50 protein-coding genes (1 of these 50 running past the window's edge) are annotated in these 56,707 nt (G+C 65.9%); 37 read left to right on the forward strand and 13 right to left on the reverse strand.

Translation table 11 applies throughout. The annotated features are described in order from the left end of the window. Window positions 1-356, reverse strand: the 5' end (the start) of a protein-coding gene (locus BMZ19_RS13325; protein WP_090311659.1) for an enoyl-CoA hydratase. The gene continues 430 nt to the left of window position 1, outside the view; 356 of the gene's 786 nt are visible here — the first part of the coding sequence; it begins with the start codon at window positions 354-356; its stop codon lies beyond the left edge, outside the window. 138 nt (window positions 357-494) lie between these two features. Here BMZ19_RS13325 and BMZ19_RS13330 point away from each other — a divergent pair, with 138 nt between their 5' ends. The 14 genes from BMZ19_RS13330 (at window position 495) to dsdC (ending at window position 17,444) form a co-directional block, all read left to right on the forward strand. Beyond that, complete coding sequence (locus tag BMZ19_RS13330; RefSeq protein ID WP_425287173.1) at window positions 495-1,277, forward strand: SDR family oxidoreductase; 783 nt, start codon at window positions 495-497, stop codon at window positions 1,275-1,277. Between the two features lie 71 nt (window positions 1,278-1,348). Beyond that, window positions 1,349-2,308: an OB-fold domain-containing protein gene (locus BMZ19_RS13335; protein WP_425287175.1), complete on the forward strand. Its 960-nt coding sequence runs from the start codon at window positions 1,349-1,351 to the stop codon at window positions 2,306-2,308. A gap of 10 nt (window positions 2,309-2,318) precedes the next feature. Further along, the gene (locus BMZ19_RS13340; RefSeq protein ID WP_090311662.1) at window positions 2,319-3,452 is read left to right on the forward strand and encodes an acyl-CoA dehydrogenase family protein; all 1,134 of its coding nucleotides are present in this window, start codon (window positions 2,319-2,321) and stop codon (window positions 3,450-3,452) included. Further along, complete coding sequence (locus BMZ19_RS13345; RefSeq protein ID WP_090311663.1) at window positions 3,424-3,843, forward strand: MaoC family dehydratase; 420 nt, start codon at window positions 3,424-3,426, stop codon at window positions 3,841-3,843. Before BMZ19_RS13340 ends, BMZ19_RS13345 begins: the two co-directional genes overlap by 29 nt. 19 nt (window positions 3,844-3,862) lie before the next feature. After that, window positions 3,863-5,038, forward strand: coding sequence for a lipid-transfer protein (locus BMZ19_RS13350; RefSeq protein ID WP_090311664.1), 1,176 nt, complete (start codon window positions 3,863-3,865; stop codon window positions 5,036-5,038). A 10-nt stretch (window positions 5,039-5,048) separates the two neighbouring features. Beyond that, window positions 5,049-6,215 carry an acyl-CoA dehydrogenase family protein gene (locus BMZ19_RS13355; RefSeq protein WP_090311665.1) on the forward strand — a complete coding sequence of 389 codons (1,167 nt, stop codon included), beginning with the start codon at window positions 5,049-5,051 and terminating at the stop codon, window positions 6,213-6,215. Between the two features lie 182 nt (window positions 6,216-6,397). Next, window positions 6,398-7,588, forward strand: coding sequence for an acyl-CoA dehydrogenase family protein (locus BMZ19_RS13360; RefSeq protein ID WP_090311666.1), 1,191 nt, complete (start codon window positions 6,398-6,400; stop codon window positions 7,586-7,588). A gap of 10 nt (window positions 7,589-7,598) precedes the next feature. Further along, window positions 7,599-8,753: an acyl-CoA dehydrogenase family protein gene (locus BMZ19_RS13365; RefSeq protein WP_090311667.1), complete on the forward strand. Its 1,155-nt coding sequence runs from the start codon at window positions 7,599-7,601 to the stop codon at window positions 8,751-8,753. A 16-nt stretch (window positions 8,754-8,769) separates the two neighbouring features. After that, the gene (locus BMZ19_RS13370; RefSeq protein ID WP_090311668.1) at window positions 8,770-10,458 is read left to right on the forward strand and encodes a class I adenylate-forming enzyme family protein; all 1,689 of its coding nucleotides are present in this window, start codon (window positions 8,770-8,772) and stop codon (window positions 10,456-10,458) included. 298 nt (window positions 10,459-10,756) lie between these two features. After that, on the forward strand, window positions 10,757-12,133 hold the full coding sequence (locus tag BMZ19_RS13375) for a DUF1329 domain-containing protein (protein WP_090311669.1): 1,377 nt from the start codon (window positions 10,757-10,759) through the stop codon (window positions 12,131-12,133). A 158-nt stretch (window positions 12,134-12,291) separates the two neighbouring features. Beyond that, entirely contained in the window at window positions 12,292-13,083 is a 792-nt protein-coding gene (locus tag BMZ19_RS13380) for an SDR family NAD(P)-dependent oxidoreductase (RefSeq protein WP_090311670.1), read from the forward strand. Window positions 13,084-13,212: 129 nt separating this feature from the next. Continuing rightward, window positions 13,213-14,799, forward strand: a complete 1,587-nt coding sequence (locus BMZ19_RS13385) for an amidase (protein WP_090311671.1) — start codon at window positions 13,213-13,215, stop codon at window positions 14,797-14,799. A gap of 311 nt (window positions 14,800-15,110) precedes the next feature. After that, entirely contained in the window at window positions 15,111-16,463 is a 1,353-nt protein-coding gene (dsdA, locus tag BMZ19_RS13390; protein WP_090311673.1) for a D-serine ammonia-lyase, read from the forward strand. A 42-nt stretch (window positions 16,464-16,505) separates the two neighbouring features. Beyond that, window positions 16,506-17,444 (forward strand): DNA-binding transcriptional regulator DsdC, encoded by a 939-nt coding sequence (gene dsdC, locus BMZ19_RS13395; protein WP_090311676.1) that lies wholly within the window; start codon window positions 16,506-16,508, stop codon window positions 17,442-17,444. Between the two features lie 8 nt (window positions 17,445-17,452). Here dsdC and BMZ19_RS13400 read toward each other — a convergent pair whose 3' ends face one another. The 4 genes from BMZ19_RS13400 to BMZ19_RS13415 form a co-directional block, all read right to left on the reverse strand. Next, window positions 17,453-17,893, reverse strand: coding sequence for a nuclear transport factor 2 family protein (locus BMZ19_RS13400; RefSeq protein WP_090311678.1), 441 nt, complete (start codon window positions 17,891-17,893; stop codon window positions 17,453-17,455). Between the two features lie 120 nt (window positions 17,894-18,013). Continuing rightward, window positions 18,014-20,143, reverse strand: coding sequence for an FAD-dependent oxidoreductase (locus BMZ19_RS13405; protein WP_090311680.1), 2,130 nt, complete (start codon window positions 20,141-20,143; stop codon window positions 18,014-18,016). A 52-nt stretch (window positions 20,144-20,195) separates the two neighbouring features. Then, window positions 20,196-21,026, reverse strand: coding sequence for an alpha/beta fold hydrolase (locus tag BMZ19_RS13410; RefSeq protein WP_090311682.1), 831 nt, complete (start codon window positions 21,024-21,026; stop codon window positions 20,196-20,198). A 13-nt stretch (window positions 21,027-21,039) separates the two neighbouring features. Further along, window positions 21,040-22,386, reverse strand: a complete 1,347-nt coding sequence (locus tag BMZ19_RS13415; protein ID WP_244517216.1) for a spinster family MFS transporter — start codon at window positions 22,384-22,386, stop codon at window positions 21,040-21,042. A gap of 178 nt (window positions 22,387-22,564) precedes the next feature. Between BMZ19_RS13415 and BMZ19_RS13420 the strand changes: the two genes are divergently transcribed. From BMZ19_RS13420 to BMZ19_RS13495, 16 genes are all read left to right on the forward strand, one after another. Then, window positions 22,565-23,302: an SDR family NAD(P)-dependent oxidoreductase gene (locus tag BMZ19_RS13420; protein WP_090311686.1), complete on the forward strand. Its 738-nt coding sequence runs from the start codon at window positions 22,565-22,567 to the stop codon at window positions 23,300-23,302. Between the two features lie 13 nt (window positions 23,303-23,315). Further along, a complete protein-coding gene (locus tag BMZ19_RS13425; protein WP_090311688.1) occupies window positions 23,316-24,089 on the forward strand; it encodes an SDR family NAD(P)-dependent oxidoreductase in 774 nt (257 codons plus the stop codon). A 75-nt stretch (window positions 24,090-24,164) separates the two neighbouring features. Then, window positions 24,165-24,797 carry a nuclear transport factor 2 family protein gene (locus BMZ19_RS13430; protein WP_090311690.1) on the forward strand — a complete coding sequence of 211 codons (633 nt, stop codon included), beginning with the start codon at window positions 24,165-24,167 and terminating at the stop codon, window positions 24,795-24,797. A gap of 10 nt (window positions 24,798-24,807) precedes the next feature. Then, window positions 24,808-25,881: an alkene reductase gene (locus BMZ19_RS13435; RefSeq protein ID WP_090311691.1), complete on the forward strand. Its 1,074-nt coding sequence runs from the start codon at window positions 24,808-24,810 to the stop codon at window positions 25,879-25,881. A gap of 40 nt (window positions 25,882-25,921) precedes the next feature. Beyond that, window positions 25,922-27,781 (forward strand): long-chain-acyl-CoA synthetase, encoded by a 1,860-nt coding sequence (locus BMZ19_RS13440; RefSeq protein ID WP_090311896.1) that lies wholly within the window; start codon window positions 25,922-25,924, stop codon window positions 27,779-27,781. Continuing rightward, entirely contained in the window at window positions 27,774-28,859 is a 1,086-nt protein-coding gene (locus tag BMZ19_RS13445; RefSeq protein WP_090311693.1) for an MBL fold metallo-hydrolase, read from the forward strand. Before BMZ19_RS13440 ends, BMZ19_RS13445 begins: the two co-directional genes overlap by 8 nt. A 70-nt stretch (window positions 28,860-28,929) precedes the next feature. Next, window positions 28,930-30,525 carry a DUF1302 domain-containing protein gene (locus BMZ19_RS13450; RefSeq protein WP_090311695.1) on the forward strand — a complete coding sequence of 532 codons (1,596 nt, stop codon included), beginning with the start codon at window positions 28,930-28,932 and terminating at the stop codon, window positions 30,523-30,525. Window positions 30,526-30,759: 234 nt separating this feature from the next. Next, entirely contained in the window at window positions 30,760-31,971 is a 1,212-nt protein-coding gene (locus tag BMZ19_RS13455) for a thiolase family protein (protein WP_090311697.1), read from the forward strand. A gap of 5 nt (window positions 31,972-31,976) precedes the next feature. Then, window positions 31,977-32,915, forward strand: a complete 939-nt coding sequence (locus BMZ19_RS13460; RefSeq protein ID WP_090311897.1) for a bifunctional OB-fold nucleic acid binding domain-containing protein/MaoC family dehydratase — start codon at window positions 31,977-31,979, stop codon at window positions 32,913-32,915. Between the two features lie 442 nt (window positions 32,916-33,357). Then, the gene (gene cysD / locus BMZ19_RS13465; protein WP_090311699.1) at window positions 33,358-34,257 is read left to right on the forward strand and encodes a sulfate adenylyltransferase subunit CysD; all 900 of its coding nucleotides are present in this window, start codon (window positions 33,358-33,360) and stop codon (window positions 34,255-34,257) included. Further along, a complete protein-coding gene (cysN, locus tag BMZ19_RS13470; RefSeq protein ID WP_090311701.1) occupies window positions 34,257-36,164 on the forward strand; it encodes a sulfate adenylyltransferase subunit CysN in 1,908 nt (635 codons plus the stop codon). Before cysD ends, cysN begins: the two co-directional genes overlap by 1 nt. Window positions 36,165-36,218: 54 nt before the next feature. After that, entirely contained in the window at window positions 36,219-37,007 is a 789-nt protein-coding gene (gene cysQ, locus BMZ19_RS13475) for a 3'(2'),5'-bisphosphate nucleotidase CysQ (protein ID WP_090311703.1), read from the forward strand. 169 nt (window positions 37,008-37,176) lie between these two features. Beyond that, window positions 37,177-37,845 (forward strand): TetR/AcrR family transcriptional regulator, encoded by a 669-nt coding sequence (locus tag BMZ19_RS13480; RefSeq protein ID WP_090311707.1) that lies wholly within the window; start codon window positions 37,177-37,179, stop codon window positions 37,843-37,845. A gap of 10 nt (window positions 37,846-37,855) precedes the next feature. After that, on the forward strand, window positions 37,856-39,028 hold the full coding sequence (locus BMZ19_RS13485; protein ID WP_090311709.1) for a sulfotransferase family protein: 1,173 nt from the start codon (window positions 37,856-37,858) through the stop codon (window positions 39,026-39,028). Then, the gene (locus tag BMZ19_RS13490) at window positions 39,021-40,427 is read left to right on the forward strand and encodes a hypothetical protein (protein ID WP_090311711.1); all 1,407 of its coding nucleotides are present in this window, start codon (window positions 39,021-39,023) and stop codon (window positions 40,425-40,427) included. The genes BMZ19_RS13485 and BMZ19_RS13490 overlap by 8 nt, the downstream gene beginning before the upstream one ends. A gap of 111 nt (window positions 40,428-40,538) precedes the next feature. Continuing rightward, window positions 40,539-41,582 (forward strand): TIGR03617 family F420-dependent LLM class oxidoreductase, encoded by a 1,044-nt coding sequence (locus BMZ19_RS13495; RefSeq protein ID WP_090311713.1) that lies wholly within the window; start codon window positions 40,539-40,541, stop codon window positions 41,580-41,582. 576 nt (window positions 41,583-42,158) lie between these two features. Here the strand turns inward: BMZ19_RS13495 and cofH are convergent. The 5 genes from cofH to BMZ19_RS13520 all read right to left on the reverse strand — a co-directional run bounded on the left by cofH (window position 42,159) and on the right by BMZ19_RS13520 (window position 48,975). Next, window positions 42,159-45,176, reverse strand: coding sequence for a 5-amino-6-(D-ribitylamino)uracil--L-tyrosine 4-hydroxyphenyl transferase CofH (gene cofH, locus BMZ19_RS13500; protein ID WP_090311714.1), 3,018 nt, complete (start codon window positions 45,174-45,176; stop codon window positions 42,159-42,161). After that, window positions 45,173-46,135, reverse strand: a complete 963-nt coding sequence (gene cofD / locus BMZ19_RS13505) for a 2-phospho-L-lactate transferase (RefSeq protein WP_090311716.1) — start codon at window positions 46,133-46,135, stop codon at window positions 45,173-45,175. The genes cofH and cofD overlap by 4 nt, the downstream gene beginning before the upstream one ends. Then, a complete protein-coding gene (cofE, locus tag BMZ19_RS13510) occupies window positions 46,132-46,899 on the reverse strand; it encodes a coenzyme F420-0:L-glutamate ligase (protein ID WP_090311718.1) in 768 nt (255 codons plus the stop codon). Before cofE ends, cofD begins: the two co-directional genes overlap by 4 nt. A 3-nt stretch (window positions 46,900-46,902) precedes the next feature. Beyond that, window positions 46,903-47,583 (reverse strand): NADPH-dependent F420 reductase, encoded by a 681-nt coding sequence (gene npdG / locus BMZ19_RS13515; protein ID WP_090311720.1) that lies wholly within the window; start codon window positions 47,581-47,583, stop codon window positions 46,903-46,905. Window positions 47,584-48,111: 528 nt separating this feature from the next. Beyond that, a complete protein-coding gene (locus tag BMZ19_RS13520) occupies window positions 48,112-48,975 on the reverse strand; it encodes a LysR family transcriptional regulator (RefSeq protein WP_090311722.1) in 864 nt (287 codons plus the stop codon). Between the two features lie 264 nt (window positions 48,976-49,239). Between BMZ19_RS13520 and BMZ19_RS13525 the strand changes: the two genes are divergently transcribed. The 3 genes from BMZ19_RS13525 (at window position 49,240) to BMZ19_RS13535 (ending at window position 50,887) form a co-directional block, all read left to right on the forward strand. Further along, window positions 49,240-49,635, forward strand: coding sequence for a DUF6306 domain-containing protein (locus tag BMZ19_RS13525; RefSeq protein WP_090311724.1), 396 nt, complete (start codon window positions 49,240-49,242; stop codon window positions 49,633-49,635). 43 nt (window positions 49,636-49,678) lie between these two features. Next, window positions 49,679-50,098 (forward strand): hypothetical protein, encoded by a 420-nt coding sequence (locus BMZ19_RS13530; RefSeq protein WP_090311725.1) that lies wholly within the window; start codon window positions 49,679-49,681, stop codon window positions 50,096-50,098. 81 nt (window positions 50,099-50,179) lie between these two features. Next, window positions 50,180-50,887, forward strand: a complete 708-nt coding sequence (locus BMZ19_RS13535) for a succinate dehydrogenase iron-sulfur subunit (protein WP_090311727.1) — start codon at window positions 50,180-50,182, stop codon at window positions 50,885-50,887. A gap of 3 nt (window positions 50,888-50,890) precedes the next feature. Here the strand turns inward: BMZ19_RS13535 and BMZ19_RS13540 are convergent, their stop codons facing one another. Next, entirely contained in the window at window positions 50,891-51,370 is a 480-nt protein-coding gene (locus tag BMZ19_RS13540) for a SixA phosphatase family protein (protein ID WP_090311728.1), read from the reverse strand. Window positions 51,371-51,629: 259 nt separating this feature from the next. On the opposite strand from BMZ19_RS13540, the gene BMZ19_RS13545 reads away from it, so the two are divergent. From BMZ19_RS13545 to puuE, 4 genes are all read left to right on the forward strand, one after another. Continuing rightward, window positions 51,630-52,313: a TetR/AcrR family transcriptional regulator gene (locus BMZ19_RS13545; protein WP_212633235.1), complete on the forward strand. Its 684-nt coding sequence runs from the start codon at window positions 51,630-51,632 to the stop codon at window positions 52,311-52,313. Window positions 52,314-52,316: 3 nt separating this feature from the next. Continuing rightward, window positions 52,317-53,372 carry a metal-dependent hydrolase gene (locus BMZ19_RS13550; protein WP_090311730.1) on the forward strand — a complete coding sequence of 352 codons (1,056 nt, stop codon included), beginning with the start codon at window positions 52,317-52,319 and terminating at the stop codon, window positions 53,370-53,372. Window positions 53,373-53,589: 217 nt separating this feature from the next. Further along, window positions 53,590-54,462, forward strand: coding sequence for a GNAT family N-acetyltransferase (locus BMZ19_RS13555; RefSeq protein ID WP_090311732.1), 873 nt, complete (start codon window positions 53,590-53,592; stop codon window positions 54,460-54,462). Next, window positions 54,462-55,376 (forward strand): allantoinase PuuE, encoded by a 915-nt coding sequence (gene puuE, locus BMZ19_RS13560; protein WP_090311734.1) that lies wholly within the window; start codon window positions 54,462-54,464, stop codon window positions 55,374-55,376. Before BMZ19_RS13555 ends, puuE begins: the two co-directional genes overlap by 1 nt. Window positions 55,377-55,468: 92 nt before the next feature. On the opposite strand, the gene BMZ19_RS13565 is transcribed toward puuE, so the two are convergent. Next, window positions 55,469-55,822, reverse strand: coding sequence for a DUF1428 domain-containing protein (locus BMZ19_RS13565; RefSeq protein WP_090311736.1), 354 nt, complete (start codon window positions 55,820-55,822; stop codon window positions 55,469-55,471). Between the two features lie 513 nt (window positions 55,823-56,335). Further along, a complete protein-coding gene (locus BMZ19_RS13575; protein ID WP_090311740.1) occupies window positions 56,336-56,704 on the reverse strand; it encodes a nuclear transport factor 2 family protein in 369 nt (122 codons plus the stop codon). Window positions 56,705-56,707 lie beyond the last annotated feature (3 nt).

A 56,707-nucleotide genomic window follows, 5' to 3' on the forward strand; every position in this document is an offset into this window, starting at 1 on the left:
AGCATCGCCAGCTCGCAGCCGCCGCCGTAGGCGTAGCCGCACACCGCAGCGATCACCGGCTTGGGGCAGTGCTGGATCGGCGCCCAGACCCGCTCGGTATGCCGCTGGTAGATGTCGATGGCACCGACGCCGGCCATGCTGGTGATGTCGCCGCCGGCGGCGAACACCTTGTCGCCCCCGGTCAGCACGATGCAGCGCACCGCCGGATCGTTGCCCAGCTCGCTGAAGTGCTGCGACAGCTGCGCCTGCAACTCCAGGCTGAGGGCGTTGGTGGCCTGCGGCCGGTTCAGGCGCAGGCGCGCCACGCCCTCGCTGGGAAAGTCGAGAAGCACGGGGGGAAGGTTGTCGGCGGCCATGCGCGACCTCTCTATAGGGCAGGAGGGATGGCCGCATTGTTCGCAGGCTTCGGACTGTCACTCATCGTCCGTTTGAACGACGAGTGTGGCGCGAGCCTGCCCCTAGAGTGAAGCCATGCAGCTATGAAGGAGCATGCAATGGCCACTCAGAACCTCGATTTCACCGGCAAGGTGGTGCTGGTCACCGGCGGCACCAAGGGCGTCGGCGCGGGCATCGCGCAGAGCTATCTCGCCGCCGGCGCCCGCGTGCTGGTCTGCGGGCGCAATGCCCCGGAGACACTGCCGGAAGCCGACGGCCGCCAGGCCGAGTTCCTCGCCGCCGACGTGCGCGACGCCGATTCGCTGGCCACCCTGTTCGCGGTGATCGAGGAGCGCTGCGGGCGTCTCGACGTGCTGGTCAACAACGCCGGTGGCAGCCCCCACGTGCTGGCTGCCGACGCCTCGCCACGTTTCCACGAGGGCATCATCCGTCTCAACCTGATCGCCCCGCTCAACGTCGCCCAGCACGCCAACCGGCTGATGCAGCGCCAGGAGCAGGGCGGCGTGATCGTGTTCATCGGCAGCATCAGCGCCCTGCGTCCCTCGCCGGGCACCGCCGCCTACGGCGCGGCCAAGGCTGGCGTGCTGGCGTTGGTGACCTCGCTGGCGGTGGAGTGGGCGCCCAAGGTACGCGTGGTCACCGTCAGCCCGGGGCTGGTGCAGACCGAGCAGGCGCACCTGCACTACGGCGACGAGGCGGGCATTGCCGCAGTCGGCGCCACCATCCCGGCCGGGCGCATGGCCAGTCCCGAGGACATCGGCAACGCCTGCCTGTACATCGCCTCGCCGCTGGCCGGTTACGCCAGTGGCTGCAACCTCCTGCTGCACGGGGGCGGGGAACGACCCGCCTTCCTCGCCGCAGCCAATTCCGCCCATCAATGACCGAAGTCGGCGCGCCCGCAGTGCGGGCCGCCCTCAATACCGAGGAGACGATCTTGGCAGAACAAGAATTCATGCCCGCCGTGCGGGCCATGGTGGGACGCGAGTACGGTCGCGTCTACGCCTGGGACGCGGTGAACGCGCCGATGATCCGCCAGTGGTGCGAGGTCATGGGCGTCGACAATCCGCTCTACACCGACGCCGACTACGCGGCCACCACCGAGCACGGCGGCATCGTCGCGCCGCCGGCGATGCTGCAGGCCTGGTGCCTCGAAGGCCTGCATATGAACAACTATGCGCCGGGCTCTACCGACGAGAACCCCTACGAGGTGCTCAAGCTGCTGGAAGCCAATGGCTTCGCCTCGGTGGTGGCGGTCAACTCCGACCTGAGCTTCGCGCGCTACGTGAAGCTCGGTGAGAAGCTCTACTACACCACCCGTCTGGACGCGGTGGGCGACGAGAAGACCACCGCGCTGGGCACCGGCTACTTCGTCACCCTGGTAATGAGCTTCTTCTCCGAGCAACCGGAGGGCGACGAGCAGGTCGGCCAGTTGCTGTTCCGCGTGTTCAAGTTCCGCCCGGCCAATCCGGTCAAGCCGGCCAGCGAAGGCGAGGGCGCCGCGGCGATTCCGAAGTTCAAGCGACCCAAGCCCGGCATCAGCGACGACACCCGCTTCTTCTGGGAAGGCTGCGCCGAAGGCAAGCTGCTGATCCAGCGCTGCACCGCCTGCAACACCCTGCGTCATCCGCCGGGTCCGGTGTGCAGCAGTTGCCATTCGTTCGAATGGGACAGCGTACAGGCTTCCGGCAAGGGCTCGATCTACTCCTTCGTGGTCATGCACTACCCCGAGGTACCACCGTTCGACTACCCGAACCCGATCGGCCTGATCGAGCTGGAGGAGGGCGTGCGCCTGACCGCCGGGCTGGTCGGCGTCAAGCGCGACGAGCTGGCCATCGGCCAGGCCGTGCAGGTCGAGTTCCACACCTTCGACGACGAGCTGATCCTGCCGTTGTTCCGGCCGGTAGCCCAGTGAGGAGCGCAGCATGGATTTCGAACTGAACGAGGAACAGCGCGCCATCGCCGAGATGGCCGGCAGCCTGTTCGCCGACTACTGCACGGACGAGCGTCTGCGCGCCTTTGACGGCTCCGGCGAGCCGTTCATGGCCACGCTGTGGCAGAGCTGCGTGGAAACCGGCCTGCACGCCCTGGCCATCCCCGAGGACTTCGGCGGCAGCGGCCTGGGCATGACCGAGCTGATGCTGGTGCTGGAGGCGCAGGGCCGCGCGCTGGGGCAGGTGCCGCTGTGGCGTCACCAGCTGGCGGCGGCGCTGCTGGGCCGCTTCGGCGGCGAGCGCGCCCTGCCGCTGGTGCGGGCGGCAGCCGAGAATTCGCTGCTGCTTGGCCTGTCGCTGGACGGCCAGGGCCGAGCGCTGGGCATCGAGCTGGAAGCCCGCCCGCGGGTCAGCGGCTGGAGCCTGGAGGGCCGGGTTGCGGCGCTGCCGCAGGGCGGCCAGGCCGGCGCTGCCGTGGTGGTCGCGCAGTTCCCGCAGGGTCCGCGACTGGTCCTGCTGGAGCTGGATACCGCGGGCGTGACGCGCACCTGCGGCGTGCTGACCCACGGCGAAGCGGTGGCTGACCTGCAGCTGGACGGCGTACTGATCGGCGCCGACCAAGTGTTGCCGGAGGCCGCGCTGGACTGGCTGGAAAGCCGCGCCATCGCCGCGCTGGCCGCCCTGCAGCTGGGCGTTTCCGCCGAACAGATCCGCCGCACGGTCGAGTACGTCAGCGAGCGCCGCCAGTTCGACCGCGCCATCGGCAGCTTTCAGGCGGTGCAGATGAGCATGGCCGACGCGCACATCGCCCTCGAAGCGCTGCGCTCGTCGCTGTGGCAGCTGGTCTACCGCCTCGACGCTGGCCTGCCGGCGACCGCCGAGGCGCTGGCGACCAAGTATCTCGCCTGCGAGGCCGGCCATCTGGTCGGCCACAAGGCGCAACACGTGCACGGCGGCATCGGCGTCGACCTGACCTACCCGATCCACCGCTACCTCTACTGGAGTCGCGCCCTGGGCATCACCCTGGGCGGCGCTGCCGCAAGCCTGGAGCGCCTCGGCGACTGGCTGGCCAACAACGACAAGCTGGGATGGAAATATGACCTCGATGAAAACCAAGGCATTTGACGACGTGCGCCCCGGCGAAGCGCTGCCGGAGCTGGCGATCCCGATCACCGTGCAGCTGATTGCCGCCGGCGCCATCGCCACCCGCGACTACTTCCCCGGCCACCACGACAAGGACGCCGCGCGCGAGCTCGGCTCGCCCCACGTGTTCATGAACATCCTCACCACCAGCGGCCTGGTGCAGCGCTACGTCGAGAGCTGGGCCGGCCCCGCCGCGCGCTTCGCCGACCTGAAGATCAAGCTCGGTGCGCCCAACTATCCGGGCGACACCATGACCTTCAGTGGCGAAGTGACCAGCCAGGATGCCGCCAGCCGCACCGTGCAGGTGACGCTGAAAGGCAAGAACTCCATGGGCAACCACGTGACCGGTACGGCCACGCTGGTCCTGCCCTGATACGCGGGAGCGCAGAACAATGACCGATACATCGATTTCCGGGCGCGCCGCCATCGTCGGGCTGGGTGCCACTGAATTCTCCAAGAACTCCGGGCGCACCGAGCTGCGCCTGGCCATGGAAGCGACCCTGGGCGCGCTGGCCGATGCTGGCATCGACCCGTCCGAGGTGGAGGGCTTCAGCTCCTACACCATGGACAACGTGCCCGAATACGAAGTGGCGCGCCTGCTCGGCTGCAAGAACGTCAAGTTCTTCTCGCAGATCCCCCACGGCGGCGGCGGCGCCTGCGCGCCGCTGATGCATGCGGCCATGGCCGTGGCCACCGGCGTGGCCAAGGTGGTGGTGGTGTACCGGGCGATGAACGAGCGCTCCTGGTACCGCTTCGGCAAGCCGCACGACTTCGGCGGCGCGCCGATCTACGACGCGGTCAACTACGGCTGGTACATGCCGCATGGCTTCCATACCCCGGCCGCCTGGGTCGGCATGTTCGCCCAGCGCTACATGCACACCTACGGCGCCACCAGCGAGGATTTCGGTCGCGTGGCCGTGGCGGTACGCGACTTCGCCGCCACCAACCCGGCGGCGTTCTTCTACGGCAAGCCGATCACCCTCGAGGAGCACCAGGCCTCGCGCTGGATCTGCGAGCCGCTGCACCTGCTCGACTGCTGCCAGGAGTCCGACGGCGCGGTGGCCATGGTCATCACCTCGGCCGAACGCGCCCGCGACCTGCGCCAGAAGCCGGTGATCATCAAGGGCGCCTCGCAGGGCATCGCCGAAGGCCAGCAGAGCATGACCTCCTTCTACCGCGCGGACATCACCGGCCTGCCGGAGATGGGCGTGGTGGCCAAGGAGCTGTACGCGCAGTCCGGCCTCGGCCCGCAGGACCTGCAGACCGCGGTGATCTACGACCACTTCACCCCGTTCGTGCTGCCGCAGCTGGAGGAGTTCGGCTTCTGCAAGCGCGGCGAGGCCAAGGACTTCATCCGCGACGGCCTGCACGCCCGCGGCGGCAGCCTGCCGATCAACACCCACGGCGGCCAGTTGGGCGAGGCCTACATCCACGGCATGAACGGCGTGGCCGAGGGCGTGCGCCAGGTGCGCGGCACCTCGGTCAACCAGGTCGCCGGCGCGGAGAACGTGCTGGTCACCGCCGGCACCGGCGTGCCCACCAGCGGCCTGATCCTCGGCGCAGCATAAGGAGCGCGACATGTTCGTCGATCTGACCCCCGAGCAACACGCCCTGCGCCTGAAGGTGCGGGACTACTTCCAGAACCTGATGACCCCGGAGCTGCGCAGCGAGCTGCGCGGCAAGGAAGGCGGCGACCTGTATCGCCAGACCATCCGCCAGATGGGGCGCGACGGCTGGCTGGCAGTGGGCTGGCCGAAGGCGCACGGTGGCCAGGGCTATGCCGCCACCGAGCAGCTGATCTTCTTCGAGGAAGCCAACATCGCCGGCGCGCCGCTGCCGTTCGTCACCATCAGCACGGTCGGTCCGGCGCTGATGGAGCACGGCAGCGCGCTACAGAAGGAGAAGTTCCTGCCCGGCATCGCCGCCGGCGAGATCATCTTCGCCATCGGCTATTCCGAACCGGACGCCGGCTCCGACCTGGCGGTGCTGAAGACCACCGCGCGTCCGGAAGGCGACCATTTCGTGGTCAACGGCAACAAGCTGTGGACCTCCGGCGCCGAGGCGGCCGACTACATCTGGCTGGCCGCGCGCACCGACCCGGAGCGTCCGCGCCACAAGGGTGTGTCGATCCTGATCCTCGACACCAGGCTGCCCGGCTTCTCGCACACGGTGATTCCGACCTGCAGCAACCCCACCGCGGCGACCTACTACGACAACGTCAAGGTGCCGGCCGACATGCTGGTCGGCGAGCTGCACGGTGGCTGGAGGCTGATCACCGCGCAGCTCAACCACGAGCGCCTCGGCCTTGGCTCCTGGTCGGACAAGGTGGCCGGGCTGTTCCGCCGCGTCTACCTGTGGGCGAAGAGTGCCGACGAGCAGGGCCGCCGCGCCATCGACAAGGCCTGGGTGCGCAGCGCACTGGCCGAATGCTACGCGCGCCTGGAAGCCATGCGCCTGATCAACTTCCGCATCGCCGCCGACCTCGAGCACGGGCGCATGGATGTGGCGCTGGCCTCGACCACCAAGGTCTACGGCGCCGAATCGGTGATCGAGATCCTGCGCAAGCTGTCCGAGATCGTCGGTGCCAACGGTCTGGTCCGCGAGGGCTCGGCGGCTTCCATGCTGCATGGCGAGCTGGACTACGAGGTGCGCGCCTCGGTCACCCTGACCTTCGGCGGCGGCACCAACGAGATCCAGCGCGAGCTGATCGCCCAGTTCGGCCTCGGCATGCCGCGCGGGCGCTGAGGGTATGCGCTTGTAGGGGCGAATTCATTCGCCTTGCCACGGTGTATTGGCGAATGAATTCGCCAATACAGGCATACCCGAGTGCCACACCGGGAGATACCTCCGGGGGCGAAATCCGCTACATTGCCGCCGGAGGCCAGTCGTTTGATGGCCTCCGGCGCACGACAGAAGGACAACAACAGATGAGCGCGATCGACGATTTCCGTCAGGAAACGCGGGCCTGGCTCGAAGCCAACTGCCCGCACTCGCTGCGCACCCCGACGCCCGAGGGCGAGCTGGTGTGGGGCGGCAGCAAGATCGAATTCAGCAGTGAAGACCAGCGCCTGTGGTTCGAGCGCATGCGCGACAAGGGCTGGTTCTGCCCGGACTGGCCGCGCGAATACGGCGGTGGCGGACTGTCGCCGGCCGAGCTGGCGGTGCTGGAAAGCGAGCTGCGCCGGCTCAAGTGCCGGCCGCCGCAGATCAACTTAGGGATATGGATGCTTGGCCCGGTGCTGCTCGAATACGGCAGCGAGGAGCAGAAGCGGGCGCTGCTGCCGCCGATGGCGCGCGGCGAGATCCGCTGGTGCCAGGGCTTTTCCGAGCCCAACGCCGGCTCCGACCTGGCCAGCCTGAAGACCAGCGCCCGCGACGAGGGCGACCACTTCGTGGTCAACGGCACCAAGATCTGGACCTCCTACGGTGACAAGTCCGACTGGATGTATGCCCTGGTGCGCACCGACGCCAAGGCGCCCAAGCACTTGGGCATCAGCCTGATCGTGCTGGACATGCGCTCGCCCGGCATCAGCGTCAGTCCGATCGACCTGATCAGCGGCAAGTCGGCGTTCTGCCAGGTGTTCTTCGACAACGTCAAGGTGCCGAAGAGCCAGCTGATCGGCCCGCTCAACGGTGGCTGGACCCTGGGCAAGAGCCTGCTGCAGCACGAGCGCAAGGCCATGTCCAAGTTCGGCGAGACCAGCCTGCCGAACCACTTCCACCTGATGCCACTGCTCGAGCGCTACCTGCCCGAGCCGCGCAGCGCGGCCGACCAGGCCCTGCGCGCACGCGCACTGGCCTGCGCGATGGACGAGCACGCCTACGCCCTCACCGTGCAGCGCATGGGCGAGGAGGCGCGCAGCCGTCAGGATGTCTCCGGCCTGATGGCGATCATGAAGCTGGTGCACAGCGAGCAGGATCGTGAAAAGTTCGAGATCCTCCTCGACGCCCTCGGCTACCACGCCCTCGGCTGGGAAGGCGAGGCCTTCACCGACGAGGAGCTGGCGATCACCAGAGCCTGGCTGAACGGCTTTGCCCTGACCATCGCCGGCGGTGCCTCGGAGGTTCAACTCAATGTCATCGCCAAGCGTGTGCTCGGCCTGCCGGATGCAAAGTGAGGAGCGCGCAATGAGCCTGGTATATAGCGAAGAACAACGCCTGCTGGCCGATACCGCCCGCGAGTTTCTCGCCGCGCGCAGCCCGGTGGCTGCGCAGCGGCGCCTGCGCGACGACAAGGCGCCGCTCGGCTTCGACGCCGCCCTGTGGCGCGAAATGGTCGAGCTGGGCTGGAGCGCCATTCCGTTCCCCGAGGAACAGGGCGGCCTGGATTTCGGCTGCCAGAGCCTGGGCGCGGTGTTCGAGCAGCTCGGCCGCAACCTCAGCGCCAGCCCGCTGCTGTCCAGTGTGGTGCTCGGCGGCTCGCTGCTGCAGCTGGCCGGCTCGTCCGCCCAGCAGGCGCACTGGTTGCCGGCGCTGATCGGCGGCGACAAGCGCCTGGCCTTGGCCATCGACGAGCGCGGCCGTCACGACCCGCTGGCCACCAGCCTGCGCGCCGAACGCAGCGCAGACGGTTTTCGCCTGAGCGGCGACAAGCTGTTCGTGGTCGACGGCCTGCAAGCCGATGCCTATCTGGTGGTGGCCCGTACCGCCGGCCAGAGCGGCGAAGAGAGCGGCCTCAGCCTGCTGCTGGTCGAAGCCAATACGCCGGGCCTGACGGCATCCCCGGCGACGCTGATCGATTCGCGCAACTGCGCGCGCCTGCACTTCGATGGCGTCGTCGTGCCGGCCGATGCCCTGGTCGGCGAACTCGACAACGGACTGGCCGTGCTGGAGCAGGCGCTGGACCGCGGCCGGGTGTGCCTGGCCGCCGAGCTGCTCGGCGCCGCCCAGCAGCTGTTCGAAACCACCCTCGACTACCTGAAGACCCGTGTGCAGTTCGATGCGCCGATCGGCTCCTTCCAGGCTCTGCAGCACCGTGCCGCCCGCCTGTACGTGGAACTGGCGCTGGCACGCAGCGCGGTGATGGGCGGCCTGGCCGCCCTCGACGACGCCAGCCTGAGCGCGACCGAGCGTGGCCGCCTGGCCAGTCTGGCGAAGTGGAAGGCCGGCGTCGCTGCCGACAAGGTGAGCAACGAGGCGGTGCAGCTGCACGGCGGCATCGGCGTCACCGACGAGCTGGATGTCGGCCTGTTCCTCAAGCGCATCCGCGTCGCCCAGGCCTGCCTCGGCGACAGCGACTACCACTGCCAGCGCTATGGCGCGCTGAGCGACGCCCAGGTCTGAGCCCAGGAGACACGACATGACGGTGGAACAATGGAAAGCCGCCTGGCAGCAACTGATCGGCTCCGGCTCGCCCTATGAGGTGGTGACGCCCGACGATGGCGGCCCGCGCTACTTCCGCAATGCCGCGCCGGACCTGCTGACCGCGCTGAACGCCGGGCGCGCGCATGGCGAGCGCGAGTTCGTGGTCTGGGAGGAGCAGCGGCTGACCTTCGCCGAGTTCTTCGCCCAGGTCGACCGCCTGTCCGCGCAGTTGCGCGGCCGCTTCGGCGTGCAGAAGGGCGACCGCGTGGCCATCGCCATGCGCAACCAGCCGGCCTGGTTGGTGTCCTTTGTCGCCGCGGTGGCCAGCGGCGCCATCGTGGTGCCGCTGAACAGCTGGGGCCAGCGCGAGGAACTGCTGCACGGCCTGGAGGATTCCGGGTCGCGGGTGCTGCTCTGCGACGCGCAGCGCCTGGCGCTGATCGAGGGCGACCTCGAGCCGCTCGACCTGCAGGCCATCGCGGTCGCTGCCACAGGGGTGAGCGCTCGGGTACATGACTACGAGGCGCTGATCGCCGAGGCGGTGGCGCCTCTGCCAGCGCTGGCGTTCCAGGCCGACGACCCGCTGCTGATCCTCTATACCTCTGGCACCACCAGCAAGCCCAAGGGCGTGCTGTCCACCCATCGTGCCGTATGCCAGGCGCTGGCCGCCCTGGAGTTCCAGGGCGCCTTCGCGGCGATGAGCTCGCCCGGACGCATCCGCGCGCTGCTGGACAGTGGTTTCGCGCCGACCTCCCTGATGGCCGTGCCGCTGTTCCACGTCAGCGGTCTGCACGCGCAGTTCCTGCTCGCCCTACGCGGCGGCCGGCGCCTGGTGCTGATGTACAAGTGGGACGCCGAGCGCGCCCTCGACCTGATCGAGCGCGAGCGTTGCACCCAGTTCAGCGGCTCGCCGGCGATGATGCAGCAGCTGCTGGCCTCGCCACGTTTCGCCAGCGACGCCACCGCCAGCCTGTTCGGCCTGGGGCTAGGCGGCGCGGCGGCCAACCCGGGGCTGCTGGCGCAACTGACCAGCGTCAAGCCGAACGCCATCGGCGGCACCGGTTACGGCATGACCGAGAGCAACAGTCTCGGCGCGGCCATCGGCGGCGACCAGTTTTCCTACAAGCCGGCCTGCGTCGGCTGGCCGCTGCCCATCGTCGAGGTGCACATCGGCGACTCCCCCGACTCGCCCCAGGCGCCCGGCGCGGAAGGGCAGATTTGGCTGCGTTCGCCAACCCTGATGCGCGGCTACTGGAATCAGCCAGAGGCCACCGCCGAGGCGCTGCAGGGGGGCTGGCTGGCCACAGGCGATGTCGGTTACCTGGACGAGGAGGGCTTCCTGCGCATCACCGACCGCATCAAGGATCTGATCAACCGTGGCGGCGAGAAGATCGCCGCTGCCGAGGTCGAGGCCTGCGCCAGCGGGCTGGACGGGGTGCTCGAGGCGGCCGCCTTCGCCGTGCCGGACGAGCGCATGGGCGAGTCGGTGGCGCTGGTGGCGCGGGTGCGCGAGGGCAGCGGGGTGGACGAGTTGACCCTGCACAGCCATATCGCCGCGCACCTGGCCGCCTTCAAGGTGCCCGAGCATATCCTGCTGAGCAGCGCCGAACTGCCGCGCAACGCCTCCGGCAAGCTGCTCAAGCGCGAGCTGCGCGAGGAGTTCCTGCGCCGTTTCCTGCGCTAGAAGTCGCTTTCAGTACACCTGCCAGACGGCGCCCGCCCCCGAGCTTCCTTGGAAGACTCGGGTGCGGGCGCTGGCGTTTTCCCGGTCTGTAGGGGCGAATTCATTCGCCAGCGTGGCCCCGGTCAGGCGAATGAATTCGCCCCTACAGCGGATGACCGGGCTATGAAGCCATTCATGCGACTGCCTCCCGGCGGCAAGCGGTTTCTGTAGTCCTGATGGACGATGATGCGGAGTCTCTGCATTGGGAAACATGGACTCCGGCTCGAAAGCCGGACCACCCCATCGGAGACCAACAACAATGAACAGAAAAGGTGTTGCGCTAGCCATAGCGCTGGCGGTCAATGCAGGCCTGATCGCCAGCGCCCACGCCAAGGTAAGCCCCGAGGAAGCCGCCAAGCTCGGCAAGGAACTCACCTGCACCGGCGCCGAGCGCGCCGGCAACGCGGACGGCAGCATTCCCGCATTCACCGGCAAGTACCTGGGAGAGGTGCCCGGCTGGAACCACGTGCTTTTCTCCGGCTCGAAGCCGGTCGATCCCTACGCCGACGAGAAGCCGGTCGTCGTGATCACCGCGCAGAACATGGCTCAGTACGCCGAGCGTCTGAGCGAAGGGCAGAAGGCACTGCTCAAGCGCTATCCTGAGACCTACAAGATCAACGTCTACCCGGGGCACCGCGACTTCCGCTATCCGGACTACGTTTGCGAGCGGGCGAAGAAGAACGCGCTGACCGCCGAGATCGAGAACGGTGGCATGGGCGTCAAGGGCCTTGGCCAGGTGCCGTTCCCGATCCCGAAGAGCGCCATGGAAGTGCTGTGGAACCACCAGTTGCCGGCGCGCGCCTTTACCGAGGACAACATCCGCGACATCGCCAGCGTGCTGCCCAACGGCAAAGTCGCCTGGGGACGCACCTGGCAGCGCAACATGTCGCAGGCCAACGATCCCAAGGTCGAGCCGGACACTGCCAGCGGGATGCAGGCGATGAGCTGGAATACCACCCTTTCTCCCCAGCGCGAGAAGGGCACCATGAACATCTCCCACGAGCCCTACAACTTCGAGACCAGCGACCGCCAGGCCTGGACCTACAACCCGGGCACCCGGCGCGTGCGCCAGCTGCCGGGCTATGGCTTCGACCAGCCGATGATTGGTACCAACGGCACCATGATCATCGACGAGGACCGCCTGTTCAACGGCTCGCCCGAACGCTACGAGTGGAAGCTGCTGGGCAAGCGCGAGATGTACATTCCCGCCAACGCCTTCAAGGCCAACAGCGGCGAGGTCAAGTATGAGGACATTCTGACGCCCAACCATCCCAACCCCGATGTGCTGCGTCACGAGCTGCGCCGGGTGTGGGTGCTGGAGGCAACCATCAAGGAAGGCTATCGCCACCTGTACAGCAAGCGCGTGATGTTCGTCGACGAGGACACCTGGAGCGCGGTGATGGCGGACAACTACGATGCCCGCGGTGAGCTGTGGAAGTACGCGTTCATCAACTACTACTACCACCCCGACATGAGCGCCTGGCAGGCAGGCTCGTCCTTCTATCACGACCTGAACTCCGGACAGTACGTCGGCTACTCCATGACCAACGAGTCCAAGCGCGGGCCGATCCTCAACGAGGGCAAGTTCGTCCCCACCATGTACACAGCTGACGCCATCCGCGGCCTCGGCCGCTGAGCCCAGTTGTACGCCGGCTGCGGCTGATGCCTCAGCCGGCACGGTCAAACCATGCCGCCCGCCCGACCGGCGGGCGGCATCGTCATTGTGGCGCAGCGGGCTCGCTCCTGCCGGATGGCCGGCGAGGCGCTCTGCGCAAGGCGCACCAGGAGTGGAGCATGGGCAAGTTGAAGGGGCGGGTGGCCATCGTCACTGGCGCCGGGATGGGCATCGGTCGCGGCATCGCCGGTGCGCTGGCCCGCGAGGGCGCCAGTGTGCTGGTGGCGGAAATCGACGCCGTCGCCGGCGAACAGGCCGCAGCCTGGCTGCGCGAGACTTGGAGCGTGGACGCCGCCTTCCAGCGCGTCGACGTCACCGACAAGGCCCAGGTGCAGGCCATGGTGGCTACAGCCATCGCCCGCTTCGGCCGTCTGGACATCCTGGTCAACAACGCCTGGCGCGGCTCCGGCTTCGCCCGCCTGGAGAACCTCAGCGACGAGCGCCTGCGCGCTGGATTCGATATGGCGGTGATGGCCGCCTTCTGGGCCATGCAGGCGGCTCTTCCAGAGTTCAGGAGGCACGGTGGCGGGCGCATCATCAACCTGTGCTCGCTCAACGGCGTCAACGCCCATCTGTACAGCGCCGATTACAATGCCGCCAAGGAAGCCCTGCGCACCCTGACCCGTAGCGCCGCCCGCGAATGGGCCGCCGATCAGGTCTGCTGCAACGTGATCTGCCCCGGCGCAATCAGCGAGGCCTACCGCAAGTTCGCCAGTGCCAATCCGGACAATGCCGCGGTCATCGCTGCCGCCAATCCGATGGGACGCGTCGGCGATCCGCTCGACGACATCGGCCCGGTCGCCGCCTTCCTCGCTAGCGACGATGCCCGCTACCTGACCGGCAACACCCTGTTCGTCGACGGCGGGGCGCATATCAACGGCGTGGCTTGGGCGCCGCAGGTGAAAGACTGACCGCACAGCTCTGTAGGGGCGAATTCATTCGCCAACGCGGCCCTGTCAGGCGTATGAATTCGCCCCTGCAGGCCGCATACGGCAAGGCGCCGAAAAACGAGCGAATCACAACGAACAGAGGCGAAAATAATGGAAAAGGCGGGTGTGCATCAGGGCCAACAACAGATCGAGGCTGACGACGGACCTCAGATTCAGCGGAGGCAACTGCTCAAGGCCGGCGCCATACTGGCCGGCGTGAGCCTGCTGCCGCGCTTCGGCTTCGCCGCCGATGCCGGGATCTCGCAACGCGAGTACGCTGCGCTCGACGCCACGGCGATGGCTGAGCAGGTGCGCCGCGGCGCGATCAGCGCCCAGGAGCTGCTGGCCGCGGCGCTGAGCCGCTGCGATGCGGTCAACCCCAAGGTGAATGCCGTGGTGATGCGCCACGACGACTATGCTCGCAGCCGGATCGCGGCCCTGCGCAGCCAGGGGCTGGCCCGCGAGGGCGCGCTGGCCGGCGTGCCCATGCTGGTCAAGGACCTCAACACCTTCCTGGCCGGCACCTCGACCAGCAACGGCTCGCGCTTCTTCAAGGACGCCCCGCCCGCCAAGTACACCAGCACCCTGATCGCCCGTTACGAGGCCGCCGGCGCGCTGGCCTTCGGCAAGACGGCGGTACCGGAGTTCGGCCTGACCACCACCACCGAGTCGCAGCTGTGGGGGCAGACTCGCAACCCCTGGAACCTGGCGCACAGCGCCGGCGGCTCCTCGGGCGGCGCGGCCGCGGCGGTGGCCGCCGGCATCGTCCCGGCCGCCCACGCCACCGACGGCGGCGGTTCGATCCGCATTCCGGCGTCTTACTGCGGTCTGTTCGGCCTCAAACCCAGCCGCTACCGCACGCCCAGCGGTCCTGGCCGTTTCGAGAGCTGGTTCGGCGCCAGTGCCGCCCACGTGGTGTCGCGCAGCGTGCGCGACTCGGCGCTGCTGCTGGACGTCGGCCAGGGCCACGAACCGGGCAGCCCATACTGGCTGCCGGCGCTGGAGCGCCCCTTCGCCGACGAGGTCGGCCGCGATCCGGGCAAGCTGCGCGTGGCGCTGCTCGACCAGTCGCTGACCGGCCTGGCCCTCGATGCCGATACCCGCCGGGTGCTCGACGACACGGTCAAGCTGCTGCTGTCCCTCGGCCACGAGATCGAGCAGATCCCGCTGCCGGTGCAGCCGCAGCAGGTGTTCGGCGCCCATGGCGCGGTCACCGGCACGGCCCTGCTGACCAGCATCCGCGACCGCGAGCAACTGCTCGGCCGCAGCGCCGGTGCTGATGATCTCGAGCAGGTCACCCGCAAGGTGATCGAGCGCGCCCAAGGTGTCAGCGGCGAAGCGCTGTACCGCGCGCGGCAGTCGTTCGAGGCGATCAGCCTGGCGATGGAAACCGTGTTCGAGCGCTACGATGTGATCCTCTCTCCGGTCACCGCCACGCTCACCCCGGAGCTGGGCAAGCTGCGCCTCAGCCAGCCTTGGGAGGACTACGCCAGCGCCGCCACCGGCAGCGCAGCCTTCACCGTGCTCGCCAACGTCAGCGGCCAGCCGGCGATGTCGATGCCCTCCGGCTGGAGCGAAAGCGGCCTGCCGGTGGGCATGATGTTCACCGCGCGCCTGGGCGGCGAGGGGGTGCTGTTTCGTCTGGCCGGGCAGCTGGAGCGCGAGCGTCCGTGGAGCATGCGCCGGGCGGCTATCTGAAGCGACCTTTCGACCTTGCCATGGCGCGGGCCGGTGTCCTCAACGGGGGCACCGGCCCGCGTCGTTTTGGCCTGCCGTCTGGCATAGCCGTCGGTGCCTGACAGGCCGGATAGGCGCCGATCCAGGCTACCCACAGACTCATGGTTGATCTCGGTTCATCCATGAGCTGATGAATCATCGTTTGTACGTGAATGGGCACTGCTCTCTAATTCATCCAGACACGGCCTCGGCGGCATGCTGTCGCTCGCCAGCCTGGTCTGGTGCAAGTCAGCAGCCGCTCACCAACCACTGGACAGACGACAGGAACATCCATGATTCACGGCAAGACCCCCGATGCCTGGTGCGCCAGACACCCGCTGATTCGGGAGCTGGTGGCGCTCCGGGAAACCGCCTGGTTCAACCCGGGCATCGCGCCTGTCGCCAGCGCCTTGGCCGATGTGGGCCTGGGGGCGGCGGATGTGGCAGAGGCCAGTGCCCGGCTGCAGCGTTTTGCGCCGTACCTCGCCAAGGTCTTCCCGGAGACCGCCGCCGCGGGCGGGATCATCGAGTCGGGGATCGTGCCCGTGCCCGTGCTGCAGCGCCGGCTGCTCGACGAGGCCGGCCTGGCGGACAGCGGTACGCTGTGGCTGAAGACGGACAACGAGCTGCCCATCTCCGGCTCGATCAAGGCGCGCGGGGGTATCCACGAAGTGCTCAAGCATGCCGAAGACCTCGCCCTGCAGGCCGGGCTGATCCGCCCCGGCGACGACTACGCCGCGCTGGACAGCGCCGAGGCACGCGCGTTCTTCAGCCAGTACCGGATCGCGGTGGGTTCCACCGGCAACCTTGGTCTGTCCATCGGCATCATGAGCGCCAGGCTCGGCTTCCAGGCGATCGTGCACATGTCGGCGGATGCGCGGCAGTGGAAGAAGAACAAGCTGCGGGCCAGTGGCGTCACCGTCATCGAATACGCATCGGACTACAGCGTCGCGGTGGAGCAGGGGCGCCGGCAGGCCGAAGCCGATCCAGCCTGCTATTTCGTCGACGACGAGAACTCGCCGCACCTGTTCCTCGGCTACGCCGTCGCGGCGGAACGTCTGGCGCAGCAGTTCGAGCGTGCCGGCGTGCTGGTCGAAGCCGAGCATCCGCTGTTCGTCTACCTGCCATGTGGCGTGGGCGGCGGCCCCGGCGGGGTCGCCTTCGGGCTCAAGCTGGCCTTCGGCGACGCGGTGCACTGCATCTTCGCCGAGCCGACCCACTCGCCCTGCATGCTGCTGGGCGTGTACACCGGGCTGCACGATGCGGTCAGCGTCCAGGACTTCGGCATCGACAACGTCACGGCCGCCGACGGCCTGGCGGTCGGCCGGCCGTCCGGCTTCGTCGGCAGGGCGATGCAGCGCCTGATCGACGGCTACTACACCGTCACCGACGAGGAGCTGTACCGGCTGCTGGACATCGCCTGGCAGGAGGAACAGGTCCGCCTGGAGCCCTCGGCCCTGGCGGGCGTGCCGGGCATGGTGAGGGTGTTGCGCGACCGTGATTATCTCCAGCGCATCGGCGCCACTCCCGAGAAGCTGGCGAACGCCACGCACTTGGTATGGGGCACGGGCGGCAGCATGGTGCCGGAGGCGGAGTTTGCCGCCTACCTCGACAAAGGCCGCAGCCTGCAGCACCCCTCGGCATAATTGGCCGGCATGGGCTGCGGGTAACGAGAGAGGAGCGTAGCGATGTCGAAGACCGGTTTCGCCAGCGGGCCGAGACTCAGCGGAGCGCATCTGGCCAACCTGCACACCTTCCTGATCGCCGCCCGCCACCTGAGCTTCTCCCGGGCGGCCGGCGAGCTGTGCCTGACGCCCAGCGCCGTCAGCCACCGGATCGCCCGGCTGGAGGAGGAGCTCGCGCTCAAGCTGTTCCACCGGCTGCCGAGGAAGGTGCGCCTGACCGACGACGGGGAGCGCATCTTCCGGATCATGCAGGACACCATGGATGCGTTGTCCGAGGCGCTGCAGGAGCGCGCGCATGCGCAGATCGCCGGGCAGCTGACCCTTTATGTCAGCCCTTCGGTGGCGCAGTGCTGGCTGGTGCCCAGACTGGCCGACTTCACCGCCCGCTATCCGGGGGTGCAGCTGGACATCAGGGTGGGCAACGAGCGCATCGACTACCGGACGCGGAACATCGATCTCGTCCTCTGTTACTCGAATGGCGAGTTCCCGGGGCTGGCGAGCAGCCAACTGATGCGCGAGCGGATCGCGCCGGTGTGCAGCCCGGAGTACGCCCGCCGGCTCCAGCTGCACGGGCACCCCGAGCGTCTGAGCCAGTGCACCCTCCTGCATGACGTCGCGGCCTGGGACAACGCCGCGTTCGATGCGGAGTGGCGGCTGTGGGCGCGCGCGACGGGCGCAACGGAATATCTGCCCGAGTTCTGCCTGAGCTTCGACCGTTCGGACCTGTGCGTGACCATGGCCCTGCACCACGGCGGCGTGGCGATCGGCCGAGAACAGCTGGTCCGCCAGCGCATCGAGAGTGGTGAACTGGTGCTGCCGTTCGGCGGCTTCATCGAGACGAAAGGGCAGGGCTACTTCCTGGTGCATCCCCCACATGAGCCGATGCCCAGACGGCTGCAGGCGCTGATCGACTGGCTCAGGGAGTGCGCCGGGACGCAGTGAGCGACGGCTCAGCGTACCGTCGCCACCTGCAGGTGCCGACTGAGGTCGCCGGTCAGGTCCAGCCGATACTCCCGCGCGGTGAAGCACCACTGCCCGTCGATGCGCGCGAAACGGTCGAGGTAGCGGCCGCTGGCGATGGCCTGCAGCGGCAGCTGTTCGGTCGCCTGGAACACCGTGTAGCAGGAGCGCGCGGTGGCCGTGCCCGCTGCCTCGTCGATCTCGATGATCGGGTTGCTGATCAGGTGACGGGTACGCGGCGTGCCGCAGGGGTAGATGACGATGATCCGCCGCCACAGGGCGAGCAGGCCGGCGTCGTCCAGCGTGCCGTTGCCGCCGGCGTGGATGCGCGCATGGCAGAACAGCGCAGCGGCCTCTTCAAGTTGGCCGGCGTCAATGGCTTCGGCGTAGCGGTAGAGCAGATTGCTGATGGAAAGAGTCGCGTCGGTCATGGGTAGTCTTCCTGGATAGAGCAATCGAGTGAAGCCGGCTTCCCGATTTGTAGGGGCGAATTCATTCGCCTTCCAGCGTCATTGGCGAATGAATTCGCCCCTACAGGGGACTCGCCGGGCTCAGACCTCGCAGCCGGCGAGCATGCCGGAGCGGATGGCGCCCTCGATGTAGCCGAGCTGCTCGCAGTCGCCGATGCGGCTGACCGGCAGGCCGCTGGCGGTCAGGCTGCGGGCCAGGCTGTCGTCCGGCTCTGCGCCGCTGGCGAGGACCACCGAGTCGGCCGGAACCTCCACGGTGGCGCCCTCGGCAGTGACATAGCTGACCTTGTTGCGGCCGATGCTGCTGACCTGCACGCCGGTGAGCAGCTGTCCGCCGTGCTGCTGGATGCCGTGCAGTACGCGCCAGCGGCGCACGATGGCCAACTCGCGGCCGAGGCTCGGACCGCTCTCCAGCACGCAGACCTCGCGGCCGCGCTCGATGAGGAACTCGGCCAGCTCCAGGCCGACCAGGCCGCCGCCGACGATGACCACGCGCTTGCCCAGCGGCATCCACACGTGCGAGAGCTTCTGCATGGCGGCGGTGCTGTCGGTGACGCCGACCAGGCTGCCAGCCTTCATCATTGCCCGCTGGGCCAGCGACAGCTTGCGCTTGGCGATCTCGTCGGCGCGGTCGCCAGTGAGCAGGCGGCGCAGCTCGTCGCCGCTCCACACATGGTCCTGTTCGGCGCCGGGAATGGCCGGCGCGGCGCGGCGTGCACCGCTGGCCACCAGCACCGCGTCGGCGTTCAGCTCGCGCAGCAGTTCGGGTGTGGCCTCGCTATTGAAGCGGATCTCGATCGGCAGGTTACGCACCTGATGGACCAGGTTGTCGAGCAGACGGCCGTTTTCCGGGTAGGCGAGGGCGGCGAAGAACAGGGTGCCGCCGAGGCGGTCGCTGCGCTCCAGCAGGGTCACCCTATGGCCGCGCTGTGCGGCCACCCGCGCCGCTTCCATGCCGGCCGGGCCGCCGCCGACCACCACCACATGGCGTGGCGTGGCGGCTGGGCTGATGACGATGTCCGCCTCGTGTCCGGTGCGCGGGTTGACCGCGCACTTGACCCGCTGGTTGATGAAGATCTGGCTGACGCAGACGTAGCAGTAGATGCACGGGCGGATATCCGCGGCGCGGTTTTCGACCAGCTTGTTGGGCAGCTCGGGGTCGGCCAGCAGCTTGCGGCCCATGGCGATGAAGTCGCAGCGGCCCTGGGCAATGGCGGTGTCGCCGACATCCGGTTCGATGCGGCCGACGGCGATCACCGGGATGTCGACTTCCTTCCTGATCGCTGCGGCCCAGTCGAGGAAGCCCGCCGGTTGCTGGACCAGCGGCGCTTCGGTGAAGGCCACGCCCTCGGTGACCGCGGCGTAGGCGGACACACTGACCGCATCGGCGCCGGCAGCGGCGGCCATCACCGCCACGGTCTTGGCGTCCTCCAGGGTGATGCCGCCGGGGGTGCGCAGCTCGTAGGCATCCAGGCGCAGCCACACCGGGAAGTCGGCGTCTACGCGCGCGCGTACCGCCGCCAGTACTTCCATGAGCAGGCGCGCGCGGTTTTCCAGCGGGCCGCCGTACTCGTCGTCGCGCTGGTTGTAATAGGCCGAGAGGAAGCCGGCGATGATGTAGTTGTGCGCGGCATGGATCTCCACGCCGTCGAAGCCGGCGCGCTGGGCACGTTCGGCGGCGGCGGCGAACCACTCGACCATCTGCGCGATGTCGGCCTTGTCCATCACGCGGATGGCGGCGCCGCCATCGCGGCGCCTGGCGGAACTGACGAAGTTGCCCAGCTCCTCGGGGGTGAGGGCGGCCATCATGTCAGTCTTGGTTGGCGGCGGCAGCGACGGCACCCAGATCGGCCGACCTTCGGCCATGTCGCGCACGGCGTTCTTGCCGGCGTGCTGCAGCTGCATGGCGATCTTCGCGCCATGCTTGTGCACCCGGCTGGCCAGGGCGGACAGACCGGGCAGGAAGTCGTCGGAGGACACGCCGACCTGGTAGGGCTCGGCGGTGCCAGCCGGGTAGGCGATGGCGCACACGCCCATGATCAGCAGGCCGGCGCCGCCAGCGGCACGTTCTTCGTAGTAGGCCTGGATGCGCTCGCCGCAGTTGCCGTCGGTTTCGGCGAAGTTGGAGCCCATCGGCGCCATCACGATGCGATTGCGCAGTTCGAGCTTGCCGATGCGCCCGGGGGCGAGCAGGTGGGTGAAGCTGGTCATGATCGGATCGTCCCTTGCTGGCGGGCGGCGGCGCCGCAACCCGCTTGATTGTTCACGCTTCGGCCAGGAAGTCGAGGCAGCTGCGGTTGAACAGTTCAGTGTGCTCGACCTGCACCCAGTGGCCGCAGCGGTTGAGCAGCAGGCAGCGCGCCTGTGGGGCGTTTTCCAGCAGCTTGAGCGCGCCGCCGACCGGGTTGAAGCGGTCGACGGTGCCCCAGAATGCCAGCACCGGGCAGGTCAGCTCGCCGAGGCGCTCGGTCATGTTGGCCACGCGCATGCCGGCGAACAGGCTGCGCGGCTGGGTGGCGGCCACCGCGGCGCGCTCGGCGAGCAGGGTGTCGTCGAGCAGCGCCGGGTCGAACAGCTGCAGGGTCATCACCTGGCGCATCTCCTCGACGCCCATCGGCCCTGCGCTGTACACCTCGACCATGCGCTGGATGCCTTCCATCTGGAAGTAGGTCTCGCGCTCCTCGAGGCCGCCCGGCGCCATGAGGATCAGCTTCTCGACGGTGGCCGGATGGGCCAGCGCCTGGCCGAGGGCGATGGCACCGCCCAGCGAGTTGCCGACCAGGGTGCAGCGCTCGATGCCGACGGTGGTCAGGAAGGCGTTCAGCGCAGCGACGAAGAAGTCCAGGCAGTACTCGGTGTCCTCGGGCTTGTCCGAGCGGCCGAAGCCGGGCAGGTCGAGGACGATGTTGCGGTAGCCGGCCGCGGCGAACACCGGGTAGTTGGCCTTGAAGTTGCTGAAGCCGCTGGCTCCCGGGCCGCTGCCGTGCAGCCAGAGCACCACCGGACCCTGGCCCTCGTCGAGGTAGTGCAGGCGCAGGCCGTCGGGCAGGGTGGCGAAGTGGCCGAGGGGGAGGGGGAGGTCTTGAGCAGTCATCGGGTTCTCCGGATCAGGCGGTTGCAGTGGCAGTGGTGGTGGCGGCGTTGCCGGGCGAGACCTGGCCGGCCAGCTGGCGGCGGTAGCGCGGCAGGGCGATGGCGAGGAACAGCGCGGCCAGCACCAGCAGGGACATCGAGGCGGCCAGCGAGTAGCGCAGGGCCTCGCTGCCGGCGATGGGGGTGAAGTAGTCGCTGAGCATGCCGGTGACTAGCGGGCCGAGGCCGACGCCGAGCAGGGTCATACCCATCACGAAGATCGCGGTGGCCTGGGCCAGGCGGGTGGCCGGGAATAGGTGGCTGATCGCGCCCAGGCAGGGGGTCGCCCACCAGGTGCCGAAGAAGCCGAAGCCGATATAAAACAGGAAGGCCTGCGGCACGGTGATGCTGCCCACCTCGAAGGCGACGCCCTGCGGCCAGAGGAAATAGCCGAGGCCGAAGGGGATGCTGAGCAGGGTGCCGAGTAGTGGTACGCCGATCTGCCAGCCGACGTCGCGGCGCACCATGCGGTCGGTGAGCCAGCCGCAGGTGACGGTGCCGATGGCCGAGCAGCTGCCACCGACCACGCCGACCAGCATGCCGGCTTCCTGCACGGTGAGGCCATGGGAGCGAATCAGGAAGCTCGGGCTCCAAGTGCCGATGGCATAACCGGCGATGGCTGCGCTGGCACCGGTCAGCACGATCCATGAGAAGGCCGGGGTCTGGAACAGTAAGGCGATGGTTTGAAACCAACTCTCCTGTATCTGTCCTTGGCTAGTCGCGCGGCTGGCCGGCAGCGACGGCTTGGGTGCGCGGACTGTGGCCCACAGCAGGATGCCGAGGAGGATGCCGGGGGCGCCAATGACCACGAAGGCAGTGCGCCAACCGTAGTGCTGGGCGATCCAGCCGCCGAGGCCGAGACCGAAGACCGCGCCGAGGCTGGAGCCGAGCATCAGCACCGAGAGAGCGGTGGAGCGGCGCTGCGGCGGGTAGAGGTCGGAGACCATCGCCATCGACGGCGCGGTACCGCCGGCCTCGCCGATGGCCACGCCGATGCGCGCCAGCAGCAGGAACAGGAAGCTGCCGGCCAGGCCGCAGAGCATGGTCATCGCGCTCCAGGCGATGCAGGACAGCGCGATGACCGGCTTGCGGCCGATGCGATCGGACAACCGGCCGAGCGGGAAGCCAAACAGAGTAAAGAAAAGGGCGAAGGTCAGCCCGGAAAGGAGACCAATCTGGGTGTCGGAGATGCCGAATTCGGCCTTCACTGGCTCGATGAGGATCGCCATCAAGTGTCGGTCGATGTAGTTGAACACGTAGATGACGGTCAGCACCGCCAGGGCGTAGTGGGTACGCCAGGTGACACGCGCATGTGAGTTCACGAGCAGGTTCCTCTTGTTGTTCTTCTGCAAAGATTGAGTGGCAGGCTCCGCTTTGCTCCCGCCACGAGCATCGTCAAATCGGACGATGTTCTTCCCCGACCTGCCGCCAATCATGAGTCCGTGGTCGCTGCGGGACTTCCCCCGCCGCGCTGGGACATTCGCTTGCGGGAGAACGCACATGAAGCTGGTGAACAAGGTGGCCTTCGTCACCGGAGCAGGGCAAGGCATGGGGCGTGCGATGGTACGCCGCTTCGCCGCCGAGGGCGCCGCAGTGGTGGCGGCGGACATCAACCTGGACGCCGCCCGCGAGTCCATCGAGGGCCTGCCCGCTGGCAGCGCCCTGGCGCTGGTCTGCAACGTCGCCGACGGTGCCTCGGTAGCCACCGCCATGGCCGCCGTGGTCGATCGTTTTGGCCGTCTTGACGTGCTGGTCAACAACGCCGGCGTCGGTTCGGTCGACGCCTTCCTCGACACTCCCGACGAGCACTGGCTGCGCGTCATCGGCGTGAATCTCACCGGCACCTTCCTGTGCAGCCGCGAGGCCGCGCGCCTGATGCACCAGGGCGGCCAGGGCGGGGTGATCGTCAACCTGTCGAGCACTGCGGCCATCTCCGGCGAAGGGCCGAGCCACTACTGCGCCTCCAAGGCCGGGGTAATGGGCCTGACCCGCAGCCTGGCCCGCGAGCTGGCCCCCAGCCAGATCCGCGTCAACACCATCGTTCCCGGTCCGACTAACACCCCGATGATGGCCGGCATCCCCGACGACTGGATGCAGAGCATGGTCAAGGCCATCCCGCTCGGCCGCATGTGCGAGCCGGACGAGATCGCCAAGGTCGCCGCCTTCCTGGCCAGCGACGACGCCAGCTTCATCACCGGTCAGAACATCGCCGTCAACGGCGGCATGGCCTTCATCTGAGGAGGGGAGAACGATGACAGCACGTCTGCAAAACAAGGTCGCCTTCATCACCGGCGGTAGCTCGGGGATCGGCGAGGCCACCGCCCACCGCTTCGCTGAGGAAGGCGCCATCGTGGTCATCTGCGGCCGTCGTGCCGAGCCGCTGAAAGCGGTGGTCGCGGCGATCCGCGACAAGGGCGGCAACGCCGAATGCGTGGTCGCCGACGTCAGCGACGAGCAGGCCTTCGTCGCCGCCATCGAGGCAGCGGCCCAGCGCCACGGTCGCCTGGACATCCTGGTCAACAACGCCATGGCCTACAGCTGGGGCGCCATCACCGGAACCGACACCGATATCTGGCATAGCAACTTCTCCACCACCGTGGACGGCACCTTCTGGGGCACCCGCACCGCGATGCGCCTGATGCAGCAGCAGGGCGGCGGTTCCATCGTCAACCTGGCGTCGATCTGCGGCCTGTTCGGCACCGCCTGGATGGCCGGCTACTCGGCGGCCAAGGCCGCGGTGATCAACTTCAGCCGTGCCGCCGCCTCCGAGGGCGCCGCCGCCAACATCCGCTGCAACGTGGTGATCCCCGGCGTGGTCGCCACCCCGGCCACCGCCGGCATGCTGGCCGACGACAAGGCGCGCGCCAACACCGAGAAGCTGATCCCGCTGCGCCGGGCCGGCGAGCCGGTGGAGCTGGCCAACGCCATCCTGTTCCTGGCCTCCGACGAAGCCTCCTACGTCACCGGCGCGAGCCTGACCGTGGACGGCGGGCGCAGCTCGGACCTGTACACCGTACTCGAGTAACGCCGCGCGCCAACCACCCGCGCGAGGCGCCAACGCCTGCGCGGGACCGAATCACCCGCAGCAAGGGCAACCTGAATGGACAACAACAATAATCTGGCCGCGCGCCTGGACCGCCTCGAGTCCATCGAGGAGATCCGCCAGCTGGCCGGCAAGTATTCGCTGTCGCTGGACATGCGCGACCTCGATGCCCACGTCAACCTGTTCGCCCCGGACATCCGCGTCGGCCGCGAAAAAGTCGGCCGCGCGCACCTGAAGAGCTGGCTCGACGACACCCTGCGCAACCAGTTCGACGGCACCTCGCACCACCTCGGCCAGCACATCATCGAGTTCGTCGACGCCGACCACGCCACCGGCGTGGTGTATTCGAAGAACGAGCACGAGACCGGCCCCGAGTGGGTGATCATGCAGATGCTCTACTGGGACGACTACCAGCGCATCGACGGCCGCTGGTACTTCCGTCGTCGCCTGCCCTGCTACTGGTACGCCACCGACCTCAACAAGCCGCCGATCGGCGAGCGCAAGATGCGCTGGCCCGGCCGCGAGCCCTATCACGGCACCTTCCACGACCTGTTCCCCTCCTGGACCGAGTTCTGGGCCGCGCGCCCGGACAAGGAAACCCTGCCCGAGGTCGCCGAGCCGGCGCCGCTGGAAGGTTTCCTCGCCACCCTGCGCCGCGGTGCCGGCGCTCCCAAGATCCGCGTGCGCTGAGGAGGCCACCATGAATCCGCTATTCCAACCCATTCGCCTCGGCGATATCGAACTGGCCAACCGCGTGGTGATGGCGCCGATGACGCGCAGCCGCGCCGCTGCCGACGGCATGCCCACCCTCGACATGGTCGAGTACTACGCCCAGCGCGCCGGCGCCGGGCTGATCGTCGCCGAAGGCACCGCGCCCTCGGCCGCCGGCCTCGGCTACTGCCGCACCCCCGGCATCTACAACGCCGCGCAGATCGCCGCCTGGCGCAGCGTCACCCAGGCGGTGCATGCCGCCGGCGGACGCATCGTCCTGCAGCTGATGCACGTCGGTCGGGTCTCCAGTCACCACAACAAGCCGGCCGGCGCGCCGACCGTGGCACCCTCGGCGCTGCGCGCGCGCACCCAGCTGTTCAGCGACGCCGCCGGCATGGTCGACACCGACGAGCCCGTGGCGCTGAGCACCGCCGAGGTCCAGGAGGTGATCGCCGAGTTCGCCCAGGCCGCGCGCAACGCCCGCGCCGCCGGCTTCGACGGCGTCGAGCTGCACTGCACCAGCGGCTACCTGCCGATGCAGTTCATGGCCGAAGGCAGCAACCAGCGCACCGACCAGTACGGAGGCAGCGTGGAAAACCGCGTGCGCTTCCCCGTCGAGGTGCTCGCCGCCATGGCCGAGGCCATCGGCCCGGGCCGGGTCGGCCTGCGCATCTGCCCCGGCAACCCCTACAACGACAGCGTGGACAGCGATCCGGCCGCCACCGCGGCGGCGCTGCTCGACGCCATCGCTCCGCTGGGCCTGGCCTTCCTGCACGTGATGCGTTCGCCGGTCGCCGGCCTCGACGCCTTCGCCCTGGCCCGCGCGCACTTCCCGGGCGCGCTGATCCTCAACGACGGCTTCGACGGCCACAGCGCGCGCCAGGCCATCGAGGCCGGGCAGGGCGAGGCGGTGTCCTTCGCCCGTCACTACATCGGCAACCCGGACCTGGCAGAGCGCCTGCGCGTCAACGCGCCGCTGGCCGGCTTCGACCGCAGTTCCCTGTACACGGCAGGGCCGCGCGGCTACCTCGACTACCCGCGCTGGCCGGTGCCGGCAATGTGATGGCCGAAAGGCCGGTGCACGTATGAATTCAGAGGTGAACATGAACGACCGCATGAAGCCGCCCGTGGTGGCTATCCAGCAAGACGTGCCGGTGGCCCGCGAGGTGACCCAGGCGAAACTCGACCGCCGCGCCGCGGCCAGCGCGCTGATCAAGCCGCGCGACATCTATACCATTGCCGACCGCCTGGAGGAGCAGGCGCAGCGCTATGCTGAACGGCCGCTGCTGATCTACGGCGAGCAGCGCTTCAGCTATGCGGAGGTGGACGCGCGGGCCAACCAGGTGGCGCATGCCGCCCTGGCCCGTGGCCTGAAGGCCGGCGACGTATGCGCGTTGGCCCTGGAGAACCGTCCGGAGTTCTTCTTCGCCTGGTTCGGCCTGGTCAAGCTCGGCGTGGTGGTGGCGTTTATCAATACCCAGGTCAGCGGCCGGCCGCTGGTGCATGCGCTGGAAACTACCGGAGCGAGCGCGGTGCTGGTGGGTGAGGAGTGCCTGGCCAACTTCGTCGCCACCGAGGGCCTGCCGGCACTGCCGCTGTGGCTGGTGCCGGATGAGGAAAAGCCGGCCGAGCGCGCCTTGCTCGAGCACGCGGACTGCCGCTTCGCCGTGGAAGTCGCCCAGGCCTCGCGTCTGGCGGTGAGCCGCGAGCTGCGTGCCGGGCTGACGGCGGAAACGCCGACCCTGCTGATCTTCACCTCCGGTACTACCGGGCTGCCCAAGGCGGCGCGCTACAGCCACATGCGCTGGATGTGCTCGGGCGATGTGATGGTGGTGACGCTCGATGTCACCCCGCAGGACGTGTTCTATTGCTGCCTGCCGCTCTACCACGGCGCCGCGGCTACCTCGGTGACCTCCACCGCGCTCAAGGGCGGCGCCGCCATCGTCGTGCGCCGGCGCTTCAGTGTGCGCGAGTTCTGGAGCGACGTGCGCCGTAACGGCATCACCGTCTGCCAGTACATCGGCGAGATCTGCCGCTACCTGCTCAACCTGCCGGAAGCTCCGAACGACCGCGAGCACAGCCTGCGTGCCATGCTCGGCGCCGGCCTGACCCTGGATTCGTGGCAGCGCTGGGTGGAACGTTTCGGCGAGGTGCAGATCTTCGAGGGCTGGGGCTCGACCGAATCCAACGCCAACCTGGTCAACGTCGACAACCGCGTCGGCTCCTGCGGTCGCGTGCCGTACTGGGAAAAGACCAACCTGCGCCTGGTGCGCTACGACATCGAGAGCGACTCCCACCCGCGCGACGAGCAGGGCTTCTACCAGCTGTGCCAGCCGGGCGAAGTGGGCGAGGCGATCGGCTTCATCGTCGACCATCCGGACATCGGCGGCGGCCGCTTCGAGGGCTACACCTCGGCCGAGGCCACCGAGAAGAAGATCCTGCGCGACGTGTTCCAGAAGGGCGACGCCTACTGGAGTTCCGGCGATCTGCTGCGCTACGACGAGGACGGCTACTGCTATTTCGTCGACCGTATCGGCGACACCTTCCGCTGGAAGAGCGAGAACGTCTCGACCCTCGAGGTTTCCGACGCCCTGTCCGACTATCCGGGGCTGGAGCTGATCAACATCTACGGCGTGCAGGTTCCCGGCCAGGAAGGCCGCGCCGGCATGGCCGCGGTGCTGATGCAGGAAGGCCAGCGCTTCGACCCGGACAGCTTCTACGCGCTGACCGAGGCGCGCCTGCCGCGTTACGCCGCACCGGTATTCGTGCGCGTCTCAAAGGCCGCCGACCTGACCAGCACCTTCAAGCTGCGCAAGGTCGATCTGCAGCGCCAGGGCTACTCCCCGACAGCGTTCGAAGATCCGCTCTACGTGCGCGACGACAGCGCAGGAACCTACCAGCCCTATTCGCGCGAAGTTCTGGCCAGTATCGGCCTGCAGCCCTTCGGTGAATCCCATGGCTGATCTTGACCACAACGGCCATGAGCTGAAGTCCGGCCTGCGCTACCCCTGGGTGGCGCCGCCGGCATCCGGCGAAACGCTCGAGGTGGCGCCCGGCGTTCTGTGGCTGCGGATGCCGCTACCGTTCGGTCTGGATCACATCAACCTCTACCTGCTGCGCCACGGCGACGGATGGGTGGTGGTGGACACCGGGCTGAACACCGAGCAGAGCCGCGCCGTGTGGGAGCGCGTACTGGTTGAGGTGCTGGAAGGGCAGCCGGTGCTGGCCATCGTGTGCACTCACTTTCACTACGACCATTCCGGGCTGCTTGGCTGGCTATCCGCGCGCTTCCGTTGTCCGGTGTACATGACCCGTGCCGAGTACCAGGCGATTCACGTCGCGCCGCCGCGCAGCGACGAGCCGGAGTGGGCTTTCCATCAGTTCTACCGGCTGGCCGGGTTGAGCGAGGAGGACTCGGCGGCCTTTCTGCCGTTGATCCGCCAGGAGCATTACCAGCCCACGCCGCCGGCAGCCTTCCGCCGCCTGCGGGAGGGCAGCGTGCTGCCGATTGGTGGACGTAACTGGCAGGTGGTGATCGGCCGTGGCCACTCGCCCGAGCACGCCTGTCTGTTCAGCGCCGAGGATGGTCTGCTGATTTCCGGCGATCAGGTGCTGCCGCGCATCACCTCGACGGTCGGTGTCAACGTCGACGAGCCGGACGGCGACCCGCTACGCGACTGGCTGGACTCGCTCGACCGCCTGGCCGAGCTGCCGGACGGCCTGCTGGTGCTGCCGGCCCACGAGCGGCCGTTCTTCGGCCTGCACCTGCGCCTGGAGCAGTTGCGTGCCCATCACCGCCAGCATCTCGACCAGACGCTGGAGCGCTGCGGCGAGTCGTGCACCGCAGCGGAGCTGATGCTCGAACTGTTCCCGCGGCTGAAGAGCCGCTTCGACGAGCTGATGGCCATCGGCGAGACGCTGGCCCACACCAACTTCCTCATCACCGAGGGACTGCTGGTCCGCGAGACGGTGGCAGGCGTGCATCGCTATCGCCACGCCCGGCCCGGAGAGACGGTCGGCAGCCTGTCTAGTCCTTTTTGACGACGAACATTCGCAGGCGACGCCCGGAAACTCGACGCGGCCGGTTGGCCTTCATTAGGAGAAAAGCAGCATGCACAATAAGAACAACAGTCGTTGCAAGAATCTGGTTGCCCAGGGCTTCCCGCTCCTCGGCCTTGCCGCTGCCGTGGCGCTGGCCAGCGGCGCCGCCCACGCGGGCGAAACCATCGAGTTCGACAACGGCGCCACCCTCGACTGGACGCTCACTACCAGCTACGGCATGGGCGTGCGCATGGAGGATCGGGACAAGGCCCTGATCGACGGACCGCTGACCGCCAACATGGACGACGGCAACCGCAACTTCGACAAGGGCAGCCTGGTCACCAACCGCGTCGGCGCGCTGGCCGAACTGATCCTGCAAAAGGACAATTATGGCGCGGTGCTGCGTGCCAGTACCTTCTACGACGATGTCTACCACAACTCCAACGACAACGATGCTCCGGGCCGGGTGAACAAGACCGGCGAGTTCGACGAGTTCACCAGCGACGCCAAGCGCTACAGCGGCGGCCGCAGCCGCATTCTCGATGCCTACGTGTTCAGCGGCTGGCGCACCGAGGGTGGGCAGAGCATCGACGTCAAGGCGGGCGAGCATGTGGTGTCCTGGGGCGAGAGCCTGATCTTCCCGGGCGTGTCCGGTGCCCAGTCGCCGGTCGACGTGGTCAAGGCCTCGCTGCCGGGCATCGAGGCCAAGGAAGTGCTGCTCCCCATTGGCCAGGTGTCCGGCCAGTGGAGCTTCAACGAGTCGTTCACCCTGGGGGCCTACGCGCAGTACGAGTGGGCAGGCAACGAGCTGGCACCGGTGGGCAGCTACCTGTCGACCAGCGACGTCACCGGTCCGGGCCGCGAACTGCTGCGCGCCGGTGCGCTGTCGATCCCCTACCTGGAGACCAACGAACCGCGCGACAGCGGCCAGTGGGGCCTGCAGATGCGCTACCGGCCGACCGCGGATCTGGAGCTTTCGCTGTTTCGCATCAACTACCACGACCGCAACCCGGCCGGGGTCTCCATCAGTTTCCCGCCGGCCGGGCCGCTGGGCTACGAGGTCAACTACTTCGAGGACATCCACCTCACCGGGGTGAGCTTCTCCACCAAGATCGGCGACACCCAGGTCGGCGGCGAATGGTCGTACCGCGACGGAGCGCCGGTGCAGGTACTCACCGCCGGCGGTCCGCAGCCGACCAAGGGCCAGGGCCAGCAGATGCAGCTGTCGTTCATGCGCATTCTCGGCGACCGCCCGTGGGCCAGCCAGACCACCTTCATGGGCGAGGTGGTGCACGTGCGGGTCGACGACGTCGACGAGCTCAACGGCGCCGACGACTACAGCTTCAAGACCACCTCGGCGTGGAAGAGCAAGACCGCCACCGCCTACTCGCTGGTCGGCGTGTTCAACTACCCGGGCGTGTTTACCGGCTGGGACCTGGACGTGCCGGTGCGCTTCTCCCACGTCGTCGAGGGCGCCACGCCGATGTCCGGCACCATCTCCGGCGCCCAGGGCGACAAACGCCTGACCGTCGGCACCACTTTCAAGTACATGGGTAACTTCGAGGTTGCGCTGGCCTACAACTCCTTCCTTGGCGAGGCCGATCCCATCAAGCGCCAGTTGGCCGACCGGGACTACGCGACTCTGTCCGCCAAGTACTCTTTCTGACCGGACTGCGCCGGGCAGCGTGTGCTGCCCGGCCTGTTTGATCAGGGCAATGGCATGAAGCCGGTCAATCCGCTGTAGGGGCGAATTCATTCGCCAGAATGCCCCACCAAGGCGAATGAATTCGCCCCTACAGGGCCCGGTCTACTCGATTTGAACGATTCGCGCAGCGCCCGACTGCGGCATAGTGAGCGACAGTCACGGCTCATCGAGCGCCCTGCGCCAGTGGAGAAAACCATGGGACTCAAAGGCAACGCCGCCATCGTTGGGGCGGCCCAGTACAAACCGGAGAAGTACGCGACCGCGCCGCGCATGTTCCATCTGGAGCAGGTGGCCGATCTGGCCGCGCGCGCCCTGGCCGACGCCGGCCTGCGCGCCGAGGATCTCGACGGTCTGGTGATCAACGGCCCGCAGTTCCACGAGGCTTCGGTGTTCGTGCCGGCGATGGCCGCCGAATACCTGGGCATGAAGCTCAACTTCGCCGAAGTCGTCGACCTCGGCGGCTGCACCTCGGTGGGCATGGTCTGGCGCGCCGCCGCCGCCATCGAGTTGGGCCTGTGCCAGGCGGTGCTCTGCGTACTGCCGGCGCGCATGGCGCCCTTCGGCCCCGACGAGGACCCCAGCTGGATGGCTCGCGCCATGCGCTTCGGCGGCCACAGCACCGCCTTCGGCGCGCCCGAGGCGGAGTTCGACCTGCCCTACGGGCACATGGGCCAGAACACCGGCTACGCGATGATTGCCCAGCGCTACGCCGCCCAGTACGGCTACGACGCCGCGGCCATGGCGAAGATCGCCGTGGACCAGCGCACCAATGCCCAGTTCAACCCCGACGCGATGTTCTTCGGCCAGCCACTGACCGTCGAGCAGGTGCTGGCCAGCAAGAAGGTCGCCGACCCGCTGCACGTGCTGGAAATCGTCATGCCGGTCGCCGGCGGCGCGGCGCTGATCGTCGCCTCCAAGGAAGTTGCTGCCCGTGCGCGCAATCGCGGCGCGGTTGTCACCGGTTTCGGCGAACACCTGTCCTTCAAGTCGCCGACCTACGCCGAGGAAATGACCCGCACCCCGATCGGTCCGGCTTCTGAGCGCGCCTTCGCCATGGCCGGGCTGAAGCCCTCCGACATGCACGCGGCGCAGATTTACGACTGCTACACCATCACCGTGCTGCTCACTCTCGAGGACGCCGGTTTCGTGCCCAAGGGCGAGGGCATGCGCTTCGTGCGCGACAACGACCTCACCTGGCGTGGCAACTTCCCGATGAACACCCACGGCGGCCAGCTCAGCTTCGGCCAGGCCGGCTCGGCCGGCGGCATGTCGCAGGTGGTCGAGGCATTCCACCAGATCTCCGGCCGTGCCGGCGACCGCCAACTGTCACGCTGCGACAACATCTACGTCTCCGGTACCGGCGGCGTGATGAGCGAGCAGGGCGCACTGATTCTTCAGGGAGCATGAGCGAGATGTCGACCAACAAACCGATGCCCGTGCCGACGGAAATCTCGGCACCGTTCTGGGCTGGCCTCAAGGAGCAGCGCCTGACCCTGCCGCAGTGCCAGGCCTGCGGCCACTGGATCTTCTACCCGCGTCGCCATTGCGACCGCTGCTATTCCCACGATCTGAAGTGGCAGGAAGTCTCCGGTACCGGCACGCTGTATACCTACACCGTGGCGCGCATTCCGACCCTGCCGGACTTCGCCGACGAGGCACCGCAGAAGCTCGCGGTGGTCGAGCTGGACGAAGGCGTGCGGATCAACACCACCTTGGTCGGCCTCGCCGAGGACGAGATCAAGGTCGGTATGCGCCTAAAGCCGGTGTTCGACACCGTCAACGCTGCCGGCGACACGCTGCTGCGCTTCACCGGGCTGGACAAAGAGGTGGCCCCGCGCAGTTTCGAGGCGCCGGAAGTCGTTGAGCAGGTCGAGGCGCAGGCCCCTCGCCGACAGATCCGCGTCGACGACGCCGAGGCCCTGCAGGCTCTGGTCAGCGACGAGTTCACCGCCTGGAGCAACGAGTTCGTCGTCGATCAGACCGTGATCGACGAGTTCGCCAGGCTGTCCGGCGACGACTACTGGATCCACACCGACCCGGAGCGCGCCCGCAAGCAGGGGCCGTTCGGCGGCACCATCGCCCACGGCGCGCTGGTGCAGATCCTCATGTCGCGTCTGCAGGTGCCGTTCGACTACGAGATCGTTGGCTTCACCAACATGGTCAACTATGGCTCCGACCGCCTGCGCTTCCCCAGTCCGGTGCCGGCCGGCTCGCGCATCCACGCCCGCGGCCGGGTAAAGGCTGTGGAGATCGGCAAGCGCGGCACGCAACTGACCCTGGAGCTGAACATCCACGTGGTCGGCAGCGAGCGCCCAGCGGTGATCAACGATCTGGTCGTGCTGTACATGTAACGAATGGAATGCTGAGGAGTCACCCTTTTAGCCGCTCTCGCGTATGCGAAGAGCGGCTTTTTTTTCTAGGGGCTACGGACTGCTGTGCGGGACTGCGTCTCGCGCATTCGTCAGCCAGCCGAAGGCGACTGTCGCGTCTCCACGGTCTTGTTGAATGCAGCTCTTGAATTAACCAGATAACCCCACAGGCCACTAGTTGGCGGCAGCCATCCCGGGAGCAAATGTGAGCTTTCTCAGATTTGCTCCTTTTGGTCACTTGTGATCATCGTATCTATATGAATTAAAAGGATATTTTTTGTTTTTTGGTGACCTTGGCTCGTGAGCCAAAGCGAGTAGTCGCAGCTATATCCAGGTGTTCAAATGTTTAGCAAGTGAGGGGCGAGTGAAGTTTATCGGCCCCCGACAATGGTCTTTCAAGCACTCTTGCCAGAGTGAGGTACCCATGACGCTAACTCATTTGCAACGCCTCGAAGCCGAAAGCATTCAGATCATGCGCGAAGTCGTCGCCGAGTCCGAAAATCCGGTAATGCTCTACTCCATCGGCAAGGACAGTGCGGTCATGTTGCATCTGGCGCGCAAGGCCTTTTACCCGGCAGTCCCGCCGTTTCCACTGCTGCATGTGGATACCCGCTGGAAGTTTCGCGAGATGTACGAGTTCCGCGAAAAGATGGCCAAGGAAACGGGTATGGAGCTGATCGTCCACATCAACCCGGAAGGGATCGAGAAAGACATCAATCCGTTCACCCACGGCTCGGCGATCCACACCGACATCATGAAGACTGAGGGGCTCAAGCAGGCACTCGACAAGTACGGCTTCGATGCGGCTTTCGGCGGGGCACGACGCGACGAGGAGAAGTCCCGTGCCAAGGAGCGCGTGTTCTCGTTCCGTACTGCGCAGCATCGCTGGGATCCGAAGAGTCAGCGCCCCGAACTGTGGAAGCTCTACAACACCCGCAAGCACAAGGGCGAGTCGATCCGTATCTTCCCGCTGTCGAACTGGACCGAACTCGATATCTGGCAATACATCCAGCTGGAAAACGTACCGATTGTCCCCTTGTACTTCTCGGCACTGCGCCCGGTGGTCGAGCGAGACGGCGCGCTGATCATGGTCGATGACGAGCGATTGCCCCTGAAAGCCGGGGAGCAGCCGATGATGAAAAACATCCGCTTCCGCACCCTGGGCTGCTATCCGCTGACCGGTGCCGTCGAGTCGGAAGCGGACAGCCTGTCCGCCATCATCCAGGAAATGCTGCTTACCCGGACGTCGGAGCGCCAGGGCCGAGCCATCGACCATGATTCGGCGGCATCCATGGAAAAGAAAAAACAAGAAGGGTACTTCTAATGGCACACGTTTCCGAGCTGATCGCCAGCGACATCGACCAATACCTCAAGCTGCACGAACACAAGAGCCTTCTGCGTTTCATCACCTGCGGCAGTGTGGATGACGGCAAGAGTACCCTGATCGGCCGCCTGCTCTACGAGTCGAAGATGCTCTTCGACGACCAGCTCGCGGCGGTCGAGGCCGACTCGAAGAAGTTCGGCACCCAGGGCGGCGAAATCGACTTCGCCCTGCTCGTCGACGGCCTGGCCGCCGAGCGCGAGCAGGGGATCACCATCGACGTCGCCTACCGGTTCTTCTCCACCGAAAAGCGCAAGTTCATCGTTGCCGACACCCCCGGGCACGAGCAGTACACCCGCAACATGGTCACGGGTGCCTCCAACGCCGATGTGGCGATCCTGATGGTCGATGCCCGCAAGGGGATCCTGACCCAGTCGCGTCGCCACAGTTATATCGTCTCGCTGCTGGGCATTCGCCACATCGTCGTTGCGATCAACAAGATGGACCTGGTGGGTTACTCGGAAACGACCTTTCGCGAGATCGTCGCCGACTACATGGCGTTCGCCGGCAGGATCGGCATCAGCGATGTGACCTTCATTCCGATGTCCGCCTTCAAGGGCGACAACATCGTCGCGCCCAGCGAGCACATGCCCTGGTATCAGGGTGACACCCTGATGCAGTTTCTGGAAACGGTGGAAATCGACGAAGCCGATCACGAGAAGGCCGCCTTTCGCCTGCCGGTTCAGTGGGTCAATCGTCCGAACCTGGATTTCCGTGGCTTTGCCGGCACCATTGCCAGCGGAAAGATCAAACCGGGCGATCGGATCCGCGTGCAGCCTTCGGGCCGGGAAAGCACCGTTGCCCGTATCGTCAGCATGGACGGAGATCTGCCCGAGGCGGTGGCCGGTCAATCGATCACCCTTACCCTCAGTGACGAGATCGATATCTCCCGCGGCGACGTCATTTCCACCGCGGAGGGACCGGCAGAGATCGCTGATCAGTTCGAGTGCACCATCACCTGGATGCATGAGGCACCGCTGCTGCCCGGGCGCAACTATCTGCTCAAGATCGGTACCCGGACGGTCACGGCCAGCGTCACCGAGATCAAGTATCAGGTGAACGTCAATACGCTCGAGCACACTGCGGCCAAGACCCTGGAGCTCAACGCGATCGGTGTCTGCAACATCAGCCTCGACCGGCCGATTGCCTTCGATCCCTACGCGCAGAATCGCGACACCGGCGGGTTCATCCTGATCGACCGCATCAGCAACAACACCATCGGGGCGGGCCTGCTGCATTTCGCCCTGCGCCGTGCCAACAACATCCATATGCAACATGTCGACGTGGACAAGGCGGCCCGCTCGGCGAGCAAAGGCCAGAAGAGCTGCGTCCTCTGGTTCACCGGCCTGTCCGGTGCCGGCAAGTCGTCCATCGCCAACCTGGTCGAGAAGAAGCTGCATGCCCGTGGCCACCATACCTACCTGCTCGATGGTGACAACGTTCGTCATGGGCTGAACAAGGATCTCGGCTTCACCGACGCCCACCGTGTCGAGAACATTCGGCGCGTCGCCGAAGTTTCCAAGCTGATGGTCGATGCCGGCCTGATCGTCATCACCGCGTTCATCTCGCCCTTCCGCTCCGAGCGCGGCATGGCGAGAAACCTGGTCGAGGACAACGAGTTCATCGAGATCTACGTCGACACACCGCTGGAAGTGGCCGAGCAGCGCGACGTCAAGGGGCTTTACAAGAAGGCCAGAAGCGGCGAGCTGAACAACTTCACCGGTATCGACTCTCCGTATGAAGCGCCCGTGCAGCCCGAGCTGCGCATCGACACCACGACCTTGTCCGTCGAGGAGTCGGCCGATGCGGTGATCGAGGAACTCAGCAAGCGCGGGATTCTACTCGGCTGACGTACGGCGCCGGCCCCGGCCGGCACTCGTTTACCCAACACAGGATCAGGCACCATGAGCGAAATAACAAAACTCGACGAGTTGTTGGAAGCGTTGCTGCCCATCGCACGAGCAGCGGCGAACACCATCATGGACATCTACTCGACCGACTTCGCCGTCCGCGGCAAAGCGGATAGCTCGCCAGTGACCGAGGCGGACGAACGTGCCGAGGCCGTGATCCTCGCGGCCCTGGCCGGACTGACCCCGGAGATTCCCGTGGTATCGGAAGAGCGAGCCTCGGCCGGTTGCATCCCCGAGGTGGCAGGGCGTTTCTGGCTGGTCGACCCGCTCGACGGCACCAAGGAATTCATCAACCGCAACGGTGAGTTCACCGTAAACATTGCCTTGATCGACAACGGCCAGCCGGTGCTGGGTGTGGTGCTGGCGCCCGCTATCGACCGACTGTTCGCCGGCGCCCTGGGGGGCGAGGCATTCGCAGAGACTGCCGGCGAGCGACGCGCCATCGCTTGTCGCGCGGTACCGCCGGAAGGATTGACCGTGGTGGCAAGCCGCTCCCACGGCGATGCCGAGGCCCTCGCCGAATTCCTCGCAGGTCGGGTGGTAGCCAAACAGACCAATGCCGGCTCCTCGCTCAAGCTCTGCCTGGTGGCTAGCGGCGAAGCGGATGTTTATCCGCGCCTGGGGCGAACCATGGAGTGGGATATCGCCGCCGGCGATGCGGTGCTGCGCGCAGCCGGAGGGACAGTGCTGACACTCGAAGGCGCGCAGCTCAGCTACGGCAAGGCCGACTTCGCCAACCCGCACTTTGCAGCCTGGGGATTAACCCGTGAACGAATATCTTGAAAGCTCAGCTTCGCGTTATCTTGAGATGTTCAAAAAATATTTCAGAATGTCCCTGATGCGTTGATTCGGTCGTGGATTGCAATCAGAATGAATGTCCGAATAGGTTTATGGGCAATTATTTTTGTCGATAAAACCATAATATTGGATGGTCATAAAAGAGCCTGTAAACATGACTCAAAATCCCCGCCACCTTCGCAGGAATCCAACCCAGTCCCGAGCGGAAGCAACGCTTAGGGCAATCCGTGAGGCTTGCCTGAAAATTCTGGATGAGGAAGGCCACCAGCGGTTGACTACCAACCGTATCGCCGAGGTGGCGGGTATCAGCATTGGCAGCCTTTATCAGTACTATGCCGACAAGCGTGCAATCGCTGCGGATATCTGCAATGAGCTCTTGTTGGCGGAGTTGAACGAGGTTGATCGCCTGGACGAGCAGGCCATATCCATGGTCAGGAACTCGCTCGAGACGACAATGAAGTTCTTTGTCGAGGAGTATGTGGCTCGTCATCGCAGGCTGTATCTGAAACTCAAGGGATTTTACCTCGAAATGCACTGGCATTACGATTTCGAGACCTATGTGCTGAAGACGCGGCCGGGTAAGTTGACCACCGTTGAATGGCTGCCCCGTGCGCTAAAGCGCTATCGGGAAATATTGGGTGTGCATGACCTGGTGCTTGCCTCGACTATGATCGTGAATGTCATTGAAGGCACCATCCACGCCACACTCGACCGCAGTCCTGAGCTCATTCTGAAACAGGAGTTTGCCGATGAGCTTCTCGCTATCGTTCTCAGCTATCTGAAGTATGCCTCCAAATCAAACGCCTCACCTGGAAGCTCCTGAGGAGAATGTCTTGTTTTATTATTTCGATTTCCTGATCTGGTTCAAACTCCTTCGGCTGGTCGCCAAAGAGCCGGACAAGCGCCGGCGCCGTGGGCTGTTTCGGCTGCTGTTGCTGCGTGTGCCGGCCAGGGCCACGTTGACTGCAATCTGTTTCTTTCTCGATGGCATTCTTTTTCCGGGCCTGTGGCGAACCAGGGTCAGGGCACCGGTATTCATCATTGGTCACGCCCGCAGTGGCACGACGCTGGCCCACCGGCTCATGGGCGAAGACCAGCGGTTTTCGGTGTTCAAATACTACGAGTTGCTGCTTCCTTCTCTGCTGCAGAAGAAGGTCGTGCGCTTAATGGCCTGGCTTGATGCCGCGGTGCTCGGCCGGGTCATCGAGCGGAGGCTCCAGGCTTGGGAAAAGCGCAAGTTCGGCCCGACCCAGCACATTCATAAAATGGGCTTGACGATTCCCGAGGAAGACGACCTCCTGTATTTCAACTCGTGTGCTTCGGGTTTCTGGCTCACCAAGCTGCCTTACATGGACTCGCTGGATTTCTTTCATATCGACCAGCGCTCGCCCGGCAGCCGGCGCCGAATGATGAAATTCTATAAGGAGTGCGTACGCCGCCAGCTGTATCTCAATGGCAGCAACCGCTTCCATCTGAGCAAGAATCCGACCTACTGTGGGCGGGTGGAGTCCCTGCTCGAAGCGTTCCCCGATGCTCGCTTCGTCGTTCTCTACCGGAACCCATATGAAACCATACCCAGTCTGCTGAAACTGCTGAACGTCGGATGGAAACACCAGGGCAACCTTTCCGCCGAGAGGATAAGCAGCTCCAACAGGGTCATGACCAACCTGTCATACGAGACTTATCTTTATCCTCTGGAGGTATTGCAGCGGCATCCGGAGACCCCTTGTGCCGTGGTCGATTACCGACAGTTGACCACCGATCCGAAGACTGCCGTCGAAAAAGTCTACGCCGACCTTGGTCTGGAAATAACTCCCGAATACCAGTCATTCCTCGAGGCCGAGGCCAGCCAAAGTCGCAAGCATGAGACCGAACATCGTTACAGCCTGGCCGAATTCGGGCTGGACGATGAAGAAATCCGCCGCCGGCTGGCCGCGCTTTTTGAAAAGTTCCAATGGGAAGAAAACGCCAACAAGATCAACAAGAAGGAGTTCGACAATGTTTGAGACGAAGCCTCGGGATGCAGACACCCTGCAAGCGAGCGAGACTCTGCGCCAAGCTTGGGACGAGATGCTGAGCCAGTTGTCGTCCGCCCGCGATGCCATCGATGACCCCGAGCTATGGGCCCCGCCGGCGTCGCCCCGCAATCTGGCGGAAGGTTACCGCTATGTCACGGGCTTTCTGTACGGTTCCATCGCGCGCTGCATGGGGCCTACCGCCGAATTCCCCTATTTCACCCGGGCGATCCAACCGCTGAACCGCTCCACGATCGACAATGCTGATGCCATCTATCTGATGGCACCGATCGACGGCAATTACAGCTATACGATCCGCGGTAGAGCGGGCGATACCAGCCAGTGGCGTGGCGAAGCTGCGACCGGTCAGGGGCGCAAGGCTCCCCATTACGTCATCTTCGAAACGCCCAGCGGTTATTCGGGTGAGAGTGGCAGCCTGAAGGAGTTGAAGCGCGGTTCCCGCATCAACTGCGACGAACTCGACTCCACAGAGTTGCAGGTCAACGCCGACGGTAGTTTCGAAATCCTGCTGGCTCCCGAGAAACCCGAGGGCTACACAGGAAACTTCATGCTGACCCGTGCCAGCCGGACGCGCACCGCGGCCGACGGCACCACCGAAAGCCGCGAATACGTCAGCCAGCTGGTCATGCTGCGTGAGCTGTTCTGCGACTGGGAGAACGAAGACCTCCTGGAGCTGTTCATCTATCGCAACGATCTGCTCGGCCATCCCATGCCGACCTACACCCCGGAGCAGGCCGCGCAACAACTCAAGGATATCGGCCGCTTCACCCGTAACCAGGTGCACTTCTGGAACGAGTTCTATGCGGTGGTCTGCGAGGCCTACGGCGACATGAACGGTGATGGTAAGCGCTTCATGCCGCGCAACGCTTTCAACGACCCCAATGCGGCGTCCATCGCCACTGCCGGCGGCATGGCCACCAATATCTATTGCGGCGGCATGTTCGAGCTGGAACCCGACGAAGCCCTGATTCTGGAACTGCACCAGCCGGTGGAGCCCGTTTATATCGGTTTCCATCTGAGCAACATGTGGGGCGAGTCCCTGGATTTTGCCAATTACCAGTCCAGTCTCAACGGCCTGCAAGCGCACCGTGATTCGGACAATGTCCTGCGCTACGTGGTTTCCCATCGCGACCCGGGGATCGCCAACTGGGTCGACACCACGGGACATCCCGAAGGTTACATGGCGGTGCGCTGGGCTTATCCGGTGAAGCCCAGGGAAAACATGCCTTGGGCTACCGCCAGGAAGGTGCAGCTCTCGGAAGTCATGCAGCATCTGCCCGCAGAAACTCGCCTGATCACCCCGCAGGAGCGCAGAGCCCAGATCGCGATACGGCAAGAACATGTGCAGCGCCGTTATCGACAGCACTGAACAACCCCAAAGCCCAGGCGTACTGCGCCCTGGGCTACCGATCACCTGTCCTTGTTAACGAGAGCGGCTTTGCGCGCAAAGCCAGTCTCGGCGATTTCATGGAGCACCGAAATGCTAGAGATATTTGCATCGACACCCGAGAATCTTGGCCTGGACAACATCGCTGCCTTCGCCCAGCGGGTCGAAGCCATGGGCTATGACGGTCTCTTCGTGTCCGACGCCATTCATGACGGTCTGCTGCTTGCCTGCCAGGCGCTGTCCGCCACGCGGCGGATCAAGGTCAGCACCTCGGTGCTGGTCGCCTTCCCGCGCAGCCCGATGAATGTCGCGCTGGCAAGTTGGGACCTGCAGAAGATGTCGGGGGGGCGTTTTGAACTGGGTCTGGGAACGCAGATCAAGCAGAACATCGAGGATCGCTACTCGTCGCGCTGGTTGCCTCCCGCCGCCGGCATGCGCGAGTACCTGCAGTCGATGCGCGCGATCTTCCACAGCTTCCGCACCGGGGAGCCGTTGAACTATGTCGGCGAGCACTACCGCTTCACTCGCCTGCAGCCGTTTTTCAATCCCGGTCCCATCGACGCGCCGGATGTCCCCCTCATGCTCGGCGCGGTCGGTCCGAAGATGCTCGAGCTGGTCGGTCAGGAGGCCGATGGCATCCATACGCACCCCACCAATACCTCGGTTCGCTACCTGCGCGAAGTCATCACGCCGCAGATCGCTCAGGGCCTCGCCAAGCGCGATCCGGCCCGGCAGCGGCCGCTGATCAGTGCCAGCCAGTTCGTTGCCACTGGTCCGGACCAGGCGACTGTCTCGGCAGAGCGGGAGCGGTTCAGGGACATGCTGGCGTTCCTCTTCTCGACGCCTGCCTATTGGCCGAGCCTCGAGCTGTTCGGCTGGGGGAGTGTCGGAGAAAACCTGCTGCAACTGACCCGCGAGAAACGCTGGAAGGACATGCCTTCGGTGTTCTCCGACGAAGTTCTCGACCAGTTCCTGGTCAGTGCCCAATACGAGGAACTGCCGGAGGCACTCGCTTCACGGTTCGTCGGCGTGGCTGACCGCGTGACCCTGACCGTCCCCCATGACCCGGCCCACGATGCAGCGGTGTCCCTGGCCATTTCGGCAATCCGCGCGCGGAGCCAAAGCGCAGCTGCGTAAAGCTCTGCCTAGAGCAGGATCGAACAAGGGAGCGATATAGAGCACATTGCTGCTCGCTCCCTTGAACGACTTGCCCTGCAGTCGCGGCCTCTGGTTCAAGCGCTAAACGCGCCAGGACGGGGCCGGGCTGCCATTCCCAAAGTGCTGTGCCGAGGCCGGTAGTCCCGGTTGCAGTCGGCGTTCCCCCCCTTCCAGCCAGACCTCATCCATTCGGGCGCGAGCCGCCCGCCATTTCCCTGCCAGTCCAAACCTGTCGCACATCCAGGCTGCGTGAGCTTCGCGGTACGCACTCTTGGCAAGCTATCCGGCAGACCCTCTTCATATGCGTTGACCATCTGCGGATGCAGATACGGCATGCTTCCCTCACGCGTCCCTGCGCAGGTGCGCCGAGCGGGCCTTGCCGCGAAGAGCGCGGTCCGTGGTGTGGGTAGTGGCGGCGGTTGTGCGGGGAGGGTGGATGAGCGACGCAACCATCGGCGCAGCGGTTGCGTGCCCACCCTGGCGGGCGCTGAGTAGCAGTCGCTTGCCAGGGGGATCGGCTCGATGGCTACATCGAGGGAGGGCGGCCCATTTCGACTAGCCGGCAGACTTGGCCAGCAGCACCGGAGTAGAGGGATGCCGCTGGGCGCCGGGCGCAATGGGCTGGTACAGGGTATTGCGCAGCTGCAAAGGACGTCCTGAGCTATCGGCAATGGCGGACATCTCACTGGCTGCCATCAGTTGTCCGTTGGCGCCGCCGGCGGCCCGGGTGATCGACTCGTACATCAGTATGCCTCCCAGGTCGTTGGCCCCGGCTTGCAGGCAGAGTGCGGCGCCCTCCCGGCCCATTTTGACCCAGGAGGTCTGAATGTTGCGGATATGGCCATGCAATACCAGTCGGCTGACGGCGTGAACCAGAATCGACTCGCGGAGGGTGGGGCCCGAGCGGGCGAGCCCCTTGTGCCAGAGCGGGGACTCCATGTGTACGAAGGGTAGGGGCACGAACTCGGTGAATCCGCCGGTCTCCTTTTGCAGGTCGCGTATGCGCATCAGGTGCCTGGCCCAGTGCACGGGTTTTTCGACATGGCCAAACATCATCGTGGCGGTGGACTTGATTCCTGCCGCGTGTGCCGTACGCATGACTTGAAGCCATGCTTCGGTATCGAGCTTGTCCGGACAGATGATGGCACGGACTTCGTCGTCGAGAATTTCGGCAGCCGTACCTGGCAGGGTGTTCAACCCGGCGTCGCGCAGTTGCCTGACATAATCGTCCAGGGTCAGCCCCAAGGTGGTGGCGCCGTGGATGACCTCCAGAGGGGAGAACGCATGGACGTGCATCTGCGGAACCGCTTCCTTGACGGCCCGCACGAATGCCAGATAACTCTGCCCGGTGTATTGGGGATGAATCCCCCCCTGCATGCAGACTTCGCTCGCGCCGCGCTGCCAAGCCTCGATGGCCCGCGCGGCGACCTGGGACGGATCCAGCTGATACGCCGGTCCGCGCAGGCTGGACGCGCCCTGGCTCTTGGCGAAGGCGCAGAAGCCACACCTGAACTGACAAATGTTGGTGTAGTTGATGTTGCTGTTCTGCACGAAGGTCACGTCGTCGCCGACGACCTCGCGGCGCAGTCGGTCAGCGGCAGCGGTGATCGCGGCAAAATCGTTGTCGTCGACGGAAAACAGCTCGACGATCTCGGCCTCGTCGAGGTCGAGCTTTGCTTGTACCTTGTCGAGAATGCGTTGTACGTCGAGCGAGGCCCGTGTTCCCGGCCCCGAGCGGAGGAGGCGGGTGAGGTCTTCGTCCGGTACCAGGCTGGTTCCGGCGCGCCACTTGTCGCTGCGTGCGAAGCCGCTGGCGTCGACGCGATTCAGTATGGCCCGTGCCATCTCCTTGCCGGTCCAGCGCGCGGTGGACTGGGTGAATGCCGGGGTAAGCGCCAGGCGCTCGATCAGGTTGCGACCGCACTGCCTGGTCTGCTTCGCCAGGAAGGAAATATGTGGCCAGGCTGCTTCTGGATTGACGTGGTCGGGTGTGACGGGGGAAATGCCCCCCCAGTCGTTGATGCCGGCGTCTATCAGGGCTTCCAGCTCACCGGGACGCAGGTTGGGGGGGGCCTGAATGGACATCTGCGGGCCAAAGATCAGCCGAGCCATGGCGATAGTCCAGCCATGGTCCTCGAGGTCCGGTTCGGGCTTCTTGGCCATGGGGGTGTTCGGCTTGGCCCGGAAGTTCTGGATGATGATTTCCTGCAGATGGCCGTAGCGGGCGTGCAGATCGCGCAAGGCCAGTAACGACTCGACGCGCTCCTTGCGGGTCTCGCCAATGCCAATCAGGATGCCCGTGGTCATCGCCACTTGCGCTTCACCGGCGTTGCGCAGCGTTTGCATGCGTACTTCCGGGTGCTTGTCCGGGCAGTTGAAGTGTGGGCCGCCACGCTCGCAAAGACGTGCGCTGACCGATTCGAGCATGATCCCCATCGACGCTGCAAAGGGCTTGAGCATGCGGACTTCTTCGGCGTCCATGTTGCCCGGATTGATGTGCGGCAGCAGCCCCGTTTCCTTGAACACCCGCTCGGCCATCGCGGCGACATATTCCAGAGTCGAGCGATAACCCATCTCGGCCAGTGCCTCGCGGGCAGCGGCGTAGCGCAGCTCGGGTTTTTCTCCCAGCGTGAATAGCGCTTCCTGGCAGCCAGCCTCGGCGCCCTTGCGGGCGATCTCGAGCACTTCATCCGCGGTCAGGTAGGGGGCCGGAACGCGTCCGGGGGATGCGGCGAAGGTGCAGTAGCCGCAGGTGTTACGGCACAGCCGCGTGAGCGGAATGAATACCTTGCGCGAGTAGCTGATACGCCGCCCGTGACCACGCAGCGTCAGTACCCGCGCGGTTTCGAACAGCTCGGATGTGGCGTCCTGCTCTGCAAGCGCCAGGGCCTGGCGATCACTGAGCGTCCCGCCCTCCAGCAATTCGGAGAAAAGGGGGTTCTTGGATGAGGTCATGGCTTTCTTTCTCCGGAATTCTTCAAACAAGAGCCCGTCGGGCAGCAGATCCAGATCGGCCGGCTCGTCGATATCGAGGGTCAGACCCGGAAGGTTTTTCACCGAGATGAACAGGTTCTTGCGCTTGGCTTCGTTGAGGTGCAGCTCGAGGCTGTTGGTGCCGAAGTGGAAGGCGAAGTCGACGGGTAGGGGAAGGTAGAGAGCGTTGCTGCCGACGCGGCGTGCATCGCTGGCCAGCAGGAGGCCCTCCTGGCGTCCGTGGGCGATGAACTGGTCGATCTCCGTGGCGCTCACCAGCGGCATGTCGGCGTGCAGCACAAGCAGTTCATCGGCGCCGTCGCGTTCCAGTTGCCGGGCGGCAAAGGTCAGTGCCGCGTTGAGTCCGCCACCTGGGTCATCGAACAGGCGCAGCCGATCCGATGCCATGAGCCCGAGGGCCTGTGCGTCAGCTGTGACGATGGCGATACCGCGCAGGTAGCGGCTCCCGTGCAGGACCTCGAGCATGTGGTGGAGCATGGTCTTGACCAGCAGGTGGCGCTGCCGGGACGACAGGGCGGCGGCGAGGCGTTGCTTGCCCTGGCTGGGATGCTTCACGGCCAGCAGCGCCCAGCAGTTCATGTGTCGGCCTTTACGCGACAGTGCAATTGCTCGGCGAAGGCGATGCACTCTGCAGCCAGGCGTTCGCGATCCTGCTCGCAGCGCATGAGGGTATTGGTGACCAGCGCCGGGATGGCCAACTGCTCCGCCAGATGACGATCCGCGTGGTCCAGGACGATGCCGTCGATCAGTCCCTGATAATGTTGCGCGATTTCTAGACTGCACTGGGCAATGCCCAGCTCTTTCATGATCTTCGCAGTAGGGCCTTTGACGGCGGCGCCAGCGATGATCGGCGACACGGCGATGACGGGAACGGCGGCCGTTGCGATGCGTTGGCGCAGGTCCGTAATCGAGAGCAGTGGGTCGATGCTCAAATAGGGATTGGAAGGGCAGATGATGATCGCCTGCAGATCGGGATCTTCCAGGGCCTGGATGACGCCTGCGGAGGGTTGGGCGCCATCGGCACCTTCAAAGCGAATGGCTGTGACTGTGGGTTTGCAGGCCTTTCTGACGAAGTAGTCCTGAAAATCCAGCGTGCCTTCATCGGTTGCAACGCGGGTGCGGACCCACTGGTCGGTCATCGGCAGGATGGCGCTGGCGACGCCGAGTTTTCGCGCCAGCGCGGCGGTGACCTGGCTGAGCGGCTCGCCAGCCATCAAGCGCTGGGTGCGTTCGATGTGCATCGCCAGGTCGGCATCGCCGAGCCGGAACCATGTCTCGCCGCCTAGTTCGCCGAGCGCCTGCATGAAGTTCCAGGTTTCGTCGGCGCGGCCCCAGCCGTTTTCCTGGCTGACCAGATTGGCGAGGGTGTAGACCAAGGTATCGATATCGGGTGATATCTGCAGTCCGAGGTGCTCGAAGTCGTCACCGGTGTTGACGATCAGCTTGAGCCTGCTGGCAGGTATCTGGCGAGCCAGGCCCGCCGCCAGTTTCGCTCCGCCGACACCGCCGGTCAGTGCCACAATGGTTCCCTTGGTCATTTGAACAGATCCTCGCTCAATGGCCTGATCAGGGCCTTGCAGTCCCTGACCGGGGCGTGATTTGGCAGCCCCTGAATGACCACGACGGGAAGCCCTTCGGCTCCTTCACCCATCTGCAGGGCTGCACCAGCGGCAATGGCATCGGCATTAGCGACTTGAGTGATCTCCAGCACGTTGCCATTGCGGTCTCGTTCTCCGCGTCGATCAACCAGCGAGGCAATACCGGCGCAACCGATGGCCACATTGGTTACGCCGTGGCGCCAGGGGCGTCCGAAACTGTCGGTGATGACCACCCCCGGAGCTACCCCGCTGAGCTGCTCCAGGCGGTCGCGCAGGCGAGCAGCACTCAGGTCTGGATCTTCCGGCAGCAGGAGCACCCGTTCCTGACGGGTAACCCTGGGAACGTTGGAGTGATCGATGCCGGCGTTGGCCATGACCAGGCCCAGACGGTGCCTGACGATCAGCACGCTCCGCACGGCGCGAACGACCTCCGTCGACTCGGAGAGGATCGCTTCTACCAGTCGAGGGTCTTTTCCGGTGATATCCGCCAGCTCCAGGGCCTGCGTCGAGGGGCGGATAAGGTTGAGGTCGACATAGCGGCCCTCGGACTTGGAGACCACCTTCTGGGCGATGACGATCACCGTGCCCGGGTTCAGCCCGATGGCATTGCGCTGGCAGCTTTTCCAGATGATCTGTGCCAGATCGTCCCCTGGATTGATTTCCGGAATATCCGCCGGGGCACAAAAAATCAGGGGCGGCCTCATCGGTTAACCCTGAGACGACAGGTCGAAGTGACCTGTGATGCGGATGCCGGCGCCGTCTACTTTGTAGGTCTTGTTCATGAAAATCAGAATGGAGGTCAAGGCCTCGGCAGCTGCCGAGTTGGCCAATGCGCCACCATGCAGGCCTCGCAGGCCGATATCGTTGGCCAGGCCGACCACAGTGGCTCGCGCGTCCTTGTCGTCGCTGAAGACAAGGACATCGCACTCGACCTGGTCGTCGGTAGCCAGTTTGTGCGCAGCGACATTGTGAAACGCGGAAACCACGCGGGTGCTTTCGTCCAGCACAGCCTGAGCCCGCAGTGCGGCGGAGCCTTCGGCCGGCAGTTGCACGCGCATCACCTTTGGTGGCATCAGCGGTACGCAGGTATCAACGACGATCTTGTTCTTCAGCTTGTCGGCCAGGGCACTCAAGGTGCTCTGCTGACTGGCGAAGGGAACGCTGACGATGATCAGGTCTGCCTGCTCGGCGACTTGGTCATTGCTGGCGCCACTGATGGCCTTAGAGAGGTTGGTGGACAGCTCTTGCGCGACCGCATGTGCACGCTCGGCATCCCGGGAGCCGATCATCACGGCATGCCCAGCCTTGGCGAGTCGAGTCGCCAGTGCGGCGCCGAGATTTCCAGTACCGCCGATGACCCCGATAGAAGTTGGCTGTTGTTCCTGCATGGTCGATTCCTCGTTGAATTTGCTACGGCCCGGTTCTGGTAAGGGATTGCAGCGACCCGGCGATTGCACGGCTTTCGGACTAGGCAGTTCAGACTAGCCAGTTGCTTTTGGGGGGGCATACTTTGAATGGACTAGCTAATCGACCCCGGTAGCCTGGCTGGATGCCCCAGCCGGGTTATTTGCTGCCGAGAGATGGCCGAATGGCGGTGGGCCACGGTTCTCAGGATCGGGCAGCCTGGCCGCGGAGTACATCGAGCAGTATCAGTAAGGCATCTCCGGTGTTCATTCTGGAGTGATGTGGCGCTGGATCCCGTTGCTGCCTTCATAGGCGGTGTTCGAACTGGCGAACACGAACAGCGACTGAAGGCGAAACTGCTTGCGTAAAACGCGCCGCCGAGGGCTTTAGCCTCGGGCCAGCGCTCCAGTTCTGCGTGCCATGTGGGGCGAGGAGCAGGCGCCGCACCGGCGGATCCGCGTCGACGACGCCGAGGCCTTGCAGGCGCTGGTCAAAGCTGTAGACACAGCAGCCTAGATCAGCGGGTCCCAGCGCTGCGACCAGTCCCGCTCCTGACTCACCTCCTTGCGCAGCAGTTCGCAGGCCTTCTGCAGCTCTTGCGAGTCGCGCTCGCGGGCGTAGACCAGATAGATCGGGTGGCTGAACTCCGGGGCCTTGGCTACCCGTTCGAGCAGACCGCGCTCCAGGTAGGTCTGCACCACCCGACTACGAAAGTAGCCCGAGCCGCCGTGCTCGAGCAGGTATTGCAGGGCCAGCGGACCGAGATTGAAGCTGAGCGCCGCGCCGGCGTGCTGCGGCAGCGCGGCGTCATGGCGGCGGCGGAAGTCTTCGCTCCAGTCGATGTACACGTAGGGCTCCGGGGTATTCACCGCGCGGACCAGGATCAGACGCTCCTCCAGCAGCGGCTCGACCTGCAGGCCGGGCCAGTAGGCCGGGCTGTGGAGCAGTGCGGCGTGCAGGCGGCCCTGTTCGAGCTGCTCCAGCAGTTGGCCGGCGGCGGCGATTTCGGCGCGGATGGCGTGCTGGGGGAAGTGCTCGCGCAGGCGGCCCACCCATTGCAGCAGCAGCGGATTGCTCAGACTGACCTCGCCGCCGACGTGGAGCAGCTCGCGGTAGCCCTCGGGCAGGGGCAGGTCGCGCTGGGCGGCCTCCCATGTCTGCACCAGCTGGTTGGCATAGGCGATGAAGGCCGTGCCGTTGGCGGTGAGCTTGGCGCCGGCGCGGTTGCGCACGAACAGCTTGCTGTTGAGCTGGGCTTCCAGGTTCTGCACCCGCGCGGTGATCGCCGTCTGGGTGACGCAGAGGCGCTCGGCGGCGGCCACGAAGCTGCCGCAGCGGGCGATTTCGATAAAGGTACGGGCGAGTTCGATATCCATGCGGTGACTTCCGGCGAAAGTGGCTCGGTGTAGTGGGGGCGCTGGCTTTCCTGCGGGCGGCAGATTCGGTTCCGGGGACGCGGCAGGGTCCTGGTATCGTCGCCGCCATTCAGCTTAAGTGCAAAATAATTGATTGTAGTGAGCATTAATATTCGTTAGTCAGCGGCATTGCCGAGCGAGACACTGGTGCTGTCCACACCGCCATTGCAACGCAAGGTGCTCTGGGATGCTGAACAAGGTCCCGTCCCTACAGGAGTTCGAACCATGTCCGTACCGCTCGATGAACTACTGCAAACCCTGCTCAGCGCCGAGCGTGCCGGTGTCCAGGTGGCTTCGGCGAGCCTGCGGGAATGCCAGGATCCGACCTTGCGGCCGATGCTGGAACAGATCCTCGCCGGCGAAGGCGAGAGCTGTCGGCGACTGCTCACCTGCATGCAGCACCTGGGCTTGCAGCCGAACCGGCAGACCGGCGAGTTCTACGCCAGGGCGATGGCCATCGCCGATCTGCATGAACGCATGGCGTTCATCGACCGTGGCCAGCGCTGGGTGATCCGCAAGCTGCAGGAAACGCTGCCGGACTGCGCGGACCCCACGGTGCGCGGGGAGCTGGAAACGGTGCTGCGCATCCACGAAGAGAACAGCGTGGCTACGCCAGCCTGACTGGCGGCGCTCGTTACATGTATTTGTTTGAGGAGGACCCATCATGAAACATTCAACCTTGAGCGCTCTGCTGGTGAGCGTGAGCCTGCTGGTTGCCGCGAGCGTGCAGGCCGACGAAGTGCTGTCGACCACCCATGACAACACCGCCGGCAAAGCGGCCGGCGCGGTGACCGGCGTGATGATCGGCGCAGTGGGCGGACCGCTGGGGGCGCTGGTCGGCGCCGGCATCGGCTGGCTGGCCGGCTGGGGCGTGCAGGAAGGCGCCGGCCTCAGCGAGAACGCCTACACTGTGCGCGGCACCGACGGCGAAACGAAGGTGGTGCGCTCGCCCAATCGCCAGTTCGCCGTTGGCGAGCAGGTCGACCAGCGCGGCGGGAGGCTGTATGCGCGCAGCGACTCGGGGCAGGCCCCGGCCAGCGGGCTGTGCGCCGCGCCTGCGGGGGCTGCCGACGGTCGCTGCTGAGCAGGCTGGAGAGTTCCCGAAGGCGCCTCTGCGCAGAAGGGGACTCTCCATTTCCATCCAGAGGCCTGGAGGAGACGGGGCATGATCGAGGTTCAGGTCTATCGCTATCACCCGGAGCAGGATCGCAAGCCCAGGATGCAGTCGCTGTCCCTGCCCGAGGAGTTCCGCTCACGCATGGTGCTGGATGCGCTGGAGTTCCTGCACGAAGCGGACCCGACGCTGGTCTACCGGCGCTCCTGCCGCGAGGGCGTCTGCGGCTCGGATGGCATGAACATCAACGGCAAGAATCGCCTGGCCTGCATCACACCGGTTGCCGAGGTACTGGGGAAGGGCAACACGCTGATCATCAGGCCCCTGCCTGGAATGCCGGTCATCCGCGACCTGGTGGTCGACCAGAGTCTGTTCTTCCAGCAGTACCAGAGCATCAAGCCCTGGCTGATCAACGACGAGCCTGCGCCGCCCATCGAGCGTCTGCAGTCTCCCGAGGAACGCGCCAGGCTCGACGGGCTGTACGAGTGCATCCTCTGCGGTTGCTGCTCGTCGCAATGCCCGTCCTGGTGGTGGAACCCGGAAAAGTACGTCGGTCCGGCCGGCTTGCTGCAGGCCTGGCGCTTCATCACCGACAGCCGGGATCGGGCCACGGCGGAGCGGCTCGAACGGCTGGAAGACCCCTTCAGCCTGTTTCGCTGCCGCAGCATCGGCAACTGCTCGTGGGTCTGCCCCAAGGGACTCAATCCCATGGGGGCCATCGGCAAGATTCGCCAGGAGCTGTTGCGTAAGGGCACCTAGCCGTCACGAATACTTGATCGCCACCTTCTCGAGCTTGTTCCTGCCGATTTTCGCCCACGACTTGGTGTCGAACCTGAGCACGGCCACGGCACAGGTCGGCAGGTTGACGTCCTTGTCCGCAAGGCGCAGTACCAGCTCCGACAACAGCGGATTGTGGCCGACCAGCATCACCCGCTTGTGGTTGCCGCCAACTTCCTCGATGAGCTGCAGCAGGTCATCCACCTGTCCGCCGTAAAGCCGCTCATCCTGCACGATGTGCTTGCGCTTGAAATCGAGCTTCCGGGCGATGGTCGCTGCGGTCGCCAGCGCCCGGGTCGCCGGACTCGAAACAATCATATCGAGCGCAACTTCGGACTCGGCCAGCCGCTTGCCCATCTTCGTCGCATCTCTCTTGCCCTTGTCCGTCAAGGGACGATCCCGGTCGGCCGACTTGACGTCGTCCCAGCTCGACTGGCCGTGGCGAACGAGGAACAGCACTTTCATGGCACTCACCCTGTTTGGCACGCTGGCTTCACCTTCAGGCTAGCTTGAGTTGCTTACAAACAGATGCACGCGGCTGCCAGGATGACTGCCATGTCGATTGGTCTTGTTGTCGGTGATGGTCAGTGTGCCAAAGCGGTTCGAGCTGCGCGGCGAGCCGCCTCACCGTCGGGTGGCGCTCCGCTGGGCGGCACACCGCCGGGCGCCAGCGCATCTACGCTTCCAGGAGGCTATTCGGCACCCTTGTAGAGGAGACCATGCGATGAGCGAAATGGCTGCCCCCGGCGTCCTCGACCAGGCCGAGCTCAGATGCCGGATCATCGACACCGCGCTGACCCTCGGTACCGAGCGCGGCTGGGACGGGTTTCATCTCCACGACGTTGCAGCGCGACTGGGCATCAGCCTGGCCGACATCGCCCGGCACTTCGCAGGCAAGGACGCGATCGTCGAAGCCTGGTTCGAGCGTGCCGATGCTGCCTTGCTGGCAGCGCCGGAGGCGCCGGGCTGGCACCTCCTCAGCCCTCGCGAACGCCTGCAGCACGCGATCTTCAGCTGGTTGCGCGCGCTCGCCCCGCATCGTCAGCTGGCCGCCGAGATGCTGCGCTACAAGCTTCACCCTGAGCATCTGCATCTCCAGGTTCAGGGCGTGCTGCGGGTCAGCCGCACGGTGCAATGGATACGCGAAGTGGCCCTGCTGCCCGCAACCGGCTGGCGGCGCGAATGCGAGGAAGCGGCGCTCACCGCCATCTACCTGACCACCTTCGCCTACTGGCTGCGGGACGACAGCCTTGGCGCCAGCCGCAGCCGCAACCTGCTCGACCGGCTGCTCGCCCGGGCCGAGTGGGTGGCCGGTTGGCTCGAGGGGATGGACCGCGTCAAAGCGCCGGCAAGTCGGGCCGGGCCGTCGACCAGCAAAGCCGGCAACGGGGCCGATAGCGGCGGCTAAGCGATGGACGCGCTCGCCCACGCGCTGCTGGGCGCCACGCTGGCGCAAGCCACCTCGGCGCGCTGCGCCGCGCTGACGCCACGGCAGTGCCTGGCGGTCTGCAGCAGCGCTGCGATCTTCCCCGATATCGACTTCATCGGCTTCCTCGTCGATCCGCTGCGCTTTCTCGCCGAGTGGCACCAGGGCCCGACGCATTCGCTCATCCTGCTACCGCTGTGGGCCGCGCTGATCGGAGGCGCGTTCGCGCTGGCGGCCAGGCGCAGGGCGGATTTTCTGCCGGCCTGCGCTTTCGCCGCCGTCGGGCTCGCTTCGCACATCGTGCTCGACCTGATGACGGCCTACGGCACCGCGCTCTTCCATCCACTCAGCCAGCAACGGTTCTGGATCGGCAGCCTGTTCCTGGTGGACCCGGTATTCCTGCTGATCGCCCTGGGCGCGCTGGTCGCCAGCCTGCGGCTGCGCAAACGCTGGCCCGCCCTCGCGGGCATCGCGCTGCTCGCGCTGTATGCGGGCGGCCAGACTCTGCAGCAGCTACGCGCCAGCGACATCGCGCGCCAGTGGGCGCAGGCCAATGGCATCGTGCCGACGCGGGTGGCGGCGCTGGCCCAGCCGCTGTCGCCCTTCAACTGGAAACTGCTGGTGGTCGATGGCGAGCGTTATCACCAGGCCCATCTGAAGCTCGACGCTGGCGCCGCAGCGCTGCCGATCCCGTGGCCGCTGGGCGAGCTTGCCCGGGCCTACCGGCCGCCGGAGCGGCTGGTCTGGCAGCTGCGTTATCGCTACGGCGCGGATGCCGCCCTGCAGCCGCAGGTGCAGGCGCGCTGGCACGACCCCCGCTTCGCGTCCTACCGCCGCTTCGCGCTCTTTCCGGCCCTGTCGCGGATCGACCGCGGCGGCGAAACCTGTATCTGGTTCACCGACCTGCGCTACGACCTGCCGACCCTGCCCGACACCTTTCGCTACGGCTTCTGCCGCGGCGGCGAAACGCTGCCCTGGCGGTTGTATCGCCTGCGCTACTTCTCGGTCGATTCGCGGCAAGGGCTGAAGTCCGTGGATTGAGCAAGCGGTGCCGACCGCCCAATCCGTCGCAGGCGGGAAACGTGGAACATGGCGCGACGATCTCGGCTGCGGTGAGCGGTGTCACCATATGGCCAAGGCAGCAGCGGCAGATGCGATTGCCCTGTCATTCGCTTCCGCGTGGACGCCCAGCGGGTGCTCATGTGCTACATCTATCCTGCGAATTTGCGTAGGACTGGGACCCAGGGAGAACCGCACGATGTCCGATGAGCTTGTGATACGCCAGATGACCCGCGCCGAGCTGGACCTGTTGGTCGGCTGGGCGGCGGAGGAGGGCTGGAATCCCGGCCGGCACGATGCCGAAGTGTTCTGGGCCTCCGACCCCGAGGCCTTCCTCGCCGCCGAGCTGGACGGCGAACTGATCGGCGGTGGCGCCATCACCTGCTACGGCGGCGAGTTCGGCTTCATGGGCTTCTTCATCGTGCGCCCTGAATTTCGCGGCCATGGCTTCGGCGATACGCTGTGGCACGCCCGCCGCGACCGTCTGCTGGCCCGCCTGCGCCCGGGGGCGAGCATTGGCATGGACGGCGTATTCGCCATGCAGGACTACTACGCCAAGGGCGGCTTTGTGTTCTCCCATCGCAACCTGCGTTTCCGCACCGACATCCCGCCGCAGCCGGCTGCGGCGGCGGTCTGTGACGCAACCATCGTCCCGCTCGCCACTGTGCCGTTCGAGCACGTGCTCGATTACGACCGCACCTGCTTCCCCGCGCCGCGCCCGACCTTCCTCGCGGGCTGGATCGCCCAGCCCGATGCGCTCGCCCTCGGCTGCCTGCGCGATGGCCGGCTGAGCGGCTACGGCGTCGTGCGTCGCTGCCAGGACGGCTGCAAGATCGGCCCGCTGTTCGCCGACGACGCCCGGGCCGCCGAAGCCCTCTACGTCCAGCTGGCGGCATTCGCCGCCGGCGGCCCGCTGTTTCTCGACGCGCCGGAGAACAACCCGGCCGCCATGGCCCTGGTGCGCCAGCACGGGATGGTCGAGGTGTTCGGCTGCGCGCGCATGTACCTCGGTCCGGTACCGGCGCTCGCGCACGAGCGGGTGTTCGGCGTCACCACCTTCGAGCTGGGCTGATGGCCGGGCGCGACCTCACCGGCTACGCCGGCCGGCCACCCCACCCGCACTGGCCGGGCGAGGCGCGCATCGCCGTGCAGTTCGTTCTGAACGTCGAGGAGGGCGCCGAATCCTGCGTCCTCAATGGCGACGCCCAGTCCGAGGCTTACCTGCACGAGCTGCCGGGGCGCCCGCCACGCCCGGGCGAGCGCGACCCGAGCGTCGAGAGCCTGTACGAATACGGCTCGCGCGCCGGCGTCTGGCGCATCCTCGAGCTGTTCGCCGCCCGCGGCCTGCCGCTGACCGCCTTCGCCGTCGGCCGGGCGCTGGAACTCGTCCCCGATATCGGCCAGGCGCTGGCCGCCGCCGGCCACGAGGTCGCCGGCCATGGCTATCGCTGGCTCGACTACCGCCAGATTGCCGAGGACGAGGAGCGCCGCCATATCCGGCAGACCATCGAGGCCATCGAACGGATCTGCGGCCAGCGCCCGGTTGGCTGGTACACCGGGCGGGTCAGCCACCACACCCGGCGCCTGCTGCAGGAGACCGGCGGTTTCCTCTACAGCTCCGACGCCTACAACGACGACCTGCCGTACTGGCTGCCCGGCACGCCGGCGCAGCTGGTGATTCCCTACACCCTGGTCAACAACGACGCGCGCTACCTGCTGCCCAACGGCTTCGCCAGCGGCGAGGACTTCTTCCGCCTGCTCAAGGACGCCTTCGACCTGCTCTGGCGGGAGGGCGAGCGGCAGCCGAAGATGATGAGCGTCGGCCTGCATGGCCGCATCAGCGGTCATCCCGCCCGCGCCATGGCCCTGGCGCGCTTTCTCGACTACATCCAGGACCACGACCGGGTGTGGATCTGCCGGCGGGAGGAGATTGCGCGGCATTGGCTGGTCGAGCATCCGGTTGGCAAGGCAGAGCCTGCTTCCTGAAGCTGCCTGGCGCGTCGGCGTCCCTGCCGAGGGGTACGGGCTTTGTGCAAGGCCCGATGGTGACGAACCGCGGCGCTCGATAGCCGCGCCGGTCACATCTCGATGATCATCTCGAAGCCGCCATAGATCAGGCGCTGGCCGTCGAATGGCATCGGATTCTTGTCCGGCTGCAGGCGCGGATCGGCCATGGCCTTCTCCATCGCCTGGTCGCGGACCGCGCGAGAAGGCCAGATGATCCAGGAAAAGACCACGGTTTCATCGGGCTTGCACTTCACCGCCATGGGGAAGGACGTCACCTTGCCCTCAGGCACATCGTCGCCCCAGCACTCGACCAGCTTGAGTGCGCCGTATTCCTTGAAGACGGCACCGGCGGCCTCTGCGTGTTTTCTGTAGATTTCCTTGTTTGCCGTGGGCACGGCAAGGACGAACCCGTCAACGTAGGACATTTCAAGCCTCCTCTTTCTGCGTGGAAGAGCGAGTGTGTGACAGCCGGTTGAGTCTAGGTCAGTGCTCGGGGATTCGCCGCCAGGCACTCGCCGGCTTGCCACCCGCGCTACCTGCGGCAAGAGCCCGGCGGCGACTGGTCGACCCAACCGCAGGGCTCCGTCATCCGGTCCCTTTCGAGACGGGAAACATGGGGCACCCTCAACGTTCGACAGGCGTGGCAGGCAAACAGCTCAACGGATCGATGGATGGCTTAGGCGCCACGCTCAGTACCCGCTTTAAGTTCGCTGGCTAGACGATTGAGGTTCTGTTCATGGCTGGCTCCACGATCTGCCGCATGCTCTCTGCGACCTTGGCATCGGCGAAATCCTGCTCCCAGGAGACCAGGGGTCCGTCAGCAGCCGCAGACAAGGCGATGGTCAGGACGAACTGCGGCTGTGACAGGTGCCTGATACGGACCTGGGAATTCGGAACGATCTCGGCAAATTCCGACTGACACGCCGGAGCAGTACCCTTTACTTGCCACTGAAGGAGCACTGCTCCATCACCAGTCGCCATTCGCCGGCCTGCTTCTCCCAGACCATGACACACCGCTGGTCGTCCATGAATGAGGCCCCTTCGAACGAACCGGCGCCCTCATAGCGGTGCCGGACCACGGCCGCCTCATGGCCCAAGACGCGGACAACGACCTCGCTGCGCGTGCCATGATCCAGCCGATAGCTCGGGGAACAGATGATTGCCAGGATGGCGCGACGGTCGAGGGTCGAGCCGTCCGGGGCAACATAGAGGTAGTCCTCGGCCGCCAGTCGTTCCACGGTAGCGGCATCCTTGTCCAGCCACGCCCAAAACCAACGCTCGCTCAGGTCACGCAACACCGAGGTCATCCG

The organism is Pseudomonas linyingensis, assembly GCF_900109175.1.
Lineage (GTDB): Bacteria > Pseudomonadota > Gammaproteobacteria > Pseudomonadales > Pseudomonadaceae > Geopseudomonas > Geopseudomonas linyingensis.

Excerpts from the sequence above, each read along its gene's own strand:
- cysQ (WP_090311703.1), top strand. The coding sequence starts at position 36,219 with ATGAGCGAAATAACAAAACTCGACGAGTTGTTGGAAGCGTTGCTGCCC.
- BMZ19_RS13440 (WP_090311896.1), top strand. The coding sequence starts at position 25,922 with ATGAACGACCGCATGAAGCCGCCCGTGGTGGCTATCCAGCAAGACGTG.
- cysN (WP_090311701.1), top strand. The coding sequence starts at position 34,257 with ATGGCACACGTTTCCGAGCTGATCGCCAGCGACATCGACCAATACCTC.
- BMZ19_RS13455 (WP_090311697.1), top strand. The coding sequence starts at position 30,760 with ATGGGACTCAAAGGCAACGCCGCCATCGTTGGGGCGGCCCAGTACAAA.
- BMZ19_RS13385 (WP_090311671.1), top strand. The coding sequence starts at position 13,213 with ATGGAAAAGGCGGGTGTGCATCAGGGCCAACAACAGATCGAGGCTGAC.
- BMZ19_RS13430 (WP_090311690.1), top strand. The coding sequence starts at position 24,165 with ATGGACAACAACAATAATCTGGCCGCGCGCCTGGACCGCCTCGAGTCC.
- puuE (WP_090311734.1), top strand. The coding sequence starts at position 54,462 with ATGGCCGGGCGCGACCTCACCGGCTACGCCGGCCGGCCACCCCACCCG.
- BMZ19_RS13545 (WP_212633235.1), top strand. The coding sequence starts at position 51,630 with ATGAGCGAAATGGCTGCCCCCGGCGTCCTCGACCAGGCCGAGCTCAGA.
- cofD (WP_090311716.1), bottom strand. The coding sequence starts at position 46,135 with ATGACCAAGGGAACCATTGTGGCACTGACCGGCGGTGTCGGCGGAGCG.
- cysD (WP_090311699.1), top strand. The coding sequence starts at position 33,358 with ATGACGCTAACTCATTTGCAACGCCTCGAAGCCGAAAGCATTCAGATC.
- BMZ19_RS13535 (WP_090311727.1), top strand. The coding sequence starts at position 50,180 with ATGATCGAGGTTCAGGTCTATCGCTATCACCCGGAGCAGGATCGCAAG.
- BMZ19_RS13520 (WP_090311722.1), bottom strand. The coding sequence starts at position 48,975 with ATGGATATCGAACTCGCCCGTACCTTTATCGAAATCGCCCGCTGCGGC.
- BMZ19_RS13405 (WP_090311680.1), bottom strand. The coding sequence starts at position 20,143 with ATGACCAGCTTCACCCACCTGCTCGCCCCCGGGCGCATCGGCAAGCTC.
- BMZ19_RS13365 (WP_090311667.1), top strand. The coding sequence starts at position 7,599 with ATGAGCCTGGTATATAGCGAAGAACAACGCCTGCTGGCCGATACCGCC.
- BMZ19_RS13345 (WP_090311663.1), top strand. The coding sequence starts at position 3,424 with ATGACCTCGATGAAAACCAAGGCATTTGACGACGTGCGCCCCGGCGAA.
- cofH (WP_090311714.1), bottom strand. The coding sequence starts at position 45,176 with ATGAACTGCTGGGCGCTGCTGGCCGTGAAGCATCCCAGCCAGGGCAAG.
- dsdC (WP_090311676.1), top strand. The coding sequence starts at position 16,506 with ATGTCGAAGACCGGTTTCGCCAGCGGGCCGAGACTCAGCGGAGCGCAT.
- BMZ19_RS13435 (WP_090311691.1), top strand. The coding sequence starts at position 24,808 with ATGAATCCGCTATTCCAACCCATTCGCCTCGGCGATATCGAACTGGCC.
- BMZ19_RS13420 (WP_090311686.1), top strand. The coding sequence starts at position 22,565 with ATGAAGCTGGTGAACAAGGTGGCCTTCGTCACCGGAGCAGGGCAAGGC.
- BMZ19_RS13370 (WP_090311668.1), top strand. The coding sequence starts at position 8,770 with ATGACGGTGGAACAATGGAAAGCCGCCTGGCAGCAACTGATCGGCTCC.
- BMZ19_RS13575 (WP_090311740.1), bottom strand. The coding sequence starts at position 56,704 with ATGACCTCGGTGTTGCGTGACCTGAGCGAGCGTTGGTTTTGGGCGTGG.
- BMZ19_RS13375 (WP_090311669.1), top strand. The coding sequence starts at position 10,757 with ATGAACAGAAAAGGTGTTGCGCTAGCCATAGCGCTGGCGGTCAATGCA.
- BMZ19_RS13495 (WP_090311713.1), top strand. The coding sequence starts at position 40,539 with ATGCTAGAGATATTTGCATCGACACCCGAGAATCTTGGCCTGGACAAC.
- BMZ19_RS13340 (WP_090311662.1), top strand. The coding sequence starts at position 2,319 with ATGGATTTCGAACTGAACGAGGAACAGCGCGCCATCGCCGAGATGGCC.
- BMZ19_RS13425 (WP_090311688.1), top strand. The coding sequence starts at position 23,316 with ATGACAGCACGTCTGCAAAACAAGGTCGCCTTCATCACCGGCGGTAGC.
- BMZ19_RS13410 (WP_090311682.1), bottom strand. The coding sequence starts at position 21,026 with ATGACTGCTCAAGACCTCCCCCTCCCCCTCGGCCACTTCGCCACCCTG.
- dsdA (WP_090311673.1), top strand. The coding sequence starts at position 15,111 with ATGATTCACGGCAAGACCCCCGATGCCTGGTGCGCCAGACACCCGCTG.
- BMZ19_RS13555 (WP_090311732.1), top strand. The coding sequence starts at position 53,590 with ATGTCCGATGAGCTTGTGATACGCCAGATGACCCGCGCCGAGCTGGAC.
- BMZ19_RS13540 (WP_090311728.1), bottom strand. The coding sequence starts at position 51,370 with ATGAAAGTGCTGTTCCTCGTTCGCCACGGCCAGTCGAGCTGGGACGAC.
- BMZ19_RS13565 (WP_090311736.1), bottom strand. The coding sequence starts at position 55,822 with ATGTCCTACGTTGACGGGTTCGTCCTTGCCGTGCCCACGGCAAACAAG.
- BMZ19_RS13360 (WP_090311666.1), top strand. The coding sequence starts at position 6,398 with ATGAGCGCGATCGACGATTTCCGTCAGGAAACGCGGGCCTGGCTCGAA.
- BMZ19_RS13480 (WP_090311707.1), top strand. The coding sequence starts at position 37,177 with ATGACTCAAAATCCCCGCCACCTTCGCAGGAATCCAACCCAGTCCCGA.
- BMZ19_RS13460 (WP_090311897.1), top strand. The coding sequence starts at position 31,977 with ATGTCGACCAACAAACCGATGCCCGTGCCGACGGAAATCTCGGCACCG.
- BMZ19_RS13335 (WP_425287175.1), top strand. The coding sequence starts at position 1,349 with ATGCCCGCCGTGCGGGCCATGGTGGGACGCGAGTACGGTCGCGTCTAC.
- BMZ19_RS13525 (WP_090311724.1), top strand. The coding sequence starts at position 49,240 with ATGTCCGTACCGCTCGATGAACTACTGCAAACCCTGCTCAGCGCCGAG.
- BMZ19_RS13380 (WP_090311670.1), top strand. The coding sequence starts at position 12,292 with ATGGGCAAGTTGAAGGGGCGGGTGGCCATCGTCACTGGCGCCGGGATG.
- npdG (WP_090311720.1), bottom strand. The coding sequence starts at position 47,583 with ATGCAGGAACAACAGCCAACTTCTATCGGGGTCATCGGCGGTACTGGA.
- BMZ19_RS13550 (WP_090311730.1), top strand. The coding sequence starts at position 52,317 with ATGGACGCGCTCGCCCACGCGCTGCTGGGCGCCACGCTGGCGCAAGCC.
- BMZ19_RS13450 (WP_090311695.1), top strand. The coding sequence starts at position 28,930 with ATGCACAATAAGAACAACAGTCGTTGCAAGAATCTGGTTGCCCAGGGC.
- BMZ19_RS13330 (WP_425287173.1), top strand. The coding sequence starts at position 495 with ATGGCCACTCAGAACCTCGATTTCACCGGCAAGGTGGTGCTGGTCACC.
- BMZ19_RS13350 (WP_090311664.1), top strand. The coding sequence starts at position 3,863 with ATGACCGATACATCGATTTCCGGGCGCGCCGCCATCGTCGGGCTGGGT.
- BMZ19_RS13490 (WP_090311711.1), top strand. The coding sequence starts at position 39,021 with ATGTTTGAGACGAAGCCTCGGGATGCAGACACCCTGCAAGCGAGCGAG.
- cofE (WP_090311718.1), bottom strand. The coding sequence starts at position 46,899 with ATGAGGCCGCCCCTGATTTTTTGTGCCCCGGCGGATATTCCGGAAATC.
- BMZ19_RS13355 (WP_090311665.1), top strand. The coding sequence starts at position 5,049 with ATGTTCGTCGATCTGACCCCCGAGCAACACGCCCTGCGCCTGAAGGTG.
- BMZ19_RS13530 (WP_090311725.1), top strand. The coding sequence starts at position 49,679 with ATGAAACATTCAACCTTGAGCGCTCTGCTGGTGAGCGTGAGCCTGCTG.
- BMZ19_RS13445 (WP_090311693.1), top strand. The coding sequence starts at position 27,774 with ATGGCTGATCTTGACCACAACGGCCATGAGCTGAAGTCCGGCCTGCGC.
- BMZ19_RS13400 (WP_090311678.1), bottom strand. The coding sequence starts at position 17,893 with ATGACCGACGCGACTCTTTCCATCAGCAATCTGCTCTACCGCTACGCC.